This is a genomic window from Flavobacterium cryoconiti, assembly GCF_048158645.1.
In the GTDB taxonomy this organism is placed as follows: Bacteria; Bacteroidota; Bacteroidia; order Flavobacteriales; family Flavobacteriaceae; genus Flavobacterium; species Flavobacterium cryoconiti.
In genome coordinates, this window is the sequence record NZ_JBLNKW010000009.1 from 173,014 (window position 1) to 213,973 (window position 40,960).

Below are 40,960 nucleotides of genomic sequence, written 5' to 3' on the forward strand. Positions count from 1 at the left end.
GCTAATTGACTCTAGAATTGACGAAATCAGAAATGTAAGAGGGGAACTTCCTTTAGAAGTAGAGGATTTAGAAGATGAAGTTGCAGGTTTAAGCACCCGTTCAGAAAAATTGAAAAGTGAACTTGAAGTTATCGAAGATCTTATCAAGGTAAAAAAGAATGCAATTGATGAGCACAAAGAGGCTATCAAAAAATATACGAAGCAACAAGAAACTGTTCGTAATAACAGAGAATTTAATTCGTTGACTAAAGAGGTTGAATTTCAAGAATTAGAAATTCAATTGTCTGAAAAACAAATTAAAGAAATGAAAGCTTCTATCGAGCACAAGAAAGAAGTAATCTCAAATTCAAAAGAAAGATTAGAAGCAAAATCTAATCATTTGAAACATAAAAAATCAGAGTTAGACGCTATCATGGCTGAAACTGCTAAAGAAGAAGCTTTTTTATCTGAGAAATCAGCTGAATACCAAGCTTTGATTGAAGAAAGATTATTGAAAGCTTATACTAGAATCAGAACAAGTGTTCGTAATGGATTAGCTGTTGTTTCTATTGAAAGAGGAGCATCTGCAGGATCATTCTTTACGATTCCACCTCAGACACAAGTAGAAATTGCTTCAAGAAAGAAAATCATCACTGATGAACATTCAGGAAGAATATTAGTCGACAGCACATTGGCCGACGAAGAAAAAGAGAAAATGGAACAATTGTTTTCTAAATTCTAATTACATTTAAGCCTCCAAATCGGAGGCTTTTTTATTATGAAGAAATTGTTGTTTTTTATTTTCACGAAATCCATTGGATTGTACATTAACATTTTGAGTTTTGTATTTCCAAAGAAAGCTTCGCAACTCGCGTATGCTTTTTTTAGTGAACCCAGAGAAGGAAAGCTATCAAAAGAGAATCTTCCTGAAATTCTACAAGAAGCACAATCCGAAACGTTTCATCAAGGAGAGCATTCTTTTCAAACGTATACATGGAAAGGAAATGACACCATTATTCTTTTGGTTCATGGATGGGAAAGCAACGCTTCCCGGTGGGAGAACATCTTACCTTATTTAAAAAAATCAGGAAGTACCATTATTGCCATCGATGCTCCGGCACATGGCTTATCCAGCGGAAAAGAATTTAGCATTCCTCAGTATGCCGAATTTATTCATATTGCTGTCCAAAAATTCAAACCACAATACCTGATAGGACATTCTATGGGCGGAAAAACCTGTTTGTATTATCAATCGGTATATCAAAATGATTCCCTTAAAAAAATGGTAATACTGGGAGCGCCAAGTGATTTCAATATTATCCTTAATAATTACATTGCGTTATTAAGCTTGAACTCTAAAATTTCTAAAGCTTTAGAAAACCATTATTTAAATCATTTTAAACTGCAATTAGAACATTTTTCAGGTAAAATGTTTGCTTCTAAATTAAATATAGAAGGACTAATAGCCCATGACATTGACGACACGGTAGTTTTATTTGAGGAAGGTAAAAAAATTGCAGGCGCATGGAAAAATTCAGTTTTTATCGAAACTAAAGGTTTGGGACACAGCATGCACGACGATGAATTATACAAAAAGGTGGCTCAATTCTTATTTGAAACAAAATAACTTAAATAAGATATCCACAAAATCTTTTACTGACTTCCCAATTTTTCAAATAAATAAATTACCACGTAAACGATTAAACAATTTAGCACTACTTTTGCATCATGGAAGAAAATCTAAAACGCCTCAATAAATTCATAGGAGAAACTGGGTATTGCTCCCGCCGTGAAGCAGACAAAATAATTGAAGAAGGTCGTGTAACCATCAATGGAGTCGTTCCGGAATTAGGGACAAAAGTTTCCCCAGATGACGAAGTGCGTATTGACGGTAAACTAATCCGTGAGAAAAATGAGAAGCCCGTTTATCTTGCTTTCTATAAACCGGTAGGAATTGAATGTACTACAAATTTAGATGTTCGCAATAATATTGTAGATTACATCAATTACCCCAAACGTATTTTTCCAATCGGAAGATTGGACAAAGCGAGCGAGGGACTGATTTTCATGACTAACGATGGTGACATCGTAAATAAAATATTGCGCGCCAGAAACAATCACGAAAAAGAATATACGGTCACAGTAAACAAACCTATTACAGATCGTTTCATAGAAAGAATGGGTAATGGAGTTCCTATTTTGGATACCGTTACCCGAAAATGTAAAGTGGAACAAATCAGTAAATTCACTTTTAAAATTATCTTGACACAAGGTTTAAACCGTCAAATCCGTAGAATGACCGAATATTTAGGGTATGATGTTACGGCTCTAAAACGCATCCGAATTATCAATATTTCATTAGATGTCCCTGTTGGTCGATATCGCGATTTAACCGATGCTGAAATAAAAGAATTAAACGAATTGATTGAACCTTCAAGTAAAACTGAAGAAGCCAGTTTACCCAAAACAGAAGCACCAAAAAGAAGAACCGAATTCATTAAAAAAGACGACCCAAGATTTAAGAAAAGAGGTGATTATCAAGAATAAAAAATGCCATCGGCCGTTGCTGATGGCATTTTTTTTATTTATTAGTATCTAAAAATTCAAAATAGAGGGATTTCGACAAAATCGTTTCATTTTGAACACGCGCTACATAACCTTCTTTATAATCGTGTTTGTCTTCCACATCTTCCGGATGGAGCTTAAAATAATCATAATAAGCTTTATGATTAAAATTCAAACTTCTCAAAAAACGTTGTTCAACACCTTTGTTTACCGAAATATTATAATTGGTAATCAGATTTCCCCAGTTGACAAAACTGCATAGTAAAATTGTTCCGTAGAAATACCAAATCATTTGATTGAAAAGAAAAGCATTTGTTTTTTGCTTAGTGATTTTTATAAAAGAAATTACCAATCCAATTATGGCTAGAATCAAGAAAGCATAAACACCTAACCTTTTATAAGTCAATCCGAAAAACGAAACATATTCTGAGTTTTTGATTATGGCACATATTATTAAAATTCCGTTTAAAAGAATCCAAATCTTAGCTAATTTTTTAAGATTTTTAGCTTTTTCATCAAAATTAAATCCTCCTTTAAAATAGAATAAAATAACGCCAACTGCCATTATGATTGAGAAAATAACGGCATTTACTCTTTCGTGTGTATCAGAACTTAAGTTAGATTTTTTGACCACTTCAAAAAACTGTTCGTAATTATAAGTTGCTATGAAAACCAAAAGAAGCGCATTTAAAAGAAACAACGTAATCTCGCCACTTCTTCTTTCAAAATCAATACCCAGAAACGAAAATGAATTCTGATTTTGCGTTTTGGCTTCTTCCTTAAAATCATTGTTCAGTATATCATTCTTTTCATAACAAACCTCAGGAATCCAATAATTCCAAAAAGTGAACGAAATATAAAATCCTAAAGCGGTAAGTACAAATACTTGCCGAGCATCAATATCTAAATAATAATTGGTAAACAAAGACGAAAAATGGTCGCTTCCAAAAGAATATACGATTAAAAACAACCCAAGAAATAGGACTGGAATAACAAAATAAGCAATCAGTTTTTTAGCAAAACTGTTATTGACTTTTCGTTTAGGAAGATATTGACTGAACATCAATATGCGACCTAACGAAGCGATTCCGTTGATAAACACCAAAGGAAAAGCCTGTAACAATTTAAGTTTTGGTTCCTGTGTTTTGAATTGTAAAAAAATAACTGACAAAGCCATGGCAAAAAATGATGGAAAATCACCATACCAAGCAAACGCAAAGCAAGACAGAACTGATGTAACCACTAAAATCAAATGTAATCTACTGGTAAATTTCTCTTGGAAGAAATAACAAATTAAGGCGATTTGCATCATCCCGAAAATTGCCCAATTGAGACCCAAATCTTCGTTGTAAAAAAGCAGTGTAAAAACCAAACTGCTGGCTAAAATAAAATGTAGTTTTTTCATAATAAAAAAAAAATTTAAAAGTACTTTGTAATTCAAAGTATTAAATTAAAAAAAGGGTTATTTCGATTTGATTAATTTTTCCAGACTATTCAAGTGAGAAACAAAAGCTGCTCTACCCATATTAGTAACACGATACGAAGTTTTTGGTTTTTTACCGACGAATTCTTTTTTTATTTCTATGTAACCTGACTTTTCCAAGGAAGAAGAATGACTCGCTAAATTACCATCAGTAATATTCAATAAAGATTTCATTTCGGTAAAATTAATCCAGTCATTTACCATCAAAACTGACATGATGCCAAGTCTGACTCGACTTTCGAAATCTTTATTTAATTTATCAATGATACTCATTTCTATTTGTATTTTTTGAACATAATTATTCCGTACAGGATGTGCAAAATTCCAAATCCTATTGCCCAAAAAACAAGTCCATATCCAAGATAAAAAAGGGAAATACATCCTAAAACAATTTCACAAGTACCCAAATATTTAATATCCGAAAAAGTATATTTTTCAGCATTAATAAGTGCTAAACCATAAAACAATAAAGTTGTCGGTGCAATCAGGGCAAATAATTGATGGTATAAAAGTGCTATACAAAATACGCCTCCAACAAATAAAGGAATCGCTAAATTCAGTAACATTTTTTTAGTAGTATTAGTCCAAATCGGTAAATCAAACTTTTTACTTTTTCTCAAAGTAAAAAATATACCAGATCCGAAAGCTAAAATCAAAATTGCCAAAGCGATGAGAGTCAATTCCATTATTAAATCATAACTGTACATCTTTTGCTCACCATCAAAATATTCGACACCATTCTGTTTAAATAACAGATATACATAAATTGCCCCAGCTAATGCAAATATCCCAGCGAATACTCCTGAAAGGCCACTTAACGAAATAAATCTTGAAGAGCGCTCCATCATGGAACGAATATGAGATAAATCTTCTTGATGTTTTTGATTCATATCTAAAGTACTTTGAAATACAAAGTTATTTATTATTTTTAGACTTCAAAATAGAAAATGATTTAATTTCAATAAACTTTATAAAATAATTTTCATCAAAAGATTTGATCGTAGATTAAAAAAGAAAGATTCTTAATTATTGTATTTTTCTCCGCTTTGCTTTTACAATTTGTTCATCAATCAAAACGGCTTCATAGATTTGTTGTCTCAAAAATGCAATATTAATTTCCTTAACTGAAGTAAAGGTTAATTTAGAAGTAAATTTTGTTGTTTCAAAAGTCTCATCTAAAAATGAACTGTTTTTACAAAAACCAATCGCAACGCCCTTTTCAACTTTCCCCCAAGGAATAGAAGCGGGCCAAATAAAGCAAATTCGAGAATGACAATAATAAAAAGGGACATTGTAAGCCAATTTCTCTTTGCAATTTGAAATACATTCTAAGATAATTTTACGCAAAAAAAGAACGATTTCCAGTTCCTCTTCAGGAAGATAATCTAGAAACTCATCTGTTGACTTAAATTGTATTCCTTGTGGATTTCCCATAATAAAAAAAGCCTATCCGCCGTGGCGGATAGGCTTGACTTTTCTAATTATCTTTTGCTATTCTCATTTTTCTGGCAAGAAGTGTATTTTGCAATAACATCGCAATGGTCATTGGCCCTACTCCACCAGGAACTGGTGTTATAAAAGAAGATTTTTTACTTACTTCGTCAAAATCAACATCTCCTGTTATTACATATCCTTTTGGGTGAGAAGCATCTTCCACTCTGGTAATACCTACATCAATTACTACCACACCGTCTTTCACCATATGGGCTTTAAGATAATTCGGAACTCCTAATGCTGTAATGATAATATCAGCATTTCTTGTAAATTCTTCAATATTTTTTGTTCTACTGTGAGTAAGTGTTACCGTTGAATCACCTGGATATCCTTTGCGACTCATCAAGATGCTCATCGGACGACCCACAATATGGCTACGTCCAATAACAACGGTATGTTTACCTGCTGTTTCAACTTTGTAGCGTTCTAACAATTGCATAATTCCAAATGGAGTTGCTGGTAAAAACGTTTCCATTTCCAAAGCCATTTTCCCAAAATTGGCAGGATGAAAACCATCAACATCTTTATCTGGATCAATAGCCATCAAGATTTTTTGCTCATCAATGTGTTTCGGCAAAGGCAATTGAACGATATAACCATCTAGATTATCATCATCATTAAGTTCTTTGATTTTTGAAAGCAACTCTGCCTCGGTAATAGTTTCCGGTAAACTTACTAAAGTAGATTCGAAGCCAATTTGTTCACAAGAACGTACTTTACTTCCAACATAAGTTAAGCTCGCTCCATTAGTACCAACGATTACAGCTGCTAAATGAGGTACTTTTTCCCCATTGTTTTTCATTTGTTGTACTTCGGCTGCTATTTCGTGTTTAATATCTTCCGATGTTTTTTTTCCGTCTAGTAGTTGCATTTCTTCTTGTTTAAAAAGTTTAAAGTTTAAAGTTTAAAGTTTTGAAAACTTAAATAAAAACTTTTAAAATATTAATAATATAATGTGTTTCAAAACTGATTATTAAAAACCTGAATACTGAACACTATTTTTTTATCGCATCCCTGGCATACCACCTTGCATGCCACCCATCATTTTCATTAAATTTTTACCTCCTGGCCCTTGCATCATTTTCATCATCTTACTCATTTGCTCAAACTGTTTCATCAATTGATTGACTTGCTCAATTTTTGTTCCAGAACCTTTTGCAATTCTAGCTTTTCTTTTCACATCAATTAGAGCTGGCTTGCTTCTTTCTATTGGAGTCATCGAGTGGATAATCGCTTCAATATGCTTGAAAGCATCATCTTCAATTTCTACATCTTTCATGGCTTTTGAAGCACCTGGTATCATTCCAACCAAATCTTTCATATTACCCATTTTCTTTACTTGTTGAATTTGAGATAAGAAATCATCAAAACCAAATTCGTTTTTGGCAATTTTCTTTTGAATTTTTCTTGCTTCTTCTTCATCAAATTGTTCTTGTGCTCTTTCTACCAAAGACACAACATCACCCATTCCAAGAATACGTTCGGCCATACGAATAGGATAGAATACATCAATTGCATCCATCTTTTCTCCTGTACCAACAAACTTAATTGGTTTGTTTACTACAGTTTTAATAGACAAAGCTGCTCCTCCACGAGTATCACCATCTAATTTAGTTAGGATGACACCATCAAAATTCAAGATATCATTAAAGGCTTTAGCTGTATTTACTGCATCTTGACCTGTCATTGCATCAACAACAAATAAAGTTTCTTGTGGCTGGATTGCTTTATGAACACGCGCAATTTCATCCATCATTGCTGCATCGACTGCTAAACGACCCGCAGTATCCACAATCACTACATTAAACCCATTGGCTTTTGCATGTTTGATGGCATTTTGGGCAATTTCAACCGGATTTTTATTTTCTGGTTCGGAGTAAACCTCGACACCTATAGAATCACCAACAACATATAATTGTTGAATCGCCGCTGGACGATAAATATCACAGGCAACCAAAAGTGGTTTTTTATTCTTTTTTGTAAGTAAATAATTTGCCAGTTTTCCAGAAAAAGTAGTTTTCCCTGAACCTTGCAAACCAGACATTAAAATCACTGTAGGATTTCCTGATAAATTAATTCCGGCAACATCACCACCCATCAATTCCGTCAATTCATCTTTAACCAATTTAACCAATAACTGCCCTGGTTGAAGTGTAGTTAAAACGTCTTGACCAATTGCTTTTTCCTTTACTCTAGTGGTAAAATCTTTAGCGATTTTGAAGTTAACATCAGCATCAAGTAAAGCTCTACGAACTTCTTTTAATGTTTCGGCAACGTTTACTTCGGTGATTTTTCCGTGACCTTTTAGTATGTGAAAGGCTTTATCTAATTTATCGCTTAAATTATCGAACATGATTTTTTATTTTATTGAAGTGCAAAGATAAACTAATTAGATAATTAGGCAATCAGATAATTGGATAATTGACAAAGGGAATTTCAATTTATTTTAACAAAAAAACGACCTCAATTTGAAGTCGTTTTGTATTTGAATAATTTATTTTGTTACATTCTTTCCGGAACATTAATTCCGAACAAACTGAAAGAAGCAGCAATAGTATCAGCCACTTTTTTAGACAACTGTACCCTGAAAATTTTCTTCTCTAAATCTTCTTCACCAAGAATAGGAACGGCCTGATAGAACGAATTGTATTCCCGTACCAAATCATACGTGAAATTTGCCAGTAAAGCCGGACTGTGATTATGAGCCGCATTTTGAATTACTTCTGGAAATAACTCCAATTGTTTCAATAATTCTTTCTCTTTTTCGTGAAGTTCCTCGACTGCGCTCGGAATGACATAATCAAAATTAGCCTTGCGAATAATAGATTGAATTCGGGCGTACGTATATTGAATAAACGGCCCAGTATTTCCTGCAAAATCTACTGATTCTTCAGGGTTAAAAAGGATTCGTTTTTTTGGGTCCACTTTCAAAATGTAATATTTCAAAGCGCCAAGACCTATAGTATTGTATAATTTTGCTTTTTCTTCGGCAGAATAGGTGTCTAATTTTCCTAAATCCTCAGCAATTTTCTGTGCCGTATCTGTCATTTCCTGCATCAAATCATCTGCATCAACAACTGTTCCTTCACGGCTTTTCATTTTTCCGGAAGGTAAATCCACCATTCCATATGATAAATGGAAAAGATTTTCAGACCAATCAAAACCAAGTTTTTTCAGGATAAGAAACAACACTTTGAAATGATAATCTTGTTCGTTTCCTACCGTATAAACCATTCCGCCAACATCTGGATAATCTTTTACACGTTGAATAGCGGTTCCAATATCTTGCGTCATATAAACAGCAGTTCCATCTGAACGAAGTACAATTTTTCTATCTAAACCTTCATCAGTTAAATCAATCCAAACGGAACCGTCAGGATCTTTTTCGAAAACACCTTTCTCCAAACCAATTTGAACAACGTCTTTTCCTAATAAATAAGTGTTACTTTCGTAGTAATAACAATCAAAATCAACCCCTAAATTTTTATACGTAATGGCAAAACCATCATAAACCCATTGGTTCATGGTTTTCCAAAGATTTATTACCTCAGCATCACCAGCTTCCCATTTTAAAAGCATTTCTTGTGCTTCCAAAATTATCGGCGCTTGTTTTTTGGCTTCTTCTTCTGTTTTTCCAGTATTCATTAATTGGGCTATTTCCTCTTTATAGGCTTTATCAAAAGCTACATAAAAATTTCCAACTAATTTATCTCCTTTTAAACCTGTTGAATCCGGCGTTTGTCCGTTTCCGAATTTTTGCCAAGCCAACATTGATTTACAAATATGAATTCCTCTATCATTTATGATCTGGGTTTTATATACTTTTTTACCTGATGCTTTGATAATTTCGGCAACAGAATATCCCAAAAGATTATTACGAACGTGACCTAAATGTAGTGGTTTATTGGTGTTTGGCGAAGAATATTCCACCATTACAGCTTTATCGTCAGGATTTGGCGTCACGAAACCAAACTTTGTATTGTCTTTTATTTCATTGAAAAAATCCAAATAATATTCATCAGAAATAACAATGTTTAAAAATCCCGAAACTACATTAAAACGACTCACTTCAGTTACGTTTTCCACTAAATAGTTACCAATTTTGTTTCCTAATTCTACAGGATTACTTTTAATAACTTTCAATAATGGAAAAATAACCATCGTAATATCACCTTCAAATTCCTTCCGAGTGGTTTGAAATTCAACTTTGTCAATAGCAATGTCAAATAAAGCTAGAACCGCTTTTTCAATAGAAGGCGTAAGAATTTGTGATAATGTCATTTTATGTATTTATTTAAAGGTTGCAAATATAGTTATAATGCATCGATTTGAAAATTGGAAAACAATATAATTTCCCTACGGAAAGGCCCTTTTTTAATTCGATTAAAATAAAATTCTTTTTTTGTAACAAAATGAAAGCTCGATAGTCTATTAGGTAACTTTTAAATATTGAATTTAGCATATTATATTTTTATGTATAAAATAGTACTATGTAATGCATATATTTAAAATAAATACATACCTTTGCATCATCATCAATCAAATTTTAATCAAAAAACAAACATCATGAATTTCAAATTAATTTTACTCTGCTTATTCGGAACCGTGTTTTCGATACAAGCGCAAAATTCGGTCAAACCAACGCTTCTGGAAAATTCTGGAAGCATATCCGGTAAAATAGTCGACAAAAAAAGCAACGAACCGCTTCCTTATGTAAATATTGTTGTAAAAGAAGAAAACAAAGTGGTTACGGGAGGAATAACCTCTGATAAAGGGACTTTTCTTATCAAAAATCTGGCTTTAAAAAACTATACCGTTGAAATACAGTTTATTGGATACAAAACGGTTACTAAAGCAATTTCATTAACAAATGGAGACAAAAATGTCAATCTGAACACAATTCCGTTAGAGGAAGATGCGATTCAATTGAAAGGTGTTGAAGTAGTAAGTGAAAAATCAACTATTGTACAAAAAATCGACAGAAAGATTATCAACGTGGGTAAAGATTTGATTTCTGCTGGTTCAACTGCCGGAGAAATAATGAACAACATCCCATCTGTAAGTGTTGACCCGCAAACGAACGCCATCAGCCTGAGAGGAAATTCAAATGTGCGTATTTTGATTGACGGAAAACCAACCAATATGGATGCTGCACAAATATTGCAACAAATCCCTTCAGCTTCTATTAAACAAATTGAATTAATCACCAATCCATCTGCCAAGTACAATCCGGAAGGAATGAGCGGTATTATAAATATCGTTTTGAACAAAAATAGTAAACTTGGATTTAATGGCAGTATAAACAATGGTGTAACCTTTGGAAAAACTCCAAAAGTAAACTCATCACTTGACTTAAATTACAGATCTGGAAAATTTAATTTCTATGGAAATTATGGATTTAATCATGGGAAATATTCAAACCATGGATTTATCAATAGTGAAGAAACTAACAAAGAGAGTCTTTTAAAATTTGATATGAATTCTAAAAGAACTTCGCATTTAGCCAAACTGGGATTTGATTTCTACATCAATGAGAAAAACACTTTCTCTTTTTACACCAATCAGAATATTTCGAGAGATCATAACTTTGGAAGCACTGATTTGAATTATGCTAATGATACCAATGGAGATCAATTTCAACCTTTTGATTCAAAAAGCAAGGATCTTTCACAAACTTACAATTTCGATTATAAGTTAGATTTCAAAAAAACGGGACATAATTTAGAATTAGAAGTTAATTATAATAAAAATGACAGTCCGGAAGATGCGCTATATACAGATCTAAATAGAAATGACGGGACTTTTATCAGATCAAGAAGCAATCAAATAGAAACTTTAGGAAAGAACACTATTATTAATCTGGATTATATTAATCCATTAACGGAAACCACCAAATTAGAGTTAGGTTTAGAAAGTAGAAATGAAAATACCGCCAATAGTTTTTTTCTAAATAATGCTTACAATTCAAATTTCACTTACGAAAGAACAATCTATTCAGCTTATGCCAATTTAGGAAAACAATGGAAGAAATGGAGTTTCCAAGCAGGAGCACGTTTGGAACAATACAATGCAGAAGCTTTATTTAAAGAAGTTGGTCAAGCAGATGGTAAATTTAAAGATGATATTTTAAGTATTTATCCTTCTACATTTTTAACGTATAATCCAAGTGATAAGAACTCTTTCAATTTAAATTTTTCAAGAAGAGTCGACAGACCAAGTCTTTCGCAAGTAAACCCAATTAGAGAATTTAGTACTCCTACATTGGACTCAAAAGGGAATCCAGATCTTGTTCCTCAATTCACCAATTCATATGAATTGAATTATACACGAAAAACTAAAATTGGTTCTATTACTTCAGGGGTATTTTATAGAAGAATTGAAGACGAAATTACCCGAGTGTTGTTTACCAATGGTGACAAAAAAATATTATCCTACGATAACTTCGAAAACAATAACGCCTATGGATTTGAAATCTCAGGGAATTTAGATTTCAAAAAATGGTGGAGTGCTAACATAAGTTTGGACGCTTATAAGAAAAAAGTCAAAGGAACCATTGAAGTTACTCCTGGTAATTTTGAATTCGTAAGTGTTGATGCTACTTCATTCAATGCAAGGATTAGCAATACATTTAAAGCGACAAAAGACCTACGTTTTCAGTTATCAGCAATGTATAGAGGACGTGATTTAAGTCTACAATTTCAAAGAAATGCCATGTGGAAAATGGATCTAGGAACCAGTTATAATATATTGAAAGGAAGCGGAACCATCAGTGCCCGTTTCAGCGATGTTTTCAACACCATGCATTTTGCATTTGATGGCGATAAACCATATAAATCAAATGGTCAATTCAACTGGGAAAGTCAATCGGCATATATTGGATTCAATTACCGTTTTGGTGCAGGAAAAAATAAAGCAATTCAGAGAAAACAGCGTGACAAAAATGAAACCCAAGGAGGCGGTGGTCTTTTATAAAAATTAGTTTTAATAGTTTGTTGCAAAAAAGAAAAACCCGGAGTATGCCAACTCCGGGTTTTTTGATTTAAAAAAATGAATTTTTTATAATTATATCAGATTCCCTTTTAATGCTTTTACCTCATCTCCGTTTGCTGTTTCACTGGAATCTGTAATAGCAGATGAATGATAAAAGGTAGCATTTGTTTTTTGTTTTAATAATGCAATATTGGATGACCGCAAGCCACCCCCGGGGATGATAGTAATTCGATTATTCGATTTTTCAATTAATTCAGCCAAAACAGCAATACCTTCGACTACATTTTTTTCCTGTCCGGAAGTCAATATGGATTTAAAACCACATTCGATTACGGATTCAAGTGATTGATTTACGTCTTTTACCTCATCAAAAGCACGATGAAACGTACATGGAAACGGATGTGCCAATGCCACTAATTCCTTGTTTTGTTCTTTATTGACACTTCCATTTTTATTTAAAATCCCAAAGACAAAGCCATCAACGTCTAGTTTTTTGAACTGTCCAATTTCCGTTTTCATTTGTTCAAATTCATCATCCGAATAGACAAAATTCCCTCCACGAGGTCGAATCATTACATTCAAATCGATAGACAGAACCTCGCGGGCAGTTTTAGTTATTTCAAAATGGGGCGTTGTTCCCCCCTCTTTCATATTGGCACACAATTCTACTCTATCGGCACCATTTTGTTGTGCAATAATTGCTGATTGCAAATTAAAACACGCTATTTCCAGTTTACATTTTTCCATTTATTTCAAAAAATAATCTGCATCAATTAATCGGTTTCCCGTTTCATTATTAACAGCATAGTTAAAACCTCCTTGAATGCAATAAGATCCATATTCTCCTTGTTTATTCAAGGCAATAAAACCAACTTGAATATCTTTTAAATCTTTATTTCTATTCCTTGTCAATTTTACAATTCGAGCAACAGCTTCTTCACACGCTTTTTGTGGTGATTTGCCTTGACGCATTAATTCAACAACCAAATGACAACCTGAAATCCTGATCACTTCTTCTCCGTGACCTGTGGCTGTGGCAGCTCCAATTTCGTTATCAACATATAATCCTGCTCCAATAATCGGCGAATCTCCCACACGACCGTGCATTTTGAAAGCCATTCCGCTTGTAGTACAGGCACCCGAAAGATTCCCGTCTGAATCCAAAGCAATCATCCCGATAGTATCGTGATTTTCGATATTGGCAATAGGTTTATATTGACTGGTTTTCAACCATTCTTTCCATTCTTTTTCGGATTCTTCGACCAATAAATTCTCTTTTATAAAACCTTGTGATAACGCAAACTGCAAAGCACCATCGCCAACCAACATCACGTGAGGTGTTTTTTCCATAACAGCACGAGCCACAGAAATAGGGTGTTTAATATATTCCAAACAAGCTACTGAACCAATATTCGCATTTTCATCCATAATACAGGCATCGAGTGTAACCCGCCCATCTCTATCCGGTCTTCCTCCATACCCCACACTTCGTTCTTTTGGGTCTCCTTCCGGAATTTTCACCCCAGCTTCAACTGCATCGAGGGCACGTCCGTTATTTTTTAAAATTTCCCAAGCAGCGGCATTAGCTTCAATTCCAAATCGCCAAGTAGAGAGTACAATGGGTTTCTTCCCTTTTTTAGATAAAAAACTACTCTCCTCCTCCGGTTTTCCTTTGAATGAATTTAAAGCCACAGCAACTGAACCAATAGCTGCGGTTTTTATAAAATTTCTACGATTTGTCATACTCTTTACTTTTGATTAACTATAATTTTGTCTAAAAACAACCGACTGTAATTAGAAAATGCATCACAATAACTAATTAAATATTTTCTTTATAAAGCATACTTGCAGCTCCCAGCAAAGCTGCTATTTCATTATCAGTAGAAATCAAAACTGTAACTTCACTACCTGAATTTTTTATTTTTTCTTTAAAAGCTGACAAGAAATAAGCACTTGCATTTGAAATTTTACCTCCAATTATGAAACTATCAGCTTCAAATTTTTTAAACCACGGAATTACGATCTCCGCTAAATTCTCTCCCATTTCCTCAAATACTTTTATAGCCATAACATCTCCTTCATTAGCCAGATTAAAAAGCTCAAGTCCATTCTTAATATTCATTCCCGTTACATCATGATAACGAGATAAAAGTCCCCGCACCGAGACATAATCTTCTGCAATACCTTTTTTAAATGGAACATTGTATAACTCGCCATCAGTAGGTACTTGAGTTCCTGAATCTAATGCTTTGCCATTATCTATAAAAGAAGCGCCAAGGCCAGTACCAAGGGTCACTCCTATTAATCTTTTTGAACTATTTTCTGCATTTTTAAAAAATTCTCCTTTACCAAAACAATTGGCATCATTATCGAAAAGAATAGGTAAATCATCAGGCAAATTAAGCCTTTTCCGAATTAATTCACGAATGTTTAAACTATAAAAATGTTCGTATTTAGCTTGTCCTTTTATCCAACAAATACCACTTGCATAATCAAACGGACCCGGCATACATATCGCTAATCCTAATAATTTTTCTACTCCTGAATTCTTCCATGAAGTGTGAATGGCTTTCTCCCAAATATCTAAAACCTCAACCGCAGGCAAATTAGAATCAAAAGTCTCTTTATGTACTGAAAAATCAAGCACTTTCATCTCATCAATAGCTATAACTGCCGCAGTAATGTGAGTTCCTCCAACATCTACCCCTAATGCATATTCTTTATTCATTTATTCATTTATTTTTTTCTTGTGTTTACTATTTGTTTAAAAAGTTACGTAACCTTTTTTGATACATTACCTCTAACCTATTCTACTATAATTTCATCTGCAAATAACCATCCTGGCTTTCCTGCACCACTATGCCCTGGAGGACAGAGATTATTTTTAGCTGTTATTCTTATGTATTTTACTTTTTGTTGCATAAATGTTGCGTTAAAATCATATAACGCTGTTTTCTGATTAATATCTATTGGATTGCTCACCGTTTTTATTTCAGTGAAAACAGTTCCATCAGTTGACACTTCAAATTTCACGGATTGAGGCAGAAAAATCCAACTACCGTAATTTTGCAGACAGCCCAATGAAATACTTTTAATTGTTTTTGGTTCTCCCAAATCAACTGTTGCAATCATATCTTTTCCACTGAATCCATGCCAATATTTACCAGGCGCATTTCCTCCTCTAATTCCATCAGTCAAAGAATTTGGGCCATCGGCCAAGTAATATTGGCTTACTGGATTAGTGTATTGTACGGAACTTCCAACGGCTTTGTGCATTACAAAATTTTGCTTTGTAGCTTGAGCTCCTTTTATCTGACCATCTACAACAGTAGATGCTTTTAGTACAAAAGAAGATTTGACAGCAATAGGTTGTTCGTATTTTTCGCTTTGCAAAGTAGGTTCTGAACCATCAGTCGTATACCTAATTTCTCCGTTCAGCGCTTCCGAATAGAGATTCACATGCAATTGCCCATTTTGAGAAGAAGGCTTAATATTTACCGTAAAATTACCGGGAGAATAATGCAACCCTTTTTGTCCGTATCCTTTAAAGTGATATTGCAATCGTTCGTTAAAGTTATCCCAGTTTTTATTTTCTTTTGGAGACCATAAAACTTCTGCTAAAGCTGCCATACGAGGCAATACCATATATTCCAGATGTTCCGTAGTAGTAATAAATTCCGTCCATAAGTTACCCTGAGCACCTAAAACATATTTCTCTTCCTCCGTGTTTAACTCTTTTGGAATAGGTTCATAATCGTATACTTTTTTTACGGTATTGAAACCGCCAATAGCAAAAGGTTCTCCCTCTGGCCCAGCTTGATAATGGTCAAAATAACATGGAGAACCAGGCGTCATCACTACATTATGTTTCATTTTTGCGGCTTCGATTCCACCGGCTTCACCACGCCAGCTCATCACGGCTGCTTCGGGAGCAAGTCCTCCTTCTAATATTTCATCCCAGCCAATCATTTTTCTTTGCTTGCTGATGATAAATTTTTCCATTCTTTTCATGAAATAACTCTGCAACTCATTTTCATCTTTCAGTCCTTCCGCTTTCATTCTTGCTTGACAACGGGGACATTTTTTCCAAGGTGCTTTGTCAACCTCATCACCACCTAAATGAATATAAGTAGAAGGAAAAAGGGCTATAACTTCAGTTAACACATCCTGCAAGAAAGAGAATACCTCGTCATTACCGGCACAATAATTAGATGACATATTGGTATAATTCCCACCTGTTAAGGGTAGTTGTGGTTGTTGCGTACAACTCAATTGCGGATAAGAAGCAATAGCAGAAGCCACATGACCCGGCATTTCGATTTCAGGTACAATGGTTATGTTTCTTTCTGAGGCGTATTTTACAATGTCTTTAATCTGTTCTTGTGTATAAAATCCGCCATAAGTTGGCTTTTCTCCTTCTTTAGCCTGAGGTCTTTCTCTCCAGTTCAAATTGGTATGATCCACTCTCCAAGCACCAATTTCAGTAAGTTTTGGATATTTTTTTATTTCAATTCTCCAGCCTTGGTCATCAACAAGATGCCAGTGAAATACATTCATTTTATAAGAGGCCATAAGATCAATATATTCCTTTATTACGTCAGGACCAAAGAAATGACGGCTCACATCCAGATGCATTCCTCTCCATTTAAAACGAGGATAATCATCCACTTGCATAACCGGCACTTCCAAAACTGCATTAGTACGTATAGCCGGTAGGGTTTGAAATACCGATTGCATACCGTAAAAAATACCTTTCGGACTGCTTGCTTTAATTACAATACCAGTTGGCGATACATTTAACTGATATCCTTCATCTGGAATGTCTTTATCAATTACAAGCTCAATTTTTTTTGTTGTCGCTTTATTTAATTTCAAAGAAAATCCTGAAATATTTTTGATATAGGAAACAAAAAAATGAGCAGTTGCTTTAAGCTCTTTTTGTGATTTTTTGTATTTAATAGCCGTATTTCCATCAATCGTAAAGTAGCCATTCCCCATTTTAAGATCAACAGGTTTTGGAATAATGGAAGGCTGTTGTTGTGCATTTATCAGCACTGAAGCTAATAAAAGAAGTAGTAAAACTGTTTTTTTTAATACCATAACGATTCTTATTTTTAATAATGAATACTACTTTCGATAGATTCAAATTGAATTATTTAGCTGTTTTTATGTGATGAATTGCATCTAACATGCCATTGCGGGAAGTATCTAAAACCAGTTCCCAAAACATAATACCGCCCAGTTTCTTTTGTATTGCATATGCTGTTTTTGTTTTAACAGAAGCGATATCATCACCCGTAGCAAATAATTTTTCTTTTGCATTATACCAGTAAGGCGCTTTTGCTTTTTTGTCCCAAAAATAATTCCACCCCTTAGCCTCTGTAAATGAGGTAGCGTATTCTCTAAAATTCACCCCATTAGTTGGTACCCCAGATTGGTATAAACCATTATTAACAGCTGATACTTCTTTCCAAACTCGGGTATAAAAGGCTGCTCCAATAACTAATTTCTTGGCTGGTATTCCTAATTTTAACAAATAACTTACCGCTTTATCTGTAGATTCTTCATCCTTTTTCGTACTAAACAATGGTGTATGATGTCCTGTGACTTTTGAATAACCGTTGACTAAATCGTAACTCATAATGTTTACTCGATCCACCAATAGTATTATTTTTTTCCACTCCACGGATTGGTCCAAATATTTCTGAAATCCTCCAGCCGCAAAGCTCAATTCATTTTTATTTCCTAAAGCTTGACGAAGTGTTTTTATAAGTTCAGTAAAATTCTTTTTATCGCCTTCTTGATACAAATGACCCGGATATCCTTCAATGGTAGGATATTCCCAATCCAAATCTAATCCATCGCACTTAAAATAAGTATTGACTTCCTGCACTGATTTTGCAAAAATTGCTCTTCCTTTTACCGTAGAAAAAACATCAGAACAAGAAGCGCAACCTCCCCAACCGCCTAAAGACAACATAATTTTGAGTTGCGGATTTTTAGCTTTTAAGGATACCAAATATTTAATGGTAATAGAATCCTTAGCGGTGTCGACATTTAATTTACCATCCTTCAAATGACAAAAACTATAGATGATATGCGTCAGTTTATTGACCTCAAATTCATTTATTAGTTTATCATCACCCGTGTAATACGCAATTACATCTAATTTTTTATTTACTTGAGCATTGGTACAGTAGGAGATTAGAAATAATAAAAACAGAAATTTTATACTTTTCATTGTTGAATTGGATAAAGAGTTAAAAAACGATGGTTTAGTGTTTATGTTTAAAGCTGTAATACTCGAATCAAATATTTTTATCACTCAGAATATGAGGATATTTAATACTGGTATGAACAATCAATTCACCAAACAATGTATTCGCCCAAGCAAACCATTTACGCGTAAATTTTGTGACATCGTCTTTATGAAAAGACTCATGCATAAACCCCGTATCTGCATTTGTTTTTATCAAATTGCTAATACATTTACTAATTTCTTTTTCATCTACACTGGTGATCGCTCTTAAAATTATACTCATCGGCCAGATGGTATCAGCGCCAGTGTGGGGACCTCCAACACCTTCTCCAGCTTTTCCTTTATAGAAAAACGGATTGTTTTCTGAAAGCACTACTTTTCGAGTATTAAGATATAAAGCATTATTAGGTTGAATGGCTCCTAAATAAGGTAATGACAATAAGGAAGGCACGTTGGCATCATCCATCATGTGAAAACTTCCATATCCATTTACTTCAAAAGCGATGATTTTTCCAAATTTTGGATGCTGAATAATTCCGTTTTCTTTTAATCCTTTTTGAACCTGTTCCTGCAATTCTTTTGCTTTAGCGACCAAATCAATATCTTTCATTTCCGGTAAAGAGAAAATCTCCATTAAATAACCCAGTACTTCAATGGCAAACATATTACTTGGAATTAAATATCCAAACAAAGTACTGTCATCACTTGGTCTGAAAGTAGAAACGATTAATCCGCAAGGTTTTACCGGATAACCATAACCACTTAAAGGAACTCCGTCAGTTGCCCAAGCGGTTTCGCGCTGAAAACTGTAAGGTCCTTTATCATGCATTCGTTGTTGTTCTTTGAACGTTTGCAATACTAAAAGCATCGCTTCTTTCCATTTTTTATCAAACAAGCTGGTATCTCCTGTTTGTTTCCAATACCCATGCGCCAGTCTGATAGGATAACACAAACTGTCTATCTCCCATTTACGCTCATGAATGCCGGGTTTCATCTTTGTCAAGTCATTTTTCCACTCACTTACTTTCGTGAAATCTTTATAAAAAGCATTGGCATACGGATCGAGCAAAATACATTTAGTCTGGCGGTTAATTACTCCTTTAACCAGTTCCCCAAGTTTAGCATCTTCTTTTACAAATGGGAGATAAGGCCAAATTTGAGCTGTACTGTCGCGCAACCACATCGCATCGATATCTCCAGTAATTACATACGTATCCGGTTTACCGTCAATGATTTCAAAATCAACTGTTGTGTCTAATGTGTTTGGAAAACAGTTTTCGAACAACCAAGCCAGTTCTGGGTTTGCTATTTGTTTCTTGATGCGTACAATAGCGGCTTCTACTGCTTTACTGGTGAATTTTCTCTCGGCCAATGGAGGACGTTTGCTAACAAAATCCTTCATTGGAAAATTAAAAATATTGGACTCAGAAGCAAAAACTTTCGATTGAAGTGCTAATAATCCTGCGGATAAAATTCCTGTGTTTTTTATAAATTTTCTACGTGTTTGCATCGTAATTATTTTGAAGTTGAATAAGAATATGGATAACTACTCGCTGAAGTTCCTCTTTCTACGTTCGGTGTACTAATCATGTCAAAATTCAACTCGGCACCTTTCAACACATCAAAATGATTGATGTAGTTCTTTGTGTAGGTTTCATTATTCCATTTTAACTCCTGAACGTATTTATTGTCTCCCGAATTATTTGGTGCATTTATAATAAGTTGCTTCCCGTTTTCTAATTCTAAAGTTGTTTTTTTGAACAAAGGTGCTCCAAGAACATATTCCTCTGTGGCAGGACAAACGGGATAAAAACCCATAGCTGAGAAAATATACCAAGCCGAAGTTTGTCCGTTATCTTCATCCCCACAATAACCGTCTGCTGTTGGTTTGTACAAACGATTCATTACTTCTCTGGACCAGTATTGTGTTTTCCAAGGCTGACCAGCATAATTATACAAATAAATCATATGTTGAATGGGCTGATTCCCGTGTGCATATTGTCCCATATTCATAATTTGCATTTCCCGAATTTCATGAATAACCGAACCATAATAACTGTCGTCAAAAACTGGAGGCATGGTAAAAACAGCATCCAACTTAGTAGTGAATGCTTTTTCGCCGCCCATTAAATCTACCAAACCTTGCACATCATGAAACACACTCCAGCTGTAATGCCAACTATTTCCCTCGGTAAAAGCATCACCCCATTTGAAAGGATTGAAATCCGCAGGAAAACTTCCGTCTTTATTTCTTCCGCTCATCAACTTGATGGAAGGATTGAAAACGTTTTTATAATTCATCATTCGTTTTTCGAACAAATTAATTTCTGCTTTTGAACGATTTAAGGCTTTTGCCAATTTCCAAATAGCAAAATCATCATACGCATATTCTAATGTTCGTGCAGCATTTTCATTAATCTTTACATCATAAGGAACATAACCCAACGTATTGTAATACTTCACTCCTGTTCTTCCTACCGCATCCATCGGTCCTTCATTATTGGCTCCGTGCAATAACGCTTCGTACAACTTGTCAATATTATATCCTCGCAATCCTTTTATATAAGCATCAGAAACTACGGAAGCCGAATTATTCCCCACCATCACATTTCTAAATCCGGGACTGGACCATTCCGGTAAAAAGCCACCTTCTTTATAATCATTAATCAAACCTTTCTGCATTTCTTTATTTATGGAAGGATAAACTAAATTAAGTAATGGATATAACGCTCGAAAAGTATCCCAAAAACCAGTACCGGCGTACATATAACCCGGCAATACTTTTCCATTATATGGGCTGTAATGAACAATTTTCCCTTTAGAATCTATCTCGTATTGCTTTTGGGGAAAACATGCGGTGCGATACAAACAAGAATAAAAAGTTTTGAATTGTTCGTCACTGCTACCTTCAACTTTTATTTTTCCTAAAACTTTATTCCATTCTTCTTTTGATTCTGTTACAGTTTTTTCAAAAGAAGCATTCCCTAATTCCATTTTCAAATTCAACTCGGCTTGCTCTAAACTAATAAATGATGAAGCAACTCTGACATTAATTTTTTCTCCTTTTTTAGTTTTAAAAGTCACCACAGCACCGGCATGATTGGCTAAACTTTCCAATTTATCTTTCTCCAAAACAGTGTCTTTCCAAGTATAATTCGATGAAAAAGACTTATCGAATAGTAGCACAAAATAGTTTTTAAAATTAGCAGGAACACCACCGCTATTGCGAGTTGTGTATCCTATAATCTTATTTTCGGAAGGGATGATTTTAATATAAGAACCTTTATCGAAAGCATCAATTACGATGGAAGATTGCTCATTTTCCGGGAATGTAATTTGAAAGTGCGCTGCTCTTTCGGTTGTTGTTATTTCGGTCGTGACATCATAATCAGCAAGATATACGCTGTAATAATACGGTTTCACGGTTTCAGCTTTATGACTGAACCAACTGGCTCTTTCATCTTCTTTAAAAGCTAATTTACCTGTAACAGGCATAATGGAAAACTGCCCGTAATCATTCATCCATGGCGAAGGTTGATGCGTTTGTTTGAATCCTCTAATCTTATCAGCTGTATACGTATACGCCCATCCATCACCCATTTTACCAGTTTGCGGTGTCCAAAAATTCATCCCCCAAGGCCTGCAAATTGCAGGATATGTATTCCCATTGGAAAGATTGGGTGAAGATTGTGTTCCCATCAAAGGGTTTACATATTCTACTGGATCTATAACTTTAGTCTGTGCATTTACAACAACACTAAGTAACATTAAACCAAAAATCAAATTCTTTATTTTCATAATTTTAATATAAAATGATTCTTAAAAACCTCAGCCACTATCTACTATAGCTGATTACTAAAAACTGACTACTGAACATTCCTACATTGGTCTGTCTTCTTTTTTTACACCCCAAGTAGTTGACGGTTTACTTCCCATATACAATTTCAATTCTCCTCCTTTTGTAATCATTTCGTGAGTAATATAGGATTTGGCATAGGGCTTCCCATTATATTCTGCTTTTTGAATATACATATTGGTACGGCTATTATCTATTGCTGTTAATTTGAAAGAAATACCACCCTTATAATTTATTGTAGCATTATTTACCAAAGGACTTCCCAAAACATAAACACCATTTGCTGGATTAACCGAATAAAACCCCATTGCGGAGAAAACATACCAAGCTGACATTTGTCCTAAATCTTCGTTCCCACATAATCCATCCGGTTTTGTGGAATAAAATTTATCATCAATTTCCCGAATCAGTTTTGCCGTTTTCCAAGGTTGCCCTGCATAGGCATACAAATAAGGAATATGATGATTGGGTTCGTTTCCTTGTGCATATTGCCCAATCAAACCACTTATATCCGGAGAAGCTTCTTCACCTTCCACCTTGTCAGTTATTAGAAATAAAGCATCTAATTTGGCAAGAAACTTATCTTCACCTCCAAACAAATCAATTAAACCATGAGGATCTTGAGGTACTAGCCAAGTGTATTGCCAAGCATTTCCTTCTACATAATCGTCTTTGCGATGGGCAGATGAAAGCGGATTGAAAGGCGTTCTCCAATTTCCATTGGCTAATTTCCCTCTCATAAAAGTGGTTTCTTTATCAAAATAAAGTTTATACAAATTGGCTCTTTTTGAAAAATAAGCAAAATCCTCCGTCTTATTTAAAGCTTTTGCCATTTGGGCAACGCACCAATCATCGATGGCATATTCCAAAGCATTTCCAACGGTTTCTAACATCGTATCGGCAGGAATGTATTGCAGTTTTTGAACATAATCCATTCCGTCACGGGTTTGCATCGCCGTTTTCTTAATGGCTTCGTACGCAAGAGCCGTATCATAATCGCGATATCCTTTTAGATAAGCATCGACAATAACAGCAATGGAATGATTTCCATTCATGGTATTGGTTTCATTACCCATCAAATGCCAAACCGGTAATCTCCCTTGTTGCTGATAAATTGCCAAGAATGATTTCACAATATCATTAATTTTATCAGGTTGCGTAATCGTGTACAAAGGATGCAAAGCACGGTACGTATCCCAAAGTGAAAAAGTGGTATAATTAGTGAAATTTGCTTTTTCATATACTTTTTTATCTGTTCCTCTGTAATCGCCATTGGCATCATTAAAAATAGAAGGCGCAAACATCGTGTGATACAATGAAGTGTAAAAAACTTTCATCGTTTTTTCATCGGCCTTAATCTGAATCTTATTTAATTCGGTATTCCATTTTGAATTGGCTTGTTTCACCGTTTTATCAAAATCCCAATTTGGAATCTCCGCTTTTATATTTGCGGAAGCATTCTCATAACTTACAGGAGAAAGACCCACTTTGACTAAAACCTGTTTGTTTTTTAAAGTTGCAAAATCAATAACTGCTTTCATTCGAACGCCTTCTCCCTCATTCCCTTTTACTATAGCAGTGCTATCATACAAAGCGATATTTGCAATAGGCTGAGAGAATTCAATAGCGAAATATACCCGTTGATCGGTAGCCCATCCTGCAGAATATCGGAAACCTACAATAGTAGTTTTATTTATTTTTTTGATAAAAGTCTTCACAGGTTTATCCCATCCAATACCATCTGCAAGGTCTAAAAGAACATGAGAATCATTCGCAGCATTAAAAGTATATTTATGAAACCCAACTCTTTCAGTAGCTGTTAATTCTGCTTTTATTTTATATTTATCCAGCAAAACGCTGTAATATCCTGGCTTGCTTATTTCATTTTTATGTGAAAAATAAGACCCATAACCGGTAACCATATCTTCTTTTGTTCCTTTGGTAAGCGGCACTTTACCCGATACCGGCAATAACAAAATATCATTCAAATCTCCAATTCCTGTACCGCTCAAATGGGTATGTGTAAATCCTAATATTGTATTACTCGCATAATTATAACCGCTGCACCAATCCCAGCCTTCAAAAACATTTACCGGCCCTAACTGAACGGATCCAAAAGGAACATTGGCTCCCACAAAAACATGTCCATGTCCAGCTGATCCTATAAATGGATTGACATATTGCGTGTAATCTAAATACTGCTTTCCAGTTTTTACTTGTGAAACTGCCGGCTCTGTAAATAATATACTGAACGCAACAATCCCTGAAAAGGCTATTTTACTATATTTTGCAAACATTATTCTTTATTTTATTAATTGACTTTGTTAAAATTAACTCATTTCTAACGGATAAAAGTTCCTCCGCTACAATTCTATTTGTTTTTATTTATATCGATTAATTACATCATATAATGATGTAACTTTTATAATTGGCTTTGTTATTTTTCCTTCGAACGAAATTTTCATTTCTTCTCCAGCTTTCAAATCCATATAATTAGTACTTAGTTTTCCTTTGTATCCCTTAATCTCTACAAAGACATATTTGGCTGCTTTCAAAGCTTTAATGATTATTTCATTTCCTTTAATAGCCCAACTGATTTTAGGATTTTCCAATTTCAAATCTATAGGTCGAGTCAGGTCAATCTCAGGAGTTTTGTCATCCCGATACGCTTCCCGCATGGCGTACCAAGCTGCTTTGGGTTGTCGGTTATAATAATCGGTGACACTCCAACTCGCCACGGGCCAACAATCATTCAATTGCCAAACTACAGTTCCCATATTATAAGGCGCTTTGGAACGATGAATCCCAATAATGTTCTTTAGCGAATAATATTGCAAACATTGGGTCAAATAGGTATAATCCTCCACTTTCATATTTTTCACTTTGGTGGAATCAATAAAATAGCGGTTCAAATAGGAGTTTAACTTTGTAAAACCTTTCCCTGCTTTTTGATGTGCTTTTAATACATCCGAAAATAAATAACGGTCTTCCGGTGACGTAAATTTTTCTATTGAAGAATAATTCGGCATGGCTTGCATTCCGTATTCACTAACAAAACGTCCTGTTTTATTTTTAACCACTTCAATATCTTCCAATCCCCACCAAGTTCCCCAATAATGGCTGTCCCCTTCTGTAATACTTTGTTTCTTACCCCAACCAAATAATGGCGAACTGCTGATATACGGTCTTTTATTATCTACCTCTTTTACCCATTTTGGAATACTGTCCTGAAACAATCGAACATAATCTTTCCACAAACGAATAGAATCCTGCTTCGGCATATTCATCGCCTTTTGCCATCCCCAGTTTTTAAATGCTTCATCAGATTCGTTATTACCGCACCACAAAACAATACTTGGATGATGACGCAAACGCTTCACTTGGTATTGCACTTCTTCTTTTACATTATCAAAAAAAGCTTTATCTCCAGGAACCATCGTTCCGGCAAACATGAAATCCTGCCAAACGTTGATTCCATATTTATCACATAAATCATAAAAATAATCGTCTTCATAAATTCCGCCACCCCAAACACGAAGCATATTCATATTGGCATCTTTTGCCATTGAAATTACTTTTTCATATTCTTTTTTGGTAACTCTCGAAAGAAAAGCATCCGATGGAATGTAATTGGCTCCTTTCATATAAACCGGCTTGCCATCAATTTTAAAATAAAATGATTTTCCAAGACTATCCGGCTGTTGCACCAATTCTATTTTACGGTTTAGAACATAAGGCTTCTCTGGTGTTTTTTCATCGTAAGTTTCCAATCGCACTGCTTTCCAAATGCCACAAGTAGTAAATTTAGGTCCCCAATCCCATCCAAAATGATATTGGGCTTTACGAACATACGCACGAGGATTGTCCGGAATTACAAAAGGCAAATCTTTTTTGGCAAGGAAATCAACAACGTTTTGTACCGATTGAAATACAACTACCAAATCATTATTACCTGATTTTATTATTTTTTTCACGTCTACCCGCCATTGACGAAACATGTTATCTGCTTTTAAGATTAACTGTTTATTCAAATAAACCGTTGCATATGTATCCAGTCCATCAAAAACCAGTTCTGCATTTTTTTCATTTAACGTTGCTGCCGTTACTTGAAAAGTGGTTTTATACTCCCAGTTCTTTTTCTCTATCCATTGCAGTTTTTTTTCATTATCACGATAAAAAGGATCTGGAATGAGTTTGTTATTCAGCAAATCAGTATGCACTTCTCCCGGAACTGTAGCGGCATTCCATTTTACCGTTTTCTCCTGACGAAATTGCCAGCCATTTTTTAGAACTATTGAACTATTTTGAGCATTCGCCACAAAGAACAGATTTGTAAAACAAAAAATTACAAACCAACAAAAGTCTTTTTTACATTTCATTATGGCTGATTATTTGGTTATTGTGTTGCTTTTTATCTTTCATAAAAGTAAAATTTCTGTTATTTGATTCCAATATTTTTATGACAATGTATTTCCCAATTTGCTCCCCTTGCAAAACTCCATTATCAATAGCGTCCCTAAAATGAATACCCCCGTACAACCTTGAAATAGCTGCTTCTTGTGATGCCTGTAAAAAGGATTTAAATTTTCTTTCAGGCAAACCAAATTCTGTTTCAGTTGTATCTGTAAAGGAAAAATTATCTCCGAATATTTTAGTAAGCACTGTTGCCGCCGCCGTAGATATTACACTATGTCCTGAGGTATATTCCGGAAAAGGCGGTGTTTGTAACAATGGTTTCCATTTATTGTCAATCCATTTATTAATTGCCGTTTCTGGTCTTACCCTATTCGTTTTATATTTTCCATCCCAACAGGAAATAAATGCATCGGTTAATGTAATAGCGACAGTTGCATGAATAAAAATAGTTTGTTCTAAACTTGTTTCCTTTTTTAAACAGGCATTCCCCGTAATACCAATCCAATGTCCGCCTGGAGATATTTTTTTCAACCCAAATTCCACATGTCCAATCTGTTGTAAAGCAAAAGGATTACAATCCCAAAAACTGGCTATTGCTTTTTGTTTTTTGGTCAATTTGTTTACAATGGAATAAACCTCATCCATTTGTTTATAGAAAGGAGATGTTTTCACAGTATCGAATACAATGGGAGCTATGGGTTTAAATTGTTGGGCAGAATCCAATAAAAAAGGTCGTATTTGGTTCCAGTTTGGCTCCAGTGCTTGCATATATCCCGGTCCGGTTGGCTGCCAATGTCCGTCACCACTTAATGGCGTATATTTTTTAAAGCTACTTAATTTTCGAAAATTATCAGCTCTTATATACGGTGTGATTTGAGTTATTGCAAGTTGCACCAGCTGTGAAGTACGCTCCGTTTGTTCTTTAGAAATTCCTTTTTTTACAGCTACCCGCATTAAAGAATCCCCTTTGGTTGAAAACTTATATCCAGATGGCAACAGTTCTTCTGCCATTTTATAAACGGCATACACGGATGCTAAAGAAGCGTCACTTTTTGTGATAAGCGTATCGGCAACCTGTACTTTTGGGAAACCATTGAGCGATTTCGAAAAAGATTGCTCCGGCATTTGAAATAACGACATTACTTCATTCGACGCAAGCGTTACATAGGCATAGTATCTAGCTGCTGCCACTGGTGATGTAACATCATTAACCATGACATCGGTTACTTTTTTTAAAGCTGAAACATAATCCTTTGAAGAAAATTTTTCAGAATTCTGGGAAAAACAGGTAGTTCCCAGAAAAAGTACAATCGCGATAAAAATATATTTTCTCATATTGGATATATTAATATTTGTAAACCGCAGGAAGCTGATTGTTGATAGAAAACAAGACCTTTTTTTCACTCTTAGATTCTATAAAAATAATGTCCTTTACGCAGCCCTTTACATTCAAACCAGAACTTAGTTGAGGCATATAAGTAAAATTTCCTTTTCTGTCTCCTGTCAATAAAACACCATAATTAGCATCTATTTTTCCAATTTTTATTCTTGTTTTCTCTATATTTCCCCCTAATAGAATGTCATTTTTACCGTCATGATTATAATCTGCAATGGCAATAGCATAAACAGGAGCATAATTTGCCTGCATGGGTAAACTGTGTGGAATGAAAGTACCATTCTTATTTTCGAACCAACTTGTTTCAAAAGAATCCGCTTTCAGAACTTTTGCCAATTGCAATTGCTCTGGTGATAAAACTTCATTGATAGTTGCTTCTGAATAGGAATCATAAGTAGGAAAGCGTTGTCGGAGGCTCACCATCTGATCGGTCAATTCATCTCTGCTCGCCACGGGAAAAGATTTGCCCTGAATGTATTGACATAAAAACGGATCCATAGAACCATTTTTGTCAAAATCACCATAATAAAGTGTGGCAGGTTCAGTATTGCTAACCTTGATTTGACTGTTGGTACCCCAGTTTGCGGCTACCAAATCTAAATCGCCATCACCATCTAAATCGGCTGAAGCCAATCGGTTCCACCAACCAGATAAAGCAGTGGGGAAATATTTTTGAGTTGCATCGACAAGCTGACCATTTTTGTTTTCGAAACAAGATATTTTCATCCATTCCCCACAAACAACCAAATCCGGTTTTCCATCTTTATTTACATCCATCCACATGGCATCAGTAATCATACCTAACCGTTGCAATCCAGGTGCTACTGTTGCAATGGCATTCGTAAACTTCCCTTTTCCATCATTCAATAATAAAAAACTCTCGGGGGTTTCAGGATATTTTCCCGAAATAACACGACCACCTATAAATAAGTCAGGATCGCCATCACCATCTACATCCGCTAGTTTCACACAAGAACCATTACTTGTTTCTATTGGTAAAGCGCCCTGACTTTTTACAAATGTACCGTTGTCATTTATATAAATTCGGTCTTGTAAAGCCGCGTCATTTTCATCAAATGCATAACCACCGCTTACGACATACAAATCCATATCTCCATCCATATCGGCATCAAAAAATAATGCATCTACATCCTCAGAAAGGCTGTCTCCTTCAAATGCCTTTTGGGGGGAACGAATAAAACTTCCATTTTGCTGTTGCAATAATAACTGCCCTGCCTGATTTTTAGCTCCACCAATGAAAATATCTTCCAATCCGTCTTTGTTGACATCTGCTTTGGCGATATGTGGACCGCTATACGAAAGCATATTCGTCATTAAAGGCTGTGTTTTAAAATCATTCGTTTCTTCTTCAGTATGTCTGTAAGGAACAGAAACATCTGCTAAAGAAAATACAGTTGAAGTACTAGTTGAAGCAGAATAAATACGATTTGGATTAGTATATGTAACATGTATCGTTTGATTTACGGTGTTATTTTTAAGTGTCTCCAATTTGCCATTCGGCCAATAAACAGCAATCGAATCAATTGTCGCAGAAGGCAAACCAATATGTATGGGTTCTTGCATTGCACTTTGAAAACCATGTATCGGATAATTTTCCTGTGTTACGATTCCTTTTGGGGTATACACTTTTACTTTCGCTCCCAAAGCATTTCTATTTTGCCCCGGCATTTGCAACGCTACGTTAATATAATTCCCCGTATTATTCATTTCAATAGCATTATTGCGATAAATTGCTGCAACATCATTCATCCGGTTTATTACCAAATCAAGATCTCCGTCATTATCAAGATCCGCATAAACTGATCCCTGAGAAAAATTTTCATTTTCGAGTCCCCAATCCATGGAGCAATCTTTAAACTGAAGATTTCCTTTATTTTCAAAAATATAATTGTGAAGTGGTGTAGACTGGATTCCTTTCAGCATTTGAAACATTCTTTCTCCAGACTCTCCACGCAAATATTTCAATCGTTCATTCGCATAAAATTTTGCAAAATCGCGATTTATCATGTCTCTTCCATATCCATTGGAAACAAAAAGATCTTTATTACCATCATTATTAAAATCAGCAAACAAAGCTGACCAACTCCAATCCGTATTAGAAATTCCGCTTAATTGTCCCGTTTCGCTAAAAGTGTTATTCCCATTATTTACCTGTAACATATTGCGCATTAACTGGTGGTAAAACCCATTTTGTAAAGTGTTGTTATAGAGCTCATAATTATCTGGAGCGTATAATAATTTCTGCCTTTTATTATCTGCCGGCAACATGTCCAGCGTATAAATATCTGGCCATCCATCATTATTAATGTCCGCGATATCAGCTCCCATAGAAAAATTAGAAATATGTCCCATTTGCTCTTTTAAACGATCCGTAAAAGTTCCATCTCCATTATTGATATAGAGATAATCTTCTTCTACATAATCATTGGACACATAAAAATCTGGCCATCCATCATTATTAATATCACTGACAATAACTGAAAGCCCATATCCAAGTGGATTTGATATAATACCCGCTTCCACGGTTACATCTGTGAAATGATTGTTATCATTCCGATAAAGTCGATCACCTGCATCAGGGTCTACCATCTTTTTGACAAAAGCTGCATCAAAATTCCGTAATTCTTTAATATTGTGATTTAGTACAAAAAGATCCAAATCACCATCACGGTCATAATCAAAAAAAGCAGCTTGGGTAGAATAGCCGGAATCAGCAACTCCCATTTCTACAGCTTTATCTGTAAATGTAATTTCACCGTTGACAGAGGGAGAAGGCCCATTATTGATAAACAACTGGTTCCTTCTCTTTTCAGGTTCGGTATCGCCGGAATAACTAACATACAAGTCCAGCCAACCATCCCCATTAACATCTGCCACACTTACGCCTGTTTTCCATCCTTTACGCCCATCTACACCGGCACTTTTTGTATTATCTTCAAATTTAAAGTCTCCTTTATTCAAATATAATTTGTTGGGCTGTGTATTAGCGGTAAAATACAGATCTATTAATCCATCATTATTAAAATCGCCGGCAGCTATACCACCGCCATTGTAAAAATATTCATAGGTTATAATGTTAAGTTCGGGTGTTTCTTTTAAAAGGTTATTGAACATAATTCCAGTTTTTTCAGCAGGGAGCAAAGAAAACAATTTTGTCTGCTGCGAAAAAACAGGTAAAAAAAACAGTAAACCAATCCCAATAGGTAACAAAAACTTTTTCATACTTTCTTGTTGTTATTAATACCGATAGCTTAATTTAAAATAAGTCGGGTAGGTTTTACTACCCGACTCAGATTAAGTTTTATCTAAACTACTGCTTTAAAATCAAGGCTTATCCCACCAAACTCTGGTTGTGAATTCATCCGTACCTTGTTGTGTAATAGCTGTATTATAATTAGCAGTATTATTAACACGTTCCGTTTCGTCATAAATTAAACGTCTTGGCATTGTTCCTCCAGTTAAATTACCTGGAAAATTTACTGGTGTTATAATTGGATAACCCGTTCTTCTAATCTCGGCAAATGCTTCTAATCCATTGAAGAATAATGCAATCCATTTTTGTGTTCCTATCTGATTTAATTTAGCGGCAGTTGTACCCAAAGTCATAAAAGGATTTGCAACTAAATAAGCAGCAACTTCAACATTACTTACAGGAGCCACGGCATTTCCATATACAGTAAGCATTTGCATGGCAGCAGTTACTCCGTTGTTGTAATAGGTTTGTGCATTTCCTGAATCCCATCCTCTTACAGCTGCTTCAGCTAATAAAAATTGTACTTCGGCATAACTCATAATAATATCTGGGGCATCTTGACGCAATATAGTCAAGGTATTAGGATCAGAATACGCTTTAATTCCTGCAGCAGTCCAGCTTGGATGCGTAGTTATTGTTCCTGAAGTATAGCCATTAGGTAATCCTTTTTGACTAGCAGGTGTATTATCTCCCGTGCTTTCTATACGAGCATAGATACGCAAACGCGGATCACTGGTGTTTTGCAATTGATCAATAAATGTCTTACCAAGTTTTGTACTACCATTTCCTTCTTGTAAATCTTCACGTAAATAAGGAGTTGTATAAGGATTTCTGTTTACGCCGTCAGGTCCGGTAGCATGATTTAAAATAACATTATCAGCATTGGATTGAAAAACGCCTCCAGCTATTGCTTTACCAACCCAAAGTTGTGCTTTTGCAGGATCTACTTTAGAAAGACGCATTCCCAATCTAAGCATTAGAGAGTAAGAAAACTTTTTCCATTTAGCAACATCTCCCGAATAAAACAAATCTGAAGAAGTAAAAAAGGGTTTGCTTGCATCTAAAGCTTGAGCTGATTCATCTAATTCTTTTAAAAGATCGTTATAAATATCTTGTTGCTTATCGTATTTAGGTTTCAGAATTACATTAGTATATCCTTTACCTGCATCAAAATAAGGAACATCTCCGTACAAATCAGTCAAACGATGAAATAAATATGCTTTAATGATTCTAACAGCACTTCTCTTATTCGCATTTTCTGGAGTATCCGGAATGGTTGCTAATAATTGTGATGTTTCTTTTATTCCGTTGCTATAAGTTGATCCAAAAAAAGCTCCAGACCACTCGGTTGAATAGGCATATTTATCACCAGAATAGGCAAATGAACCTAAATGTTGAACCATAGCACTCGCATAAATCAAGTTTGCTCTATGATTTTCATAATCTTGTCCATTCATGTACACTTCTGATAAAGAAAAAACGGAATTTACATCAGGGGTTACATAGGCATTAGGGTTTTTATTTAAATCTTCAAACCCATTGTCGCAGGAAGTAAGCACTAGAATACATCCTAAACCAGCGCTTAAATACTTTATTAAATTATTTTTCATCTTCGTATGTTTTTTTATTAAAACTTAACATTCAGGTTTAACCCAAAGCTTCTGGTTACAGGCACTCCACCTCTTTCAAGTCCTTGTTCATTACCATTTTGATAATTTGATTCAGGATCAACATTAGGAACCTTACTATAAAGACTAAGTAAGTTACGAGCTACGAAAGAAATATTTACCCCTTCGATATGTGATTTTCCAAGGAAACTTTTTGGAAAGTCATAACCTAGCGATACCGATCTCAACTTGATAAAATCAGAAGAATAAACAAAATTAGCTGTTTGTCCACGTGCCCATGCTCTCCAGTAATCCTGTGCATTTGCAGTTACATTTACCGGAGCTCCATTTACATCTACACCATTAACCGGAATTCCATCTTCTCTTCCTTCCAATGTTCCTTTGTGCAATCCTAAACGATATCCTAAGTAGTTACTGGATGAAAATACATCACCACCAAATTTAGCGTCAATCAATACTGATAATCTGAAATTTTTATAAGAGAAATCATTGGTAAAGCCCATACTATATGGAGCTACACCTTTACCTGCAGTTACTAATTCACCTCTGCGTAAAGTACCATCAGCATTGTATACCAAAGCTCCACTTGCATTTCTTTCATAATTATATGCTTTTATAATCCCAAACGGTTGCCCTTCTTCTAAAACAATAAAAGCATTACCATCTCTATTATCAGCCAAAGTTTTAGACTTAAGTTCATCCGAAAGTTTTACTACTTTACTTTGGTTATACCCCATATTAAAACCAGTATTCCATGTAAAATGCTCTGTTTTAAAAGGGATTCCGCTTATTTGTAGTTCTACCCCTTTATTAGAAATTTCACCTACATTTATTTTTGTTGAATTATAACCTGATGAAATAGAAACGTTTGCATCAGCAATATCATTAGTGGTTGTTTTGCTATAGTAAGTCACATCTAAGCTCAATCTGTTTTTAAAGAAAGAGTTTTCTGTACCAAATTCTATAGTTCTTACATTATATGGTTGTAAATTTCCATTAGGTATAGTATTTCCATTTGTTCCAACCAATGGTTGTCCAAAATAACCTTGCCCTACTGGATTGTATGTTAAAACTAAAGCATAGGCATCTGGCAAAGCACCTCCTACATTACCCCAACCACCTCTGAATTTACCGTAGCTCCACCAATCTGGCAATTTGACAGCATCCGAATAAATAAAACTGGTACTAACCGACGGATAAAAGGTGTGATTGTTTTTTGGACTCAAAGTAGAAAACCAGTCTTCACGTCCAGTAAAGCTTACAAAAAACAAATTTTTATAACTCAAATCGGCAGAACCAAACAAGGAGTTCACTTCACTTTCTGCAAAATTTTCATTAGAAGATTTATTTTTCAGGTTGCCATAAAAATATTGAAAAGGCACAATGAATTCACTACCGCTAAGGTTGATTCCTTTGCTGCGATTATGCTGACGGTTTGCTCCCACAAAAGCATTGACTTCAAATTTATCCAAAAAGGTGTTTTTATATCCAAGGATTCCCTCAGCATTATACTCATATCTGGTTTGTTGAATAACATTCATTCCTCCATTTGGATTAAAAGCTATACCTGTAGGCTCGATATCAGTATATTCATAATTAATATGGTCAATACCTAATTTACCCTTTGCATAAAGATTTTGATTGAAGTTGTAAGTAATACTGGAAGAACCAATAAATCGGTTTCTACGATCAAAATTCTTAACATAATTTGTAGCGAAATATGGCGTTTGAGAATAAATATTACCCCCAAAATGATTCGCTTCAAACCCGTTTGCATCTACACCTGGTTGCAACCATCTAACATCTGTATTGGTCGCCAATTGATAAACGGATAGATTCGCATTCTTTGGTGAATCCGAAAGAAAAGGTCTGTTATTTGCTCCTTCAATAACATATTGTGCATTGGTCTCCAAAGTAATTTTGTCATTTGGAGTTGCATTCAACGATAAAGTGAAATTTTTTCTATTGAAACCTGCACTAGGCAAAATGGCTTTATTCTCAACATTTCCTAATGAAAATCGATAATTGATTTTATCATCTCCACCAGTTAATGCAATAGTATTCGAATTAGTCGTACCATTGTTATAGAAGTTTTTCATGTTATCCTTTTGAGCACTATAAGGATGCATCAAACCATCGATAGAAAGCACCTGAGAACCATCTAATTTTGCTCCCCAAGAATAATTATATAAATCCTGAGCATCGGCTAAATTAGCTGGTTTTTGCCCTCTGTCTCCTGAACCATATACATATTGCCAATCGGTAGTTTTAAATACTTTTTCAAAAGTGTAGTTTGAGGTATATTCTACTCCTATTCCGTGTCCTGATTTCCCTCTTTTAGTGGTAATTAAGATAACCCCATTCGATCCTCTATATCCGTATAATGCAGAAGCGGCACTCCCTTTCATAACAGATACTGAAGCAATATCATCTGGGTTAAAAGAAGATAAACCATCTCCTTTGTCAGCTCCACCCCAACGTCCAGCGTTACCTTGTTGCGTATTGTCTATTGGAATTCCATCCACAACATACAAAGGTTGATTAGAACCGGATGCTGATGTAGCACCACGAATTACGACTCTACTGGAACCTGCTGGTCCTGTCGCAGTTCCGGAAACGTTTACTCCAGCCACTCGGCCTTGCAAAGCATTTCCTAAATTGATTTCTTTTGCTTTAGATAAATCATCCCCTTTTACCTGACCAACTGCATAACCTAGTACTCGTTTTTGTTTTTTTACTCCTAAGGAAGTAACAACTACTTCTCCAAGCTCTTGTGTGCTTAAAGCCAGTATAACGGTAATATTATTTTCATTTTCAGTAACATCTACTGATTTAGAACCAAATCCTATAGAAGATACAGTCAGAGTGGTTTTACCTGAAGGCACCATGACCGCAAAGTGCCCGTCTGAATCTGTTATTGTACTAATGGATTTCCCTTTTACCTTTACGGTTGCAGAAACAATACCCTTGTTTCCTGCATCTGCGACTACGCCTGTTATGGATCGGTTTTGTGCTATTGCGCCAAAGCAGCTAAGCATAACCAATCCTAACACTGCTAAAATTCGTTTCATAAGCAATTTGTTTTAGTTTGTTTTTGGTTTTGTTTTAAAAAATTAATAAAAAAATAAGAACTCAATTTCAAAATAAGACTGGAATAAATTCTCCAATTCTATTCTAATTTCTTGCACTTTAAATACTATAAATCGATGGTTTAAATCGATTCAATAATTAGAAGAAAAAACATTTGTTATATTTTCAATATTTCAAAATAGCTTCCTATTCTTATTAAACAAGGATCGAATTGAGCGACTATATCGATTTCGTAAATAAAAAAGCGCACAGATTTCCATGCCTTTTAAAGCTAACCTATCTTTTAATCAAAATCGAATAGAGCAATTATCGACTTTACGATTAAAAAACATACTGAATTCACAACTACTATTCTTTCCTCTTTATCATTCAAAAACCGAATAGAGCAATTATCGATTTTATAATTAACAAAAAAATATAGCATTTTCAACTCCTAAATAGTTATTCCAATTCCTTATAAAATTGCTTGAAACAACTATTCCAACTTAATAATTAAATGAAAATCAGCTACATTTTCATTTTTTAAATCACTTACCTTTTGAGTAAGATTACAACTCATTTACTAAATCGATTTAGCAAAATGATAAAAAAAACGAACTTTTCATTTTTTGCAATAAAATGAATAGCCCTAATCTAAATTATACAGATTCCCTTATGAGAAGTTTCCCTTTTTGAAGCACCTTCTCTATTACAAAATCCCTACCATCTATCATTTGATCCATAAGCAATCCTACAGCTTTCACAGCTATAGCATCAATAGGTTGCTCAATAACAGATATTGATGGCGTATGTAATCTAAAACTATAATGATCATCAAAACTAATAACAGACAAATCCTTTGGTATTTCTAAATCCATTTTACGAAAAGCCTGTAATCCGGCAAGTCCCATATAGTTAGCTGAAAAAAGAACAGCATCAATCCCAGTATTCTTTTCAAAAAAATGAACTATAGCTGCAATTTTAGCATCTTCATTACTATGATATTCTAAATGAAGAATAAGGGATTCTTGGTAAAGTCCTGCCTCTTTCATCGCATCAACATAGCCCTTTTCCCTCAATTGCATCTGAATCATTCCTGATGTGTTATTTACAAAAGCAATACTACGACGCCCTTTCTTTATAAGAAATTGTGTAGCGGAATAAGATCCTTCATAATTATCCATAACAACATGACTAACATTTTGCCCTGGAAAATACCTGTCAATCAATACCACAGGCTTTTTTAATTTAATCAGGTGATCGATACTTTTTTCCAATTTTTCTGTTGGAGTAATAATAAAACCATCCACATTAGCCTGAAGAAGGCTTTGTATCAGTTCATCAGAACGATCATCATCATTACCGGTACTGCAATAAAAAACTCTGTAACCCAGTTTTTTTGCCTCATCCTCAATTACCCTTGCCAGATCAGAAAAAAATTGATTCGAAATATCCTCCACAATAAGACCAATCGATCTTGTCTTTCCAGTTCGAAGACTACTCGCAATCATATTAGGTCTGTAATGTAACTTTTCAGCAACTTCCTGCACTTTTTTAATAACAGCCTTGCTAATGTTCATTTTCTCACCCTTATCGTTAAGGACAAAAGATACCGTAGAGATGGAAACCTTAGCTTCCAGCGCAATATCTTTAATGGTGATTTTTTTCATTTAGCGTGTTAATTTTATATTAAACTGTTATTAATTCTGTGACAAATATATATATAAAAATAGTTACAAAATCGTTTTAGTAAATATTTTTTTAAAAGAATTCTTTTTATAAAGTTAATAAACCAGTAAATACACAGTATTTAAGGATATATACAGATATATCCTTAATCTGTATAATAAATAAATTCGCATTAAAATCAGACTCTCAACTAATTTCAATCTGACAAAAAAACAACTTAACTCAATAAGAATAACTACTTATGAAATAAACACCTCTAAAAGGGAAGCTTTTCCTTGGAGAACAAATGCATTCATAGCAGCTGGAATTAAAACCGTATCTCCTCTTTTATATTGCAATTTTGAATTGTTGTATTCAATTTCAAATGTTCCTTCCACACACATATATACCGTAAAGCTTTTCCCAGATTTAGAAACGGTAATTGCCCCATCTAACGGAATGAAATTAGTCGTGAAATAAGGACAGTCTACAACATTATTGGATTCGTTTACCTTTTTAGTATATTCTTTTTGAGTCTCTACCACATTGTAGTTAATCGCATCCAAAGCCAAATCAACATGTAATTCCCTAGTATTACCACTAGCATCAATTCGCTCAAAATCATACAATCGATACGTAATATCAGAAGTTTGCTGAATTTCGGCAACAACTAATCCCGCACCAATAGCGTGAACCGTTCCCGTTTCCAAAAAGAAAACATCACCAGACTTTACTTTTACATCATCCAGAATAGAAAGTACTGTTTTATTTTTTAGATTTTCTAAATAATCGCTGGCATTCGATTTTTCTTTAAAGCCAACAATTATTCGAGCATCATCATCAGCTTGCATAATGTACCACATCTCCGTTTTTCCAAAAGAATTGTGACGCTTTTTGGCCAACTCATCATTAGGATGAACTTGTATGGACAAATCTTCACGGGCATCCAGATATTTAAAAAGCAACGGAAACTGCTTTCCAAACTGAGCATGAACCTCTGTTCCTAAAATCTCATTAGGACATTCATTGATAATATCAGTCAACGATTTCCCTTTCCAATCTCCATTAGCAATGACACTCACATCTCCTTCGACAGTAGATAACTCCCAGCTTTCACCAGTTATTTTTGATGTAATTGGTTTATGAAGTACCGTTTTCAGTTTTTCACCGCCCCAAATTCTTTCTTTTAAAATAGGATCAAATTGTAATGGATAAAATTTCATTTTGCTTTTTTATATGATTATCATTTTATAATTCTAGTTAAATCAATTTTGCTAAATCGATTTAGCAAATATATAAAAATAGTTGTAAATCAAAGAAACTGAATTCAAAATTTAAACATCATCAAAAAATAAATCATTTTAAGATTCCATTTATTTCTTAAGAATTCACAATAACAAAAAAACCCAAAGTAACTACTTCGGGTTTTCTTCTATTAAAATAATACGTTTATAATCGATAAATAATTCATTACCATTTAATAATAGCGCTTCCCCAAGTAAATCCGCTACCAAAAGCAGCCAAAACTACTGTATCTCCTGATTTTATTTTTCCTTTTTCCCAAGCTTCTGTCAAAGCAATTGGAATAGAAGCGGCAGTTGTATTACCGTATTTTTGAATATTATTATACACTTGTTCATCCGTAAGATTGAATTTCTTTTGGATAAATTGGGAAATTCTCAAATTCGCCTGATGCGGAATTAACATATCAATATCTGAAACCTGCAAGTTATTTGCTTGCAAACCTTCATTTATTACTTCGCTGAAACGAACTACAGCATTTTTAAAGACCAATTGTCCATTCATATAAGGAAAATAACTTTCATCATCCGGATCATTATCGGCTAAAATATCAGTAACCCAGCGTCCACCCATTCCTGGTGCTTTCACAATTAATTCTTCGGCGTGTTGCCCCTCTGAATGCAAATGCGTGGATAAAATTCCTTTAGTCAAATCTTCTTCTCTGCTCAAAACGGCTGCTCCTGCTCCATCTCCAAAAATTACAGAAACACCTCTGCCTCGTGTCGTCATATCCAATCCGGTTGAATGGACTTCTGAACCAATTACCAAAACATTTTTATACATTCCCGTTTTGATGTATTGATCAGCTACTGACAACGCATAAATAAAACCGGAACATTGATTTCTAACATCCAATGCACCTACAGTTCTAAGACCTAAATCACGTTGAACTAAAACTCCTGGTCCAGGAAAATAGTAATCAGGACTTAATGTGGCAAAAACTATAAAATCAATAGCTGACTTTGCAACACCGGAACGCTCAATCGCGATTTCAGCCGCTTTCACTCCCATCGAAGTCGTCGTATCTTCCCCACGTATAATGTGTCTTCTTTCCTGAATACCCGTACGCTCCTGAATCCATTCATCATTCGTATCTATAATTTTAGACAAATCATCATTGGTAACTATATTGGAAGGAACGTAAAATCCTAATCCTGCTATTTTCGAATGGTACATATGTTTTGTTATTTTATTAAAATCAAGGCTGTAAATTTAAATATACTTTAAAATATTAGACCACAAATTACTACTTTTTTGGTAATATGCAATTATATTTTTCAGGAGCTATTTCCTGCTATCCGCTGTATCTTTTATTCTCGTAAAAAAACGAGAATAAAAGGATGCCGCTTCCATCAGGCCTAGAGCTGTGAGAAGCTCAATTACTAAGAAGTCCCTGAAAGTATACATCACAATATATGCTTAATTTTTATCACTCCACAGGTATTGGACTTGATCCCCCTATTTCGGATCAAGACATATTGTTGTGGGGAAATATTAAAATCTAGATATTTGTATTTCTAAATTATACCTGAATGCAAGATTCTTTTATCGACATCCTCAAGTTGTTATTACCTGAGATAA

Annotated in this window: 27 protein-coding genes (1 of these 27 cut by a window edge); 4 read left to right on the forward strand and 23 right to left on the reverse strand. The window is 34.6% G+C overall.

Going from position 1 to position 40,960, the window contains the following annotated elements; translation table 11 throughout:
• From ACM55H_RS13980 to rluF, 3 genes are all read left to right on the forward strand, one after another.
• Positions 1-721, forward strand: the 3' portion of a protein-coding gene (locus tag ACM55H_RS13980; RefSeq protein WP_039110089.1) for a zinc ribbon domain-containing protein. The gene continues 59 nt to the left of window position 1, outside the view; only the last 721 of its 780 coding nucleotides appear in the window; its start codon lies beyond the left edge, outside the window; it ends in the stop codon at positions 719-721.
• Positions 722-757: 36 nt separating this feature from the next.
• Positions 758-1,606, forward strand: a complete 849-nt coding sequence (locus ACM55H_RS13985) for an alpha/beta fold hydrolase (protein WP_416837084.1) — start codon at positions 758-760, stop codon at positions 1,604-1,606.
• A gap of 101 nt (positions 1,607-1,707) precedes the next feature.
• Positions 1,708-2,526 (forward strand): 23S rRNA pseudouridine(2604) synthase RluF, encoded by an 819-nt coding sequence (gene rluF, locus ACM55H_RS13990; RefSeq protein ID WP_416837085.1) that lies wholly within the window; start codon positions 1,708-1,710, stop codon positions 2,524-2,526.
• A gap of 34 nt (positions 2,527-2,560) precedes the next feature.
• Here the strand turns inward: rluF and ACM55H_RS13995 are convergent, their stop codons facing one another.
• From ACM55H_RS13995 to argS, 7 genes are all read right to left on the reverse strand, one after another.
• Entirely contained in the window at positions 2,561-3,949 is a 1,389-nt protein-coding gene (locus tag ACM55H_RS13995) for a DUF4153 domain-containing protein (RefSeq protein ID WP_416837087.1), read from the reverse strand.
• A 57-nt stretch (positions 3,950-4,006) separates the two neighbouring features.
• Complete coding sequence (locus ACM55H_RS14000) at positions 4,007-4,300, reverse strand: winged helix-turn-helix domain-containing protein (protein WP_416837088.1); 294 nt, start codon at positions 4,298-4,300, stop codon at positions 4,007-4,009.
• A 2-nt stretch (positions 4,301-4,302) separates the two neighbouring features.
• Positions 4,303-4,917 carry a hypothetical protein gene (locus ACM55H_RS14005; protein ID WP_416837089.1) on the reverse strand — a complete coding sequence of 205 codons (615 nt, stop codon included), beginning with the start codon at positions 4,915-4,917 and terminating at the stop codon, positions 4,303-4,305.
• Positions 4,918-5,053: 136 nt separating this feature from the next.
• Positions 5,054-5,461, reverse strand: a complete 408-nt coding sequence (locus ACM55H_RS14010) for a DUF1801 domain-containing protein (protein WP_416837090.1) — start codon at positions 5,459-5,461, stop codon at positions 5,054-5,056.
• 43 nt (positions 5,462-5,504) lie between these two features.
• On the reverse strand, positions 5,505-6,392 hold the full coding sequence (locus tag ACM55H_RS14015; protein ID WP_416837091.1) for a bifunctional 5,10-methylenetetrahydrofolate dehydrogenase/5,10-methenyltetrahydrofolate cyclohydrolase: 888 nt from the start codon (positions 6,390-6,392) through the stop codon (positions 5,505-5,507).
• A gap of 132 nt (positions 6,393-6,524) precedes the next feature.
• Complete coding sequence (gene ffh / locus ACM55H_RS14020) at positions 6,525-7,874, reverse strand: signal recognition particle protein (protein ID WP_416837092.1); 1,350 nt, start codon at positions 7,872-7,874, stop codon at positions 6,525-6,527.
• Positions 7,875-8,023: 149 nt separating this feature from the next.
• Positions 8,024-9,802 carry an arginine--tRNA ligase gene (gene argS, locus ACM55H_RS14025; protein ID WP_416837093.1) on the reverse strand — a complete coding sequence of 593 codons (1,779 nt, stop codon included), beginning with the start codon at positions 9,800-9,802 and terminating at the stop codon, positions 8,024-8,026.
• Between the two features lie 285 nt (positions 9,803-10,087).
• Between argS and ACM55H_RS14030 the strand changes: the two genes are divergently transcribed.
• Positions 10,088-12,493: a TonB-dependent receptor gene (locus ACM55H_RS14030; protein ID WP_416837094.1), complete on the forward strand. Its 2,406-nt coding sequence runs from the start codon at positions 10,088-10,090 to the stop codon at positions 12,491-12,493.
• Positions 12,494-12,583: 90 nt separating this feature from the next.
• Here the strand turns inward: ACM55H_RS14030 and ACM55H_RS14035 are convergent, their stop codons facing one another.
• The 16 genes from ACM55H_RS14035 to ACM55H_RS14110 form a co-directional block, all read right to left on the reverse strand.
• Positions 12,584-13,258, reverse strand: coding sequence for a copper homeostasis protein CutC (locus ACM55H_RS14035; RefSeq protein ID WP_416837095.1), 675 nt, complete (start codon positions 13,256-13,258; stop codon positions 12,584-12,586).
• Positions 13,259-14,254, reverse strand: coding sequence for an isoaspartyl peptidase/L-asparaginase family protein (locus ACM55H_RS14040; RefSeq protein WP_416837096.1), 996 nt, complete (start codon positions 14,252-14,254; stop codon positions 13,259-13,261).
• A 76-nt stretch (positions 14,255-14,330) separates the two neighbouring features.
• Complete coding sequence (locus ACM55H_RS14045; RefSeq protein WP_416837097.1) at positions 14,331-15,239, reverse strand: ROK family protein; 909 nt, start codon at positions 15,237-15,239, stop codon at positions 14,331-14,333.
• Between the two features lie 77 nt (positions 15,240-15,316).
• Complete coding sequence (locus ACM55H_RS14050; RefSeq protein WP_416837098.1) at positions 15,317-17,611, reverse strand: glycoside hydrolase family 20 protein; 2,295 nt, start codon at positions 17,609-17,611, stop codon at positions 15,317-15,319.
• A 52-nt stretch (positions 17,612-17,663) separates the two neighbouring features.
• A complete protein-coding gene (locus ACM55H_RS14055) occupies positions 17,664-18,752 on the reverse strand; it encodes a glycoside hydrolase family 18 protein (protein WP_416837099.1) in 1,089 nt (362 codons plus the stop codon).
• 67 nt (positions 18,753-18,819) lie between these two features.
• Complete coding sequence (locus ACM55H_RS14060; protein WP_416837100.1) at positions 18,820-20,280, reverse strand: glycoside hydrolase family 125 protein; 1,461 nt, start codon at positions 20,278-20,280, stop codon at positions 18,820-18,822.
• Positions 20,281-20,285: 5 nt separating this feature from the next.
• Positions 20,286-22,568, reverse strand: coding sequence for a GH92 family glycosyl hydrolase (locus ACM55H_RS14065; RefSeq protein WP_416837102.1), 2,283 nt, complete (start codon positions 22,566-22,568; stop codon positions 20,286-20,288).
• 81 nt (positions 22,569-22,649) lie between these two features.
• On the reverse strand, positions 22,650-24,923 hold the full coding sequence (locus tag ACM55H_RS14070) for a GH92 family glycosyl hydrolase (RefSeq protein ID WP_416837103.1): 2,274 nt from the start codon (positions 24,921-24,923) through the stop codon (positions 22,650-22,652).
• Between the two features lie 84 nt (positions 24,924-25,007).
• Complete coding sequence (locus ACM55H_RS14075; protein ID WP_416837105.1) at positions 25,008-27,005, reverse strand: beta-mannosidase; 1,998 nt, start codon at positions 27,003-27,005, stop codon at positions 25,008-25,010.
• A complete protein-coding gene (locus tag ACM55H_RS14080; protein ID WP_416837107.1) occupies positions 26,995-28,377 on the reverse strand; it encodes a vanadium-dependent haloperoxidase in 1,383 nt (460 codons plus the stop codon). Before ACM55H_RS14080 ends, ACM55H_RS14075 begins: the two co-directional genes overlap by 11 nt.
• A gap of 10 nt (positions 28,378-28,387) precedes the next feature.
• Positions 28,388-31,681: a VCBS repeat-containing protein gene (locus tag ACM55H_RS14085; RefSeq protein WP_416837108.1), complete on the reverse strand. Its 3,294-nt coding sequence runs from the start codon at positions 31,679-31,681 to the stop codon at positions 28,388-28,390.
• A gap of 102 nt (positions 31,682-31,783) precedes the next feature.
• The gene (locus ACM55H_RS14090) at positions 31,784-33,322 is read right to left on the reverse strand and encodes a SusD/RagB family nutrient-binding outer membrane lipoprotein (RefSeq protein WP_416837109.1); all 1,539 of its coding nucleotides are present in this window, start codon (positions 33,320-33,322) and stop codon (positions 31,784-31,786) included.
• A gap of 17 nt (positions 33,323-33,339) precedes the next feature.
• Positions 33,340-36,411 (reverse strand): SusC/RagA family TonB-linked outer membrane protein, encoded by a 3,072-nt coding sequence (locus ACM55H_RS14095; protein ID WP_416837110.1) that lies wholly within the window; start codon positions 36,409-36,411, stop codon positions 33,340-33,342.
• 657 nt (positions 36,412-37,068) lie between these two features.
• A complete protein-coding gene (locus ACM55H_RS14100; protein ID WP_416837112.1) occupies positions 37,069-38,079 on the reverse strand; it encodes a LacI family DNA-binding transcriptional regulator in 1,011 nt (336 codons plus the stop codon).
• 258 nt (positions 38,080-38,337) lie between these two features.
• Positions 38,338-39,300 carry a type I phosphomannose isomerase catalytic subunit gene (locus ACM55H_RS14105; protein WP_416837114.1) on the reverse strand — a complete coding sequence of 321 codons (963 nt, stop codon included), beginning with the start codon at positions 39,298-39,300 and terminating at the stop codon, positions 38,338-38,340.
• 247 nt (positions 39,301-39,547) lie between these two features.
• A complete protein-coding gene (locus ACM55H_RS14110; RefSeq protein ID WP_416837115.1) occupies positions 39,548-40,555 on the reverse strand; it encodes a 3-oxoacyl-ACP synthase III family protein in 1,008 nt (335 codons plus the stop codon).
• Positions 40,556-40,960: the final 405 nt, after the last annotated feature.

What these genes read in the sequence shown, in the direction of transcription:
- ACM55H_RS13985 (WP_416837084.1), top strand. Translation starts at nt 758, where the DNA reads ATGAAGAAATTGTTGTTTTTTATTTTCACGAAATCCATTGGATTGTAC.
- rluF (WP_416837085.1), top strand. Translation starts at nt 1,708, where the DNA reads ATGGAAGAAAATCTAAAACGCCTCAATAAATTCATAGGAGAAACTGGG.
- ACM55H_RS13995 (WP_416837087.1), bottom strand. Translation starts at nt 3,949, where the DNA reads ATGAAAAAACTACATTTTATTTTAGCCAGCAGTTTGGTTTTTACACTG.
- ACM55H_RS14000 (WP_416837088.1), bottom strand. Translation starts at nt 4,300, where the DNA reads ATGAGTATCATTGATAAATTAAATAAAGATTTCGAAAGTCGAGTCAGA.
- ACM55H_RS14005 (WP_416837089.1), bottom strand. Translation starts at nt 4,917, where the DNA reads ATGAATCAAAAACATCAAGAAGATTTATCTCATATTCGTTCCATGATG.
- ACM55H_RS14010 (WP_416837090.1), bottom strand. Translation starts at nt 5,461, where the DNA reads ATGGGAAATCCACAAGGAATACAATTTAAGTCAACAGATGAGTTTCTA.
- ACM55H_RS14015 (WP_416837091.1), bottom strand. Translation starts at nt 6,392, where the DNA reads ATGCAACTACTAGACGGAAAAAAAACATCGGAAGATATTAAACACGAA.
- ffh (WP_416837092.1), bottom strand. Translation starts at nt 7,874, where the DNA reads ATGTTCGATAATTTAAGCGATAAATTAGATAAAGCCTTTCACATACTA.
- argS (WP_416837093.1), bottom strand. Translation starts at nt 9,802, where the DNA reads ATGACATTATCACAAATTCTTACGCCTTCTATTGAAAAAGCGGTTCTA.
- ACM55H_RS14030 (WP_416837094.1), top strand. Translation starts at nt 10,088, where the DNA reads ATGAATTTCAAATTAATTTTACTCTGCTTATTCGGAACCGTGTTTTCG.
- ACM55H_RS14035 (WP_416837095.1), bottom strand. Translation starts at nt 13,258, where the DNA reads ATGGAAAAATGTAAACTGGAAATAGCGTGTTTTAATTTGCAATCAGCA.
- ACM55H_RS14040 (WP_416837096.1), bottom strand. Translation starts at nt 14,254, where the DNA reads ATGACAAATCGTAGAAATTTTATAAAAACCGCAGCTATTGGTTCAGTT.
- ACM55H_RS14045 (WP_416837097.1), bottom strand. Translation starts at nt 15,239, where the DNA reads ATGAATAAAGAATATGCATTAGGGGTAGATGTTGGAGGAACTCACATT.
- ACM55H_RS14050 (WP_416837098.1), bottom strand. Translation starts at nt 17,611, where the DNA reads ATGGTATTAAAAAAAACAGTTTTACTACTTCTTTTATTAGCTTCAGTG.
- ACM55H_RS14055 (WP_416837099.1), bottom strand. Translation starts at nt 18,752, where the DNA reads ATGAAAAGTATAAAATTTCTGTTTTTATTATTTCTAATCTCCTACTGT.
- ACM55H_RS14060 (WP_416837100.1), bottom strand. Translation starts at nt 20,280, where the DNA reads ATGCAAACACGTAGAAAATTTATAAAAAACACAGGAATTTTATCCGCA.
- ACM55H_RS14065 (WP_416837102.1), bottom strand. Translation starts at nt 22,568, where the DNA reads ATGAAAATAAAGAATTTGATTTTTGGTTTAATGTTACTTAGTGTTGTT.
- ACM55H_RS14070 (WP_416837103.1), bottom strand. Translation starts at nt 24,923, where the DNA reads ATGTTTGCAAAATATAGTAAAATAGCCTTTTCAGGGATTGTTGCGTTC.
- ACM55H_RS14075 (WP_416837105.1), bottom strand. Translation starts at nt 27,005, where the DNA reads ATGAAATGTAAAAAAGACTTTTGTTGGTTTGTAATTTTTTGTTTTACA.
- ACM55H_RS14080 (WP_416837107.1), bottom strand. Translation starts at nt 28,377, where the DNA reads ATGAGAAAATATATTTTTATCGCGATTGTACTTTTTCTGGGAACTACC.
- ACM55H_RS14085 (WP_416837108.1), bottom strand. Translation starts at nt 31,681, where the DNA reads ATGAAAAAGTTTTTGTTACCTATTGGGATTGGTTTACTGTTTTTTTTA.
- ACM55H_RS14090 (WP_416837109.1), bottom strand. Translation starts at nt 33,322, where the DNA reads ATGAAAAATAATTTAATAAAGTATTTAAGCGCTGGTTTAGGATGTATT.
- ACM55H_RS14095 (WP_416837110.1), bottom strand. Translation starts at nt 36,411, where the DNA reads ATGAAACGAATTTTAGCAGTGTTAGGATTGGTTATGCTTAGCTGCTTT.
- ACM55H_RS14100 (WP_416837112.1), bottom strand. Translation starts at nt 38,079, where the DNA reads ATGAAAAAAATCACCATTAAAGATATTGCGCTGGAAGCTAAGGTTTCC.
- ACM55H_RS14105 (WP_416837114.1), bottom strand. Translation starts at nt 39,300, where the DNA reads ATGAAATTTTATCCATTACAATTTGATCCTATTTTAAAAGAAAGAATT.
- ACM55H_RS14110 (WP_416837115.1), bottom strand. Translation starts at nt 40,555, where the DNA reads ATGTACCATTCGAAAATAGCAGGATTAGGATTTTACGTTCCTTCCAAT.